Annotated in this window: 58 protein-coding genes and 1 tRNA gene (1 of these 59 running past the window's edge); 30 read left to right on the top strand and 29 right to left on the bottom strand. The window is 63.6% G+C overall.

What is annotated here, in order from left to right; all coding sequences use genetic code 11:
- Together OPC11_RS05105 and OPC11_RS05100 are read left to right on the top strand one after the other, a co-directional pair.
- A protein-coding gene (locus tag OPC11_RS05105) for a chloride channel protein (RefSeq protein WP_264781204.1) crosses the window boundary here: on the top strand, positions 1-1422 show its 3' portion. It extends 447 nt beyond the left edge of the window; 1422 of the gene's 1869 nt are visible here — the last part of the coding sequence; its start codon lies off the left edge, out of view; its stop codon occupies positions 1420-1422.
- 74 nt (positions 1423-1496) lie between these two features.
- Positions 1497-2978 carry an HPP family protein gene (locus OPC11_RS05100; protein WP_264781203.1) on the top strand — a complete coding sequence of 494 codons (1482 nt, stop codon included), beginning with the start codon at positions 1497-1499 and terminating at the stop codon, positions 2976-2978.
- Positions 2979-2993: 15 nt separating this feature from the next.
- Here the strand turns inward: OPC11_RS05100 and OPC11_RS05095 are convergent, their stop codons facing one another.
- Complete coding sequence (locus OPC11_RS05095; protein WP_264781202.1) at positions 2994-4172, bottom strand: NAD-binding protein; 1179 nt, start codon at positions 4170-4172, stop codon at positions 2994-2996.
- Positions 4173-4521: 349 nt separating this feature from the next.
- Here OPC11_RS05095 and OPC11_RS05090 point away from each other — a divergent pair, with 349 nt between their 5' ends.
- Positions 4522-4797 (top strand): ubiquitin-like small modifier protein 1, encoded by a 276-nt coding sequence (locus OPC11_RS05090; protein ID WP_007976830.1) that lies wholly within the window; start codon positions 4522-4524, stop codon positions 4795-4797.
- 168 nt (positions 4798-4965) lie between these two features.
- Here the strand turns inward: OPC11_RS05090 and OPC11_RS05085 are convergent, their stop codons facing one another.
- Positions 4966-5871 carry a GNAT family N-acetyltransferase gene (locus tag OPC11_RS05085; RefSeq protein ID WP_264781201.1) on the bottom strand — a complete coding sequence of 302 codons (906 nt, stop codon included), beginning with the start codon at positions 5869-5871 and terminating at the stop codon, positions 4966-4968.
- Positions 5871-7112, bottom strand: coding sequence for a Glu-tRNA(Gln) amidotransferase subunit GatD (gene gatD / locus OPC11_RS05080; protein ID WP_264781200.1), 1242 nt, complete (start codon positions 7110-7112; stop codon positions 5871-5873). Before gatD ends, OPC11_RS05085 begins: the two co-directional genes overlap by 1 nt.
- Positions 7113-7193: 81 nt before the next feature.
- On the opposite strand from gatD, the gene OPC11_RS05075 reads away from it, so the two are divergent.
- Positions 7194-7667, top strand: a complete 474-nt coding sequence (locus tag OPC11_RS05075; protein WP_069450696.1) for a hypothetical protein — start codon at positions 7194-7196, stop codon at positions 7665-7667.
- Here OPC11_RS05075 and OPC11_RS05070 read toward each other — a convergent pair.
- From OPC11_RS05070 to OPC11_RS05060, 3 genes are all read right to left on the bottom strand, one after another.
- Positions 7664-8395 carry a metalloregulator ArsR/SmtB family transcription factor gene (locus OPC11_RS05070; protein WP_264781199.1) on the bottom strand — a complete coding sequence of 244 codons (732 nt, stop codon included), beginning with the start codon at positions 8393-8395 and terminating at the stop codon, positions 7664-7666. The genes OPC11_RS05075 and OPC11_RS05070 overlap by 4 nt on opposite strands.
- 106 nt (positions 8396-8501) lie before the next feature.
- Positions 8502-9308, bottom strand: a complete 807-nt coding sequence (locus tag OPC11_RS05065) for a hypothetical protein (RefSeq protein WP_264781198.1) — start codon at positions 9306-9308, stop codon at positions 8502-8504.
- Between the two features lie 106 nt (positions 9309-9414).
- Positions 9415-10047 (bottom strand): DUF1405 domain-containing protein, encoded by a 633-nt coding sequence (locus tag OPC11_RS05060; protein WP_007976841.1) that lies wholly within the window; start codon positions 10045-10047, stop codon positions 9415-9417.
- 151 nt (positions 10048-10198) lie between these two features.
- Between OPC11_RS05060 and OPC11_RS05055 the strand changes: the two genes are divergently transcribed.
- Positions 10199-10567 (top strand): DUF5802 family protein, encoded by a 369-nt coding sequence (locus tag OPC11_RS05055; RefSeq protein WP_069449683.1) that lies wholly within the window; start codon positions 10199-10201, stop codon positions 10565-10567.
- Between the two features lie 252 nt (positions 10568-10819).
- Here OPC11_RS05055 and OPC11_RS05050 read toward each other — a convergent pair whose 3' ends face one another.
- Both OPC11_RS05050 and tmk read right to left on the bottom strand, forming a co-directional pair.
- Entirely contained in the window at positions 10820-11383 is a 564-nt protein-coding gene (locus tag OPC11_RS05050; protein WP_264781197.1) for a hypothetical protein, read from the bottom strand.
- A 28-nt stretch (positions 11384-11411) separates the two neighbouring features.
- Positions 11412-12005 (bottom strand): dTMP kinase, encoded by a 594-nt coding sequence (gene tmk / locus OPC11_RS05045; protein ID WP_007976846.1) that lies wholly within the window; start codon positions 12003-12005, stop codon positions 11412-11414.
- Between the two features lie 110 nt (positions 12006-12115).
- On the opposite strand from tmk, the gene OPC11_RS05040 reads away from it, so the two are divergent.
- From OPC11_RS05040 to cofC, 4 genes are all read left to right on the top strand, one after another.
- A complete protein-coding gene (locus OPC11_RS05040; RefSeq protein WP_264781196.1) occupies positions 12116-13012 on the top strand; it encodes a complex I NDUFA9 subunit family protein in 897 nt (298 codons plus the stop codon).
- Positions 13013-13214: 202 nt separating this feature from the next.
- Positions 13215-14390: a tubulin/FtsZ family protein gene (locus OPC11_RS05035; RefSeq protein ID WP_069449682.1), complete on the top strand. Its 1176-nt coding sequence runs from the start codon at positions 13215-13217 to the stop codon at positions 14388-14390.
- Positions 14368-15165: a hypothetical protein gene (locus tag OPC11_RS05030; protein ID WP_007976852.1), complete on the top strand. Its 798-nt coding sequence runs from the start codon at positions 14368-14370 to the stop codon at positions 15163-15165. The genes OPC11_RS05035 and OPC11_RS05030 overlap by 23 nt, the downstream gene beginning before the upstream one ends.
- A gap of 98 nt (positions 15166-15263) precedes the next feature.
- Positions 15264-15869 (top strand): 2-phospho-L-lactate guanylyltransferase, encoded by a 606-nt coding sequence (gene cofC, locus OPC11_RS05025; RefSeq protein WP_264781195.1) that lies wholly within the window; start codon positions 15264-15266, stop codon positions 15867-15869.
- 87 nt (positions 15870-15956) lie between these two features.
- Here cofC and OPC11_RS05020 read toward each other — a convergent pair whose 3' ends face one another.
- The gene (locus tag OPC11_RS05020; RefSeq protein WP_264781194.1) at positions 15957-16127 is read right to left on the bottom strand and encodes a Signal peptidase I-like protein; all 171 of its coding nucleotides are present in this window, start codon (positions 16125-16127) and stop codon (positions 15957-15959) included.
- Positions 16128-16159: 32 nt separating this feature from the next.
- On the opposite strand from OPC11_RS05020, the gene cofG reads away from it, so the two are divergent.
- Positions 16160-17248, top strand: coding sequence for a 7,8-didemethyl-8-hydroxy-5-deazariboflavin synthase subunit CofG (cofG, locus tag OPC11_RS05015; protein WP_264781193.1), 1089 nt, complete (start codon positions 16160-16162; stop codon positions 17246-17248).
- Positions 17249-17324: 76 nt separating this feature from the next.
- On the opposite strand, the gene cofH is transcribed toward cofG, so the two are convergent.
- Positions 17325-18677 (bottom strand): 7,8-didemethyl-8-hydroxy-5-deazariboflavin synthase subunit CofH, encoded by a 1353-nt coding sequence (gene cofH, locus OPC11_RS05010; RefSeq protein WP_264781192.1) that lies wholly within the window; start codon positions 18675-18677, stop codon positions 17325-17327.
- A gap of 145 nt (positions 18678-18822) precedes the next feature.
- On the opposite strand from cofH, the gene OPC11_RS05005 reads away from it, so the two are divergent.
- Together OPC11_RS05005 and OPC11_RS05000 are read left to right on the top strand one after the other, a co-directional pair.
- A complete protein-coding gene (locus tag OPC11_RS05005; protein ID WP_264781191.1) occupies positions 18823-19842 on the top strand; it encodes a phosphoribosylaminoimidazolesuccinocarboxamide synthase in 1020 nt (339 codons plus the stop codon).
- A gap of 96 nt (positions 19843-19938) precedes the next feature.
- Entirely contained in the window at positions 19939-20583 is a 645-nt protein-coding gene (locus OPC11_RS05000) for a class I SAM-dependent methyltransferase (RefSeq protein WP_264781190.1), read from the top strand.
- Position 20584: 1 nt separating this feature from the next.
- Here the strand turns inward: OPC11_RS05000 and OPC11_RS04995 are convergent, their stop codons facing one another.
- Positions 20585-21535 (bottom strand): formyltetrahydrofolate deformylase, encoded by a 951-nt coding sequence (locus OPC11_RS04995; protein WP_007976869.1) that lies wholly within the window; start codon positions 21533-21535, stop codon positions 20585-20587.
- Positions 21536-21830: 295 nt separating this feature from the next.
- Between OPC11_RS04995 and purS the strand changes: the two genes are divergently transcribed.
- Both purS and purQ read left to right on the top strand, forming a co-directional pair.
- Entirely contained in the window at positions 21831-22082 is a 252-nt protein-coding gene (purS, locus tag OPC11_RS04990; protein WP_007976870.1) for a phosphoribosylformylglycinamidine synthase subunit PurS, read from the top strand.
- Positions 22079-22753, top strand: coding sequence for a phosphoribosylformylglycinamidine synthase I (gene purQ, locus OPC11_RS04985; RefSeq protein ID WP_264781189.1), 675 nt, complete (start codon positions 22079-22081; stop codon positions 22751-22753). The genes purS and purQ overlap by 4 nt, the downstream gene beginning before the upstream one ends.
- A gap of 18 nt (positions 22754-22771) precedes the next feature.
- Here the strand turns inward: purQ and OPC11_RS04980 are convergent, their stop codons facing one another.
- From OPC11_RS04980 to OPC11_RS04970, 3 genes are all read right to left on the bottom strand, one after another.
- Positions 22772-23707 carry an EamA family transporter gene (locus OPC11_RS04980; RefSeq protein ID WP_264781188.1) on the bottom strand — a complete coding sequence of 312 codons (936 nt, stop codon included), beginning with the start codon at positions 23705-23707 and terminating at the stop codon, positions 22772-22774.
- Positions 23708-23814: 107 nt separating this feature from the next.
- Positions 23815-24312: a CBS domain-containing protein gene (locus OPC11_RS04975; RefSeq protein ID WP_007976876.1), complete on the bottom strand. Its 498-nt coding sequence runs from the start codon at positions 24310-24312 to the stop codon at positions 23815-23817.
- A gap of 126 nt (positions 24313-24438) precedes the next feature.
- Positions 24439-25407, bottom strand: a complete 969-nt coding sequence (locus tag OPC11_RS04970) for a YegS/Rv2252/BmrU family lipid kinase (RefSeq protein WP_007976878.1) — start codon at positions 25405-25407, stop codon at positions 24439-24441.
- Between the two features lie 54 nt (positions 25408-25461).
- Between OPC11_RS04970 and OPC11_RS04965 the strand changes: the two genes are divergently transcribed.
- Positions 25462-26166 carry a PHP-associated domain-containing protein gene (locus OPC11_RS04965; protein ID WP_264781187.1) on the top strand — a complete coding sequence of 235 codons (705 nt, stop codon included), beginning with the start codon at positions 25462-25464 and terminating at the stop codon, positions 26164-26166.
- 68 nt (positions 26167-26234) lie between these two features.
- Here OPC11_RS04965 and OPC11_RS04960 read toward each other — a convergent pair whose 3' ends face one another.
- Positions 26235-26648 (bottom strand): Lrp/AsnC family transcriptional regulator, encoded by a 414-nt coding sequence (locus tag OPC11_RS04960; RefSeq protein ID WP_007976883.1) that lies wholly within the window; start codon positions 26646-26648, stop codon positions 26235-26237.
- A 102-nt stretch (positions 26649-26750) separates the two neighbouring features.
- Between OPC11_RS04960 and carA the strand changes: the two genes are divergently transcribed.
- Positions 26751-27821 (top strand): glutamine-hydrolyzing carbamoyl-phosphate synthase small subunit, encoded by a 1071-nt coding sequence (gene carA / locus OPC11_RS04955; RefSeq protein WP_264781186.1) that lies wholly within the window; start codon positions 26751-26753, stop codon positions 27819-27821.
- A gap of 61 nt (positions 27822-27882) precedes the next feature.
- Here the strand turns inward: carA and OPC11_RS04950 are convergent, their stop codons facing one another.
- Positions 27883-28608, bottom strand: a complete 726-nt coding sequence (locus OPC11_RS04950) for an SDR family oxidoreductase (protein ID WP_264781185.1) — start codon at positions 28606-28608, stop codon at positions 27883-27885.
- A 174-nt stretch (positions 28609-28782) separates the two neighbouring features.
- Here OPC11_RS04950 and OPC11_RS04945 point away from each other — a divergent pair, with 174 nt between their 5' ends.
- Positions 28783-29919 carry a hypothetical protein gene (locus OPC11_RS04945; RefSeq protein WP_264781184.1) on the top strand — a complete coding sequence of 379 codons (1137 nt, stop codon included), beginning with the start codon at positions 28783-28785 and terminating at the stop codon, positions 29917-29919.
- Here the strand turns inward: OPC11_RS04945 and carB are convergent.
- Positions 29916-33053, bottom strand: coding sequence for a carbamoyl-phosphate synthase large subunit (gene carB / locus OPC11_RS04940; protein WP_264781183.1), 3138 nt, complete (start codon positions 33051-33053; stop codon positions 29916-29918). The genes OPC11_RS04945 and carB overlap by 4 nt on opposite strands.
- Positions 33054-33342: 289 nt before the next feature.
- Between carB and OPC11_RS04935 the strand changes: the two genes are divergently transcribed.
- Both OPC11_RS04935 and OPC11_RS04930 read left to right on the top strand, forming a co-directional pair.
- Positions 33343-33900, top strand: a complete 558-nt coding sequence (locus tag OPC11_RS04935; protein WP_264781182.1) for an FxsA family protein — start codon at positions 33343-33345, stop codon at positions 33898-33900.
- A gap of 36 nt (positions 33901-33936) precedes the next feature.
- Positions 33937-34010: transfer RNA gene (locus tag OPC11_RS04930), tRNA-Ile, on the top strand.
- A 260-nt stretch (positions 34011-34270) separates the two neighbouring features.
- Here the strand turns inward: OPC11_RS04930 and OPC11_RS04925 are convergent.
- From OPC11_RS04925 to OPC11_RS04915, 3 genes are all read right to left on the bottom strand, one after another.
- Entirely contained in the window at positions 34271-34468 is a 198-nt protein-coding gene (locus OPC11_RS04925; RefSeq protein ID WP_264781181.1) for a hypothetical protein, read from the bottom strand.
- Positions 34469-34612: 144 nt separating this feature from the next.
- Positions 34613-34744 carry a hypothetical protein gene (locus OPC11_RS04920; RefSeq protein WP_007976896.1) on the bottom strand — a complete coding sequence of 44 codons (132 nt, stop codon included), beginning with the start codon at positions 34742-34744 and terminating at the stop codon, positions 34613-34615.
- 76 nt (positions 34745-34820) lie between these two features.
- Positions 34821-34946 carry a hypothetical protein gene (locus OPC11_RS04915; RefSeq protein ID WP_264781180.1) on the bottom strand — a complete coding sequence of 42 codons (126 nt, stop codon included), beginning with the start codon at positions 34944-34946 and terminating at the stop codon, positions 34821-34823.
- 49 nt (positions 34947-34995) lie between these two features.
- Here OPC11_RS04915 and OPC11_RS04910 point away from each other — a divergent pair, with 49 nt between their 5' ends.
- The 4 genes from OPC11_RS04910 to OPC11_RS04895 all read left to right on the top strand — a co-directional run bounded on the left by OPC11_RS04910 (position 34996) and on the right by OPC11_RS04895 (position 37506).
- Positions 34996-36315 (top strand): cytochrome P450, encoded by a 1320-nt coding sequence (locus OPC11_RS04910; protein ID WP_264781179.1) that lies wholly within the window; start codon positions 34996-34998, stop codon positions 36313-36315.
- A 118-nt stretch (positions 36316-36433) separates the two neighbouring features.
- Entirely contained in the window at positions 36434-36646 is a 213-nt protein-coding gene (locus tag OPC11_RS04905) for a hypothetical protein (RefSeq protein WP_018128813.1), read from the top strand.
- A 41-nt stretch (positions 36647-36687) separates the two neighbouring features.
- Positions 36688-36948 (top strand): hypothetical protein, encoded by a 261-nt coding sequence (locus OPC11_RS04900; RefSeq protein WP_007976904.1) that lies wholly within the window; start codon positions 36688-36690, stop codon positions 36946-36948.
- Between the two features lie 39 nt (positions 36949-36987).
- A complete protein-coding gene (locus tag OPC11_RS04895; RefSeq protein WP_026177782.1) occupies positions 36988-37506 on the top strand; it encodes a peptidylprolyl isomerase in 519 nt (172 codons plus the stop codon).
- Between the two features lie 76 nt (positions 37507-37582).
- Here OPC11_RS04895 and OPC11_RS04890 read toward each other — a convergent pair whose 3' ends face one another.
- A complete protein-coding gene (locus OPC11_RS04890; RefSeq protein WP_264781178.1) occupies positions 37583-37771 on the bottom strand; it encodes a hypothetical protein in 189 nt (62 codons plus the stop codon).
- A gap of 381 nt (positions 37772-38152) precedes the next feature.
- Between OPC11_RS04890 and OPC11_RS04885 the strand changes: the two genes are divergently transcribed.
- Together OPC11_RS04885 and OPC11_RS04880 are read left to right on the top strand one after the other, a co-directional pair.
- Positions 38153-39793, top strand: a complete 1641-nt coding sequence (locus OPC11_RS04885; protein WP_264781177.1) for a DUF255 domain-containing protein — start codon at positions 38153-38155, stop codon at positions 39791-39793.
- Positions 39794-39882: 89 nt separating this feature from the next.
- Entirely contained in the window at positions 39883-40689 is an 807-nt protein-coding gene (locus OPC11_RS04880) for a helix-turn-helix domain-containing protein (RefSeq protein ID WP_007976913.1), read from the top strand.
- A 2-nt stretch (positions 40690-40691) separates the two neighbouring features.
- On the opposite strand, the gene OPC11_RS04875 is transcribed toward OPC11_RS04880, so the two are convergent.
- On the bottom strand, positions 40692-41345 hold the full coding sequence (locus tag OPC11_RS04875; protein WP_264781176.1) for a molybdenum cofactor synthesis domain-containing protein: 654 nt from the start codon (positions 41343-41345) through the stop codon (positions 40692-40694).
- 87 nt (positions 41346-41432) lie between these two features.
- On the opposite strand from OPC11_RS04875, the gene OPC11_RS04870 reads away from it, so the two are divergent.
- The 5 genes from OPC11_RS04870 (at position 41433) to OPC11_RS04850 (ending at position 46424) form a co-directional block, all read left to right on the top strand.
- Positions 41433-42473: a zinc-binding dehydrogenase gene (locus tag OPC11_RS04870; protein WP_007976917.1), complete on the top strand. Its 1041-nt coding sequence runs from the start codon at positions 41433-41435 to the stop codon at positions 42471-42473.
- Complete coding sequence (locus OPC11_RS04865; protein WP_007976919.1) at positions 42473-42679, top strand: hypothetical protein; 207 nt, start codon at positions 42473-42475, stop codon at positions 42677-42679. The genes OPC11_RS04870 and OPC11_RS04865 overlap by 1 nt, the downstream gene beginning before the upstream one ends.
- A 137-nt stretch (positions 42680-42816) precedes the next feature.
- Positions 42817-43542, top strand: coding sequence for a helix-turn-helix domain-containing protein (locus OPC11_RS04860; protein WP_007976921.1), 726 nt, complete (start codon positions 42817-42819; stop codon positions 43540-43542).
- Between the two features lie 60 nt (positions 43543-43602).
- The gene (locus OPC11_RS04855; RefSeq protein WP_264781175.1) at positions 43603-45591 is read left to right on the top strand and encodes a prolyl oligopeptidase family serine peptidase; all 1989 of its coding nucleotides are present in this window, start codon (positions 43603-43605) and stop codon (positions 45589-45591) included.
- Complete coding sequence (locus OPC11_RS04850) at positions 45588-46424, top strand: M55 family metallopeptidase (RefSeq protein ID WP_264781174.1); 837 nt, start codon at positions 45588-45590, stop codon at positions 46422-46424. The genes OPC11_RS04855 and OPC11_RS04850 overlap by 4 nt, the downstream gene beginning before the upstream one ends.
- 251 nt (positions 46425-46675) lie before the next feature.
- Here the strand turns inward: OPC11_RS04850 and dacB are convergent, their stop codons facing one another.
- The 7 genes from dacB to OPC11_RS04815 form a co-directional block, all read right to left on the bottom strand.
- Entirely contained in the window at positions 46676-47944 is a 1269-nt protein-coding gene (gene dacB / locus OPC11_RS04845; RefSeq protein ID WP_264781329.1) for a D-alanyl-D-alanine carboxypeptidase/D-alanyl-D-alanine-endopeptidase, read from the bottom strand.
- 5 nt (positions 47945-47949) lie between these two features.
- A complete protein-coding gene (locus OPC11_RS04840) occupies positions 47950-49233 on the bottom strand; it encodes an oligopeptide/dipeptide ABC transporter ATP-binding protein (protein WP_264781173.1) in 1284 nt (427 codons plus the stop codon).
- Positions 49230-50240, bottom strand: a complete 1011-nt coding sequence (locus tag OPC11_RS04835) for an ABC transporter ATP-binding protein (protein WP_007976926.1) — start codon at positions 50238-50240, stop codon at positions 49230-49232. The genes OPC11_RS04840 and OPC11_RS04835 overlap by 4 nt, the downstream gene beginning before the upstream one ends.
- Positions 50237-51298: an ABC transporter permease gene (locus OPC11_RS04830; RefSeq protein WP_232423752.1), complete on the bottom strand. Its 1062-nt coding sequence runs from the start codon at positions 51296-51298 to the stop codon at positions 50237-50239. The genes OPC11_RS04835 and OPC11_RS04830 overlap by 4 nt, the downstream gene beginning before the upstream one ends.
- Before the next feature lies 1 nt (position 51299).
- Entirely contained in the window at positions 51300-52250 is a 951-nt protein-coding gene (locus OPC11_RS04825) for an ABC transporter permease (protein ID WP_026177781.1), read from the bottom strand.
- 29 nt (positions 52251-52279) lie between these two features.
- Positions 52280-53989 (bottom strand): ABC transporter substrate-binding protein, encoded by a 1710-nt coding sequence (locus OPC11_RS04820; RefSeq protein ID WP_264781172.1) that lies wholly within the window; start codon positions 53987-53989, stop codon positions 52280-52282.
- Between the two features lie 89 nt (positions 53990-54078).
- Positions 54079-54561 carry a hypothetical protein gene (locus OPC11_RS04815; protein ID WP_264781171.1) on the bottom strand — a complete coding sequence of 161 codons (483 nt, stop codon included), beginning with the start codon at positions 54559-54561 and terminating at the stop codon, positions 54079-54081.
- Positions 54562-54609: the final 48 nt, after the last annotated feature.

The following is a 54609-nucleotide window of genomic DNA, read 5'->3' as shown; positions in this document are numbered from 1 at the left end:
TACACCCGGACGCTGGTGGCGGCGGGTGCGGCGGCGGGTATCGCCGGAACGTTCAACGCGCCGCTGGCGGGCGTCATGTTCTCGTTGGAAATCCTCCTGGCGGAGTACTACCTGCAGAACGTCATCGTCGTCGTGTTGGCGTCCGTGATGTCCACCGCCGTCGCGCGGACCATCCTCGAATTCACGCCGAATCCCGGCGTTCGGGCGTTTCTAGTTCCCGTCGATTATCAGATGGTCACCCCCATCGTGGAGTTCCCGCTCTACATCGGCCTCGGCTTCGTCATCGGCCTGTCCGGTGCCGCCGTCGTCAAGATGCTGTACGGTACCGAACACGTCTTCGAGCGCCTCGACTTGCCCGAGTACGTAAAACCCGCCATCGGCGGTCTGCTCCTCGGTGCCACCGTTCTCATCAGCACCGTCCTGCTCCACGAGTCGGCGCTGACGACCGCTGACTGGCTGTTCGGCGTCGGTTACGCGACTATCCACTCGGCCATCGCGGGCGACCTGACGCTCAAGATCATCCTCGCGCTGGCGATTCTGAAACTGCTCGCCTTCTCGTTCTCGGTCGGTAGCGGCAGTTCCGGCGGGGTGTTCTCGCCCGGTCTCTACATCGGCGCGATGATCGGCGGCGGATTCGGCATCCTCGCCAGCATGCTCTTCCCCGGTACCGCCGGACCCGGTGCGTACGCGCTCGTCGGCATGGGCGGCGTGTTCGCGGCGACCGCCCGCGCGCCGCTGACGGCGACGCTCATCATCTTCGAGTTGACCGGCCAGTACACCATCATCCTCCCGCTGCTCGTCGTCACGGTCATCGGCAGCGTCGTCACCCAACGCCTGCTCAACCGCGGGACTATCTACACCGAGAAGCTCCGCGACAAGGGCATCACCGTGCAGGAACGTCGCATCGGCAGTCTGGAGGACCTGACCGCGAAAGACGTGATGACGACGAACGTGGACACGCTCACGACCGGTTCCAGTTGCGAGGACGCCCTCATGATGTTCCAGCAGACGAAACACCACGGGCTTCCAATCGTCGACGAGAGCGGCAGTCTCGTCGGTATCATGACCCTGACGGACCTCGAATCCGAACTCACCAACTCCATCATCCACACCATCGAGGGCCGCGAGGAGATCAACCTGCCGGACGAGGAACTCGCCCCGGTGGAGAAGATCGGAACGACCGAGGTGCTGACCGTCCCGCCGTCCGCGAACCTGCTCTCCGTGGTCGATATCATGGAGAAGTTGGACGTCGGCCGCATCCCCATCGTGGACGAGGAAAACCACCCCGTCGGAATCGTCACTCGGAGCGACATCCTCGACGCCTACGACAACATTCCCGAGTTGTCCCGAGGGACCGAAGTCGATATTCCGGTGGTCGCCGAATCGAAGCTCCCCAACGTCAGCGCCGACAAGCAGGACTGAGAATCGATCCGACCGACCGAATCGGTCCGATTCGGCAGGAACGCATATAGTTCACGCTGGAAAACCCTTCGTTGATGCGCAACTGGTTGCGGACGATGTACGAGCGGTCGTTAGCGCGCGCTCGACGCGTCAGACGCCGCGAAACCAAGGAGTTTCGTCGCTGGTTGGAGACGAGTGCGAACCTCCGCCATCTGACGGCGTTGATAGCCCTCCCGCTGCTCATCGCCGGAATTACGGCGCTCTCCGACCGCATCGAAGAGCTTTCGTTCCTGCTCTATCCGCCGCTCGCATCGGGTACCTACACCCTCTTCAGCGACCCGGACGGACGATACGCCTCGCCCCGGAACTTCGTCGGCGGCCTCGGCACGGGCGCGGTCTGTGGCTGGTTTTCCGTTCTCTTCTCGGAGGCGTTCCTCAACGTCCCGGAGATACAGCCATTGCAGGCCCACCCCGTCACCGCGGCGCTCGCCGTCTTCCTAACCATCGCGGCGACGTGGGCGCTCTCGCTCGAACTTCCGGCGGCGTTCTCCACGTCGCTGCTCGCCGTCGTCGTCGGCGTTCACGACCCGTACTACGTGGCGAGCGTCATTGTTTCGAGCGTCATCGTCATCTCGGTCTTCGGTGCGTGGCGACGGGAATTCTATCAGAAACGGTCGCGCTATCTCTACCAATCCACGAACGGTGACGATCACGTTCTCGTGCCGATGCGGGGACAGTACGCCGAGGGAGCGGCCATGTTCGGCGCGAAGCTGGCGTCCGCCCACGACGCCGGAAAAGTCGTTCTGGTGGACATCGTGGACGATACCGCCATCGAGAACGCGAAAGGGGACGACGGGGACGGGACCGATCCGACGCTCGTCGCGCGCGAGAACGCGGAACTCGACGCCGATGGGGTGGCAGAAACGCAAGCCGCGGACGAAGCGGCCGCCCGCCTCGAACGACAGGCACAACGGATTCGAACGCGGGTTGGTGTCCCCTGTGAAGTCGTCATCGCCGGTGACGGGAGTAACCAGTCGCGGACGATACTGCGGACGGCCCGCGAGACGAACTGCGACCTCATCGTCACGCCCTACGAGGAGAAACACGGTAGCCTCTCGCCGTTCGTTCGCAAACTGTTCCGCGGGAGAATCGACGCCATCGTCTATCGACCCGCCCCGGACACCGACTCGGCGGACGCCCGGAGGTACGGGTGGAAGCGAATCCTCGTTCCCGTCCGACGGGCTGGCGACACGGCCCACGCGATGATCGACTTCGCCCAGCGTCTCGTCGGTCGAACTGGGACGGTGAGCGTTTGTACCTGCATCGACCGTGAGTCGGAGCGGCGGAGAGCGGAATCGACCCTCGCCGACCTCGTAGAGGCGTTCGAGGGGTCGTTCGAGACGCGAATTTCGCGGGACCACATCGAGCAATTCCTGACGGCGAACGACGACCACTACGACCTCATCTTCATCGGGGCGAGCACCAACCGAAGCGCCGCGTCTCGGTTCATCTCGCCGCCAACGTTCGAGCGACTGCACGAGGTCGAATGCGACGTGGCGGTCGTCCACCGCGGCTGAATCGCGCGAAACGGCTCAGAAATCGTCCAGCGTTCGGTTCGACGGCTCCCCCGCCAACTGCGCCGCTAACTCCTCGACGTGTTCGCCGCCGAGGGCCGCCTGAACCAGCATGCGACCGATGAGCGCCGGACTGACCACGATGTCCGCACCCGCCCGACGGAGCTTTCGCACGTTCTCCCGCTCGGTGGCGGACGCCACGATTCGAATGTCCGGATTCAACTGCCGAGCGGTCAGGACGGCGAGCGAGTCCGCGGCGTCGTCCTCGGTGGCGACGAGCACCGATTTGGCGCGGTCGATGCCGACGCGCTGAAGGACGTCTTCATCGCTCGGGTCCCCGTGGATGACGGTTTTCTTCGCCTCCCGGAGGTCCTCTACGAGGTCCGAATCCTCCGCGACGACGACGTATTCGGTTCCTCCGTCGAGTTCGTCGAGTATCGATTCCGTGAGCAGGTGGCCGTAACCGAGGACGAGCAAGTGGTCTTCCATGAGGTTGATGTTCGTGTTCGTCGATTTTCCGAGCGCGCTGGCGAAGCTGTTTTCGAGAATCGGTGCGAAGAGCACGCCCAGCGCCGCCGCGAAGCTCCCCGCTCCGAAGACGATGACGGTCATTCCGAACGCACGAGCGACCGTGGTCGTGGGGTGAATGTCGCCATACCCGACCGTACTGGCGGTGATGAGCGTGAAATAGAACGCGTCGAACCACGTGTTTAGGTCGGAGAAGTTCGTGCGTAGCGCGTACGCGCCGATCGTCCCGTAGAGCTGTGCGCCGACGACGGCGGCGGCGGTGGCGACTTGCGCCGCCGACAGTTCGACCGGTTGCTGAAACCGCGTTCGAACGAGGAACAACGCGGGAAGCGTGAGGAGCGAGAAGACGACGAGCGGAAGCGAGTACGGCGTCGACTGGAGGAGGCCGTGAATCGCGGTGACCGGCAGCAAAATCGCGCTCGCGTACCACGCCGCGCGAAGGCCGCGACGAAGGCCGACAGCCGCGACGAGGAGCAGAAACCCCACGATGGTGCCGGTGTACGAAGTGGCCTGACGGACGGCGCGCGGAATCAGTCCCCCGAACAGGCCGCCACCGGTCGGACCTGTCGCGGTGGTCACGAGACCCGTCGCTATCGAGAGCAGCGCGACCCCGATCACCAGCCATACCACGACGCGCGCCGACGTGAACCGCCGGACCCCCCTCGCCATACGACCGTTCGTGCGACGGCCGCCGCGATAAATCGGGTGGCCGAACGGTCACGTTTCCCATTCGAGTCGTGGCCGGAACGGACCCGATTCGTGTCGCCGAATGACAAACTTCGGCGATTCGACCATCCGAATCTTTATGTCGGATACCGGGACCAATCCGCCCCGATGGTGACGGAGACGGGGCTGATACGGATTGCGACCGCGGTTGCGCTAGCGATAGTGATGAGGATAGAGATATTCGTCCCGGCGTCCGTCTGCGGGCAGTGTCTCTCCCGTCCCGAACCGCGTCCGTCACGAAGCTCCTTCGCGGAAAGAAAGTCACTTGCCGTCGCCGCCCGTTCCATCGTCCATGCAGTGGAAACTCTTCGCGGACTTGGCCGAACTCGCGGGACAAAAGGAGGTGTCCGTGGACGCCGAACCGGGCGAAACCGTCGGCGACGCCTTGGACGACCTGCTTTCTCCCCGGCCCGAACTCGAAGACCGCGTGTTGGACGACGATGGCCGCCTCCGCGACCACATCAACGTGCTCCGGAACGGGACCAACGTCTTCACCGAAGACGGGTTGGACACGACCCTCGAATCGGGCGACGAATTGGCGCTCTTCCCCCCCGTTAGCGGCGGATAGCGCGTAATTGTGGTCGTCTTCCGGACGACGGAGCCGCTGCTCTCGGCATCGACGCGTCGTCCGAGTCACGAAAGGAAAAACTGCTAACCGCCGCGGTCCGTCAACAATCGACCGTCAACAGCTGGCGCCAACAGCTGGCGCCAACAGCTGGCCGCCAACAGCTGGCCGTCAGCGGTCGTCCTTGGTCAGGTCCATCCCCATCACGAAGTCAGGCTCGTCGGAAATCTTCACCCGGCAGTAGGCCGTATCGGTGACGAACCGCGGTGTCTCGGGGATGAGGACCCGCGTTTCGTCCGCACCGCGTTCCGCGGCGTCGCGGGAAATCGCGGCGAACAGCGAGCGCGCGGCGTCCGCATCCGCCCACGCACCGACGGCGTATTCGACGAACGTCGTCGTCTCATCGTCCTCGTTCGTTTGCTCCTCTTCGCGGGAGAGACACGCGAACCCGTGCGTTCCGTCCTCCTGCACGACGAGGAGTTCGTCGTTCTCGGCGCTTCGATGGAGTCCGGAGCGGGTCAGCTCGGACACCGCCCACGACTCCTCGAAGTCGAGGGCGAGGCCGCGGAGATGTGCGCGCGCGTCGCTCTTGCTCCAGTATCCCCACGCGGCGTCCGCGTCGTCGGTCACGGTCATGACCGGGTCGGCATCGGCGTCGGGTTCGGGGTGCGCCCACCGAAACTCCGTAATCGGGTCGTAGCCCGTCGCCCGCGATTGGCCGAGTCCGGCGATGTTCCACGAAAAGACCATGTTGCGGAGCACGGTCGCCCCCTGCGCTCGCGCCCAGTCGAACAGTTCGTGGGTCATCCGGTTTGCGACGCCGTGTCCGCGGAAGTCGGGATTGACGCGCATTCCCTGTCCCCACGCCTCCCAGTCCGAAAGCATGACGCACTGGACGATGCCAGCGATGTCGTCCCCGGCATCCGCGACGACGGTGTACCGGTCGTCGCCGTCTATCCAGTCGTGGTAGACGTGCGGGATGTAGTCGCTGCCGTCCCGGTCCGCCCACGTGTTCTCCGTGAACGCCGCGACCGCATCGTAGTCGTCGTGGGTCGCCTCGCGGAGTTCTATCTCCATTACTCCCATGGCACCGACCGCTCCGTAATCTCGCCCGCGACGGGTTCCTGCATCGTCGTCGCGGGGTCGTCGCTGTTCGCCAGCGACCACATCAGCTTCACCTTCGCGGTTCCGGGGAGCATGTCCTCGCCCTCGATGATGCCCGCGTCGAGCAGGTCGCGGCCCGTGTCGTACACGCGGTCACAGACGCGGCCGCCGAGACACTGACTGGTCATGACGACGGTCGTCCCGTCGTCAACGAGTTCACCGATTCGGTCCACCCAGTCGGAGTGGACGTGGCCCAGTCCCGTCCCTTCGAGGACGAGTCCGGCCTTCCCCTCGGCGTAGTCGAGCGCTTCCACGCCCATCCCCGGTGTGAACTTCAGGAGTTCGACGTCGCTTTCGAGGTCGTCCGCGAGCGCGAGTTCCTGTGTGCCTCGTTCGTCGTACTCGCGTCGGAACGTGACCTCCTCGGCGTCGTAGTCTACTTCTCCGAGCGGTTCCGCGCCGATGGTCTCGAACGCGTCGCGGCGCGAGGTGTGGTTCTTCCGAACCCGCGTTCCGCGGTGGAGCGCGCAGGTGTCGTCGCTCTCGCTGGCGTGCATGCAGACGAGAACTTCCGCGCAGTCGGCCTTCGCGGCCTCGACCGAACAGACGGCGTTCATCACGTTGTCCGAGGACGGCCGGTCGGCCGAGCGCTGGCTTCCCGTGAACACGACCGGAACGGGGGTGTCGAGCATGAACGAGAGCGCGGACGCGCTGAACTGCATCGTGTCCGTCCCGTGCATGACGACGACGCCATCGGCGCCGTTCGCTATCTCGTCGTACACGGCCTGTGCCAACTCCCGCCAGACGTCGGGCGTCATGTTCTCCGACAGGATGTTTGCGACGACGCGACCGCGGTAGTTCGCCCGTCCGGCGAGGTCCGGTACCGCGCGAAGCACGTCCTTCGCGTCGAACTGTGCGGTCACCGCGCCGGTGCGGTAATCGACCGTCGAGGCGATGGTTCCGCCGGTGCTGATGAGCGAAATCGTCGGCAACTCGGGGTCGAATTCGACGACCGATGAGTCGTCCGACGTCTCCTCTTCGATGTCGTACACTTCCGATTCGAGTACGTCGACGTTCGCCGCTTCGCGGTCGATACCGACGTTGTATCCCCCGTCGAGTTTGACGACGAGATTGTCCGGCGTCGTGGAGGGAAGCAGTACGCCCTCGTAGGTTTCGTCCGCTCGCTCGACGCGAACGCGGTCCCCTGGATTCATACCACGGGGTAGCGCGCCGTTCGACTTGAATCCACTCGTTTCGGGGAAAGGCACATTACCCACGGGAGTCAATTCGGAAACATGACCCAGCGCACTCGGACGCGCGAAGCCGACGACGACATCTCCGACCTCCTCAGCGACATCGACGGTGATAGCGAACAGCGCACGGGGGGAAGCGAAAGCCGTCGGAGTCGCGCAAAAAAGCGCGTCGGGAATCTGTTCTCGGTTCGCTACTTCGGCCTCGCGACGGTCGTGTTGACGGTGGCGATGTTCTTCGGCGGCGTCATCCCGTTCATCGGTAGTTTGACCGGTCTCATCGCCATGTTCGCCGTGTCGTTCCTGCTCGGCGCGCTGACGAGCGAGTCGAAAATCGCCGAAACCGCGCTCGCCGGTGCGGTCGCTGGCGGTCTGACGTTCGCACTCAAACACATCGTCGCCCTCACGGTCGGGGGCTTCCCCGTCGCCGCCATCGGTCTCGTCTCCGGCCTGCTCGTCGCCGGTTTGGGCGCGTACTTCGGCGGCGATTTGCGCGACGGCCTGACCCGAGACCTCTAACCGGTCAACGTCCACTCGTCGTTTTCGCGGTCCCGTTCGACGACTCCCCGCTCCGCCATACTCTTGAGGTGGCTCTCGACGATTCGTTCCGGGGCTTTTATCTCTCGACTTATCTCGACCGTCGTCTCCGCACCCGCCGCGAGCGCGGCCAAGATTTCGGCTCGAATCCTGTTCTCGCCGTCTCCGTCCACAGCCTCGCTCAGCGAGTCGAGGACGCTCGTCATCCGCCCGTGAACCCATCGCTGTGCGAGCGACAGCTCGCTCTTCAGGTCCTCCAAACAGTTGAGTTCGGCGGCGAGCTCTGCCACCTCGCTCGCTTCGGAGTCGCTTATTCGCTCGACGTCGTGCTCGATGTCATCCTCGGCGTCGTCCGCGGGTTCGACGTGCTCGTTGAGATACTGGACGTTCAAGGAGAGATACTGACACGAGCTCACGTCGAGGTTCGGACTCGCGGGATACGCGCTCTTCATTCCGAACTCGTAGGGGGAAACGTCGACTTCGAGCCGGAGGTTCCGCGAGATGTTGAAATACTTGCGGCGCTGGTCGTCGGTCCGACTTTCGACTAATCCCGCCTCCTCCAGTTTCCGGAGGTGGTCGATGACCGCCTTCGGGCTGACACCGAGATAGTCGCTTATTTCGGTGACGTAGCAGGGTTTGTGTGAGAGGAGCCGCAGGATACGTCTTCGGTTTTCGTTTCCCAGTATATCGAGCAGCGCGGCGGAGTCCATTCGCGCTCACAACTTGGCAACCCGGACGGAAAAGGGTGTCTCTCGGCGTCAAACGGTGAAATCTCCCGAAAAAGAGTGGATGGACGCCGTTTCCCTGCCGCCAGCGTTAGTTTCCGTTTCCGCTGCCGTGTCCGTTTCCGTTACCGATACCGACGCTTCCGTTCCCGCCGTTGCCGTCACCGTTTCCGACGCCGATGCCGACGGTACTGTTGCCGTCACCGTTTCCGATGCCGATAGTTCCGTTCCCTCCGATTCCAGCTCCGGGGTGTTCACCACTCGCGTTTCCCGTTCCGTTTCCCACTCCCGGTGCGCTCGTGGAGTTGTTCGCGTTCTCGGCACGGAGGTTGACGCTGTGCATCGATTTGGCCACCGCGGCTATCTCGGGACCGCCCACGGTGTTGGCCTGCTTGTCGAGTTCGTTGACGTCCCTTACGCGCGCTCCGACCGTCACGGCGCGCGGTCTGGTCGCGTTGATGGAGTGTTGGACCGCGCGAATCTCACCGATCAACTGGCTCATCTCCGACTGGTACTTGAGCTGGCTGATCTGTCCGTCGTTGCGCGCCTCGACGAGCTTTTGCTTTCTGTCTCGAAGGCTCGCGAGCTGGTTTTTCATGTCGCCGACGTGGTTGCTGACGAGCGCCTTCTGTGCGGATTTGTTCTTCGTCTGGTTGAACCGGGCGACCCACATACCGGTATCGACCGTTCCTTGCGCCTGCGTGGTGCTGACCTGCATGAACGACGATATTTCTGCACCGAGGGTGCTGTTGTCGTCCGCTTGTTGGTTCGCTTGGAACGATGCCGCGGTGATGTCATCGGCCTGCGTGTTTTGCGTCGGTGCCCCGGCGGTCGGGACGGCGAGGGCGAACCCGGATAGAGTAAGGACGACTAAGAGGACGGCACGAGGGGAGTTCATCAACAGGTCATTACCACCCGCTGATTAAAAAGGGGGTAATTCGTTCGTTCTGTTCACGGGCCGAAATGAGGGTGCGAGAGACGAGAAGAACGTTTAAAAACAACGCTCAGTCGTCCAATCTCCCCATCGCGTGGGAGGCGGCGAAGACCGAGACGAAGGAGAGTGCAACAGTTATTAGGGGAAGCACAAGGCCGACCTCGTACCGAAGCGGCGGGTGGTAGCCGAAGCCGTAGTCGAGAACGTCACTGCCGAGCGACACGACGAGCGCCGCGGCCAGCGCGCCCGTGGTCGTCTTCCCGTAGTTCGGGATGAGGTACGCTTCGGCGACGAACCCGAGATGGGTGATGATGATGCCCCAGTAGTCCCAGAGGGCCTGTTGGTCCCACGGCGGGCCGAAGTAGAGCGAGAAACCGAGGTTGAGCGCGAGGAACGTCCAGAGTCCGAACTTGACCAACCAGACGAAGGCGAACGTATTGAGATACGCGAGCGGGAGGTTCTGTGGCGCGTCGGAGAGTCGATTCCCGAGATTCGGCAGGAGCGTAAAGAGCGAGGCGGCCATGAGCGCGAGCGCGGTCGGAGAATCGGCGTACAGCGGCCAGAGAAACGTCGGGAAATTCGGCATCGTCCGGATGTAGAAGTCGAGACCGACGAGGATGGCGGCGACGTTGACGACTATCAACCAGACCAAACTCGGCGTGTTCTCCAGATAGTAGCGGGCGTAGCGCTCGGGAATTGCCATATTGTATCCGCGTTGCGAGTTACTAAAAGAACTGCTATCACCGTTGCAGGTCCGAAACGGGTGGAACGAACGACGGGTAGATTTGTCCTTCTTCATAACTGTTCGGCATAACTACTATATAATTATTGGTCCTTGTGTGTTATTGACTATCATGTTTGAGTCGTTTTCCAGCGGCTACTACCTCGGGCGATTGTACGTCGAACCACACGACGGTGAACACGCGGTCATGAGCCGCGACGAACACGAGTCCGTGAACCAAGCCCTGTACTCCTCCGGTGAAGGCGTCGAGCGGTTGGACTGGCCGCTCGTGATGAAAATCGACCAGCAACACTTCCCCGTCCACGCGGAGGAGGGCGTTCCCGAGAACACGCTCGCGCTTCCCGATACCGTGCTCGAAAACACGCGAATCCGGAACCCGCCGGAGTTGAAGGAGGTCCTGCTGGCGAAAGCGGACCGCGCCGAACAACTCATCCGGTACCAACGCGAGCATCCCGGATTCGGAAACACCGGCGCGGTGTAAGCGACCGACCAGCGGGTGTAAGCGACCGCCAGCCGCACGTTCTCACGGTGCCGTGCTCACCAGGATGCACCTTCTCGCGCGCCATCCGGTACGCAAAAGAGTACGGACTTCGTATCTCCGGGTATGGTTTCGGCCGCCACGATGCTCGGACTCTTCGTCATCATCCTCGTCAACACCGTCATCACGGCGGTTGTCGTTCGCTTCTTCCGTCTCCGCCTCTCGACGCGCTGGGGAGCGGTCGTCTACACGCTCCTACTCGTCCCGCTCGTCTACGTCGTCACGACCATCGTGTTGAGCGGCGTGGTCGGGTTCGGGGGCAGCGGTATCCGAGACATCGGAACCGCCCTCATCCTCATCTGGGTGCTTCCGTTCTCGCTCGGCGTCTCCATCGACTTGTTCTGGATGCCGCCGCCCGAGGAGGTCGAATTGCCGGACAACTCGCGTAAGCAACAACAGGGTCGCTGAGGGAACCACCGTCACCCATCCCACCCCGAACACGACCGCGAGGGGTTCCCAGAGGTAGAGGAGGCTCGCGGGACCTATCAGCGTCGCCGTGAGACCGACGCCGACGAGCGCGCGGAGCCACGGCGCTGGCGAACCAAGCCCCACCGCCAGTATCGCGTCCAGCAGGTCGAACAGCAACAGCGCGGCCACGAGATATTTCGTCCGCACGCGAACCTGCGAGGAACGCTCCGGTCGCTCGGGCAGCTTGAACAGCGGAACGACGAGTCGAATCCGCTCGGGAAGCGAGAGCGGCGGCAGGTGCATCGGCGGCAGCGTGAATCCGAGTCCCGAATCGTCGTCCCCCTTAGTCATAGGTGACGTACGCTCTCGACCGTCAAAACTACTCGTCCGCGTCCTCGGTGACGCGTTCGATGGTGGAGACGACGCTCTCGATGACGTCCTCCGGCGACTGGGTCGCATCGACTCGGACGAACCGACCGGGTTCCGCGTCCATCAGCCGCTCGTAGTTCGATTGTACTTGCGCGAGGAAGCCAGCCTGTTCGAACTTGTTCGTCGCGCCGCTCCGCGCCGCGCCTGTCTCGGGGTCCACGTCGAGGTAGATGGTGCAGTCGGGCGGGCGCGTCCACGGCTTGTGGACGCCGATGATGTACTCCATCGGGCGCGAGACGACCCCATCCAGCGCGACGGCCTGATAGGCGTATCGGGAATCGGAATAGCGGTCGGAGATGACGAGTTTTCCCTCTTCGAGCGCGGGACGAACGGTGTCCGCGAGGTGGGCCGCGTGGTCGGCCGTGTAGAGGAACAACTCGGCGACCGAATCCGCGTCGTCGTCCTCGATGGAGCGGTTCACGGCCTCGCCGTACCACGAGTCGGTCGGTTCGCGGGTGAACACGGCGTCGGGGAACTCCTCGTGGAGCACTTCCCAGACGGTCGTTTTTCCGCTCCCGTCGAGTCCTTCCAGCGTGAGCAGCATAGCGAGACGTTCGGGTCGCTGGGTAAAACGTTCGGGGTTTCGGACGGGAACCGTCGAACGAGTTTCTCGTTGGCAGGTATCTTTAGGTCCGTTCGTTACCTATCTGAACTATGAAGATTCTCGTGACCGGCGGCACCGGTTTCATCGGCCGACACCTCGTCCGCGAACTCCACGACCGGGGACACGAGGTGACCGCGCTCGCTCGGAGTCCCGACGAGGCGGCGTTTCCGGCGGACGTCGAGCGAGCCATGGGTGACGTGACGGCCTACGCGTCCATCGAGGGAGCGTTTGCCGGACAGGATGCGGTCATCAATCTCGTCTCGCTCTCGCCGCTGTTCGAACCGCCGCGCGGGCTCAACCACGTGCGCGTCCACCTCGGTGGAACTCGAAACGTCGTTCGGGCCGCGGAGGAACACGACGTCGGAAAAATCGTCCAGATGAGCGCGCTGGGTGCGGACCCGACGGGACCAACCGAGTACATTCGAGCCAAGGGACGGGCCGAGGAACTCGTGAAGGGGTCCGACCTCCGGTGGACGATATTCCGTCCGTCGGTCGTCTTCGGCGAGGGAAGCGAGTTCCTCTCGTTCACGAAGAAACTCACCCCGCCGTACCTCGCGCCGCTTCCCGGCGGGGGAAAAACGCGATTTCAGCCCATCTGGGTGGACGACCTCGCGCCGATACTGGCCGACGGACTGGACGAATCCCACGACGGGAAGATCTACGAAATCGGCGGTCCGGAAGTGTTGACCCTGGCGGAAGTTGCGAAACTCGCTCGACGGGCCGAGGGGCAATCGGTTACCGTGCTCCCCATCCCGATGGAACTCGCGGGCGTCGGGCTGAAAGTCGGCGGCGCGATTCCGGGATTCCCGATGGGTGCGGATCAGTATCGATCACTGAAGTTCGACAATACGACGTCGGACAACGATGTTCGGAACTTCGACATTAAATCCGAAGAATTGACTACGCTGGAGGAATATCTCGGGATTGAGTCCGCCGATCCGACATAACAAAAACGAGACCATTCTGGATATATGCAGACTTAAAGAGGGGGCATATGATACAAATTAGGTCGGAAAGGAAACTGCACCAAAATCCGATTCCGTATTGCGTTTTTGTGTTGTGAATGTCTGCAGTTTGAAACAGAACATACCACAAAGTTTATGTCCTCTTTCCTTCTGTTCTTCTCTCAACGGAGAACGGTACCGAAAAATGAAACTCGCGATGATCGGATTTGGTCAGGCAGGCGGGAAAATCGTTGACAAGTTCCTGGAGTACGACCAGCGAACACAGAGCGGCATCGTCCGTGCGGCTGTCGCCGTCAACACCGCCCGTGCTGACCTCATGGGCCTGCAGCACGTCCCGGAGGACAATCGGGTGCTTATCGGACAGTCCCGCGTCAAAGGACACGGCGTGGGTGCGGACAACGAACTCGGCGCGGAAATCGCCGAAGAGGATATCGACGAAGTACAGGGCGCTATCGACAACATCCCCGTTCACGAAGTGGACGCCTTCCTCATCATCGCCGGAATGGGCGGCGGTTCTGGAAGCGGTGGTGCACCAGTCGTGGCGAAACACCTGAAGCGCATCTACACCGAACCTGTCTACGGGCTGGGTATCTTGCCCGGCGGCGACGAGGGGGGAATCTACACGCTGAACGCGGCGCGTTCGTTCCAGACGTTCGTCCGCGAAGTGGACAACCTGATGGTGTTCGACAACGACGCGTGGCGCCAATCCGGCGAGAGCATGGAGAGCGGCTACGAAGAAATCAACGAAGAAATCGTCACCCGTTTCGGCATCCTCTTCGGTGCCGGTGAAGTCGGCGGCGGCGATGACGTCGCGGAAAGCGTCGTCGACTCCAGCGAAATCATCAACACGCTCGCGGGCGGCGGCGTTTCCACCATCGGCTACGCCGCGGAAGAAGTGGAGATGCAGAACTCCGGCGGCCTTCTCTCGCGCTTTACCGGCGGTGGCGGCGGACAGGCCGAGGACACCGCACACACGACGAACCGCATCACGAGTCTCGTCCGAAAGGCGGCGCTCGGTCGTCTCACGCTTCCGTGTGAGATTCAGGGAACGGAGCGCGCTCTGCTCGTCATGAGCGGGCCGTCGCATCACCTCAATCGGAAAGGTATCGAGCGCGGCCGGAAGTGGCTCGAAGAGCAGACCGGCAGCATGGAAGTTCGCGGCGGCGACTACCCCGTCAACGAACCCAGCGTGGCCAGCGTCGTCCTGCTTTCGGGCGTGACGAACGTGCCGCGCATCAAGGAACTCCAGCAGGTCGCCATCGAGGCGCAGGACAACATCGACGATATCCAACAGGAGAGCCAAACGAACCTCGAAAATCTCGTCGAGGATGATGAGGATGAACTCGACCCGTTGTTCTAAGCTGTTCGCCCTGCTCCTCGTCGTCACGCTCGCCCTCTCGGCGGTCGCACCCGCCACGGCGATTTCGACGGAGCAGAGCGGCGTCCCGAACGACGCGGCGGTCGGCGATTCGGTGACGGCGAAGCTGACGCTCACCGACCTCTACAGCGACTACGAGCAGTGGACCCTGAACGGGGAGACCGAACTGACCGACGTGACGTGGACCGTCACGACGTTCGACCAAGCGGGCAACCAGAAGGCGAAGGAGTCCTACGACGGCCGGTCGTTCAATCACTCCCTCGCCCTCGACACCGACGCGAGCAAGGCGGTCGTGAAGGTGTCCGGCACCGTTCCCGAGGTCGAGAACTTCACGTTCGACCCGCAGCAGGAGTTCACGTTCGCCACGCTGAGCCAGACCCGGAAGGGCGGCAACAGCGAGGAAATCGAGACGTGGACGGCGAACTACCACACCGAAGACAGCAAGAGTGCCCGTGAGGCCATCGTCGGCGCACAGGGTGCCATCGACGACGCTCCCTCGGGTGCGAACACGAAGGACGCCGAAAGCACCCTCGACAACGCCATCTCGGCCTACGAGGCGCAGAACTTCGACAACGCCATCGACCTCGCCGACAAGTCGAAGAAGAGCGCCAACTCGGCCGCGGACAAGGCCAAGCAATCCGAACAGCAGAACAAACTGCTGATGTACGGCGGCGTCGCGGTCATCGGCCTCGTCGTCATCGGCGGCGCTGGGTTCTGGTACCGCTCCCAGCAGCAGGACAACTACCGCCTGCGCTGAATCGGCTTCCCCGTTTTCGCAACCGCTGAGGTAGCCGTATTGCGACCACGCTTCCTCGTTTCGCAACCACTTAACCCGTCACCCGAGTAGCGTCGCGTATGCAGGTGGTGGTGCCGTTCGCCGCTGGCGAACCGAAGACGCGACTCGCCGAGACGCTCACGGCAGCCGAGCGCCGCGAGTTCGCGCTGGCGATGCTCGACGACGTTTGTGCGACGATTCGTTCGACCGGCCGGGAGCCGCGGGTGCTCACGACCCGCCGCATCGACATCGACGCGCCGCTCGCGGTGGACGAACGACCGTTGACGCCCGCCGTGAACGGGGTGTTGGCCGACGGCGACCCCACCGCAATCGTGATGGCCGATCTCGCGTTGGCGACGCCGACGGCACTGGAGCGGCTCTTTTCGGCCGACGGCGACGTCGTTCTCGCGCCGGGTCGCGGCGGCGGAACCAACGCGCTCGTTTCCCGCCACCCCCAGTTTCGGGTGGATTACCACGGCACGTCGTATCTCGACCACCGCGAAATCGCGCGGGGGGTGGGTGCGTCGGTCACCGAACTGGACTCACACCGCCTCGCAACGGACGTCGATGAGACCGCGGACCTCGCGGAGGTGTTGCTGCACAGCGAGGGGACCGCCCGCGATTGGCTGCTGGACGCGGGCTTTTCGCTCTCCGTGACGGGTGGTCGGGTGTCGGTCACGCGGTGAACCGCGAAGAAAAGCCGAAGCGCCCCGTCAGAGCGCCAGCCGAACCCAACCGAGCCACGGAATTCTGAGTCTCGCCTTGCCGACGATCTACGACGATTTGACGGGGGCGCTCATCGGCCCGCCGATACCACGGTAGACCTGGTCGTACTCGCCGTTGTGGTCGCCTTTGGTGATGAACCCGGCGTGCGGTGCGGGGCAGTTCGGAAGCTCCTCGCAGTCGTCGGCGCCGCCGACGTACGCCTCGTCCCGAAGCTCCAAACCCTTTTACCCCCAGTCCCGTAGCCCACATCATGATTCCGGGGGCCGACGAGTACGACATCGACATCAGCTTCGACGAAACGGACGTGGACCGACTCCTCGCCGTCACCCCGGCGGACGCCTCGCCCGCCGACGCGCTGACCTACGCGAGGAACGTCTTCGTTCCGCTGACGACGGCGTGTCGGTACACCTGCACCTACTGCACGTACTTCGACGCGCCGGGCGAGGCCTCCCTGTTGTCTCCCGAGGAAGTCCGGGAGATGCTTCGAACGGGCGCTGACGCGGGGTGTACCGAGGCGCTGTTCACCTTCGGCGACGACCCCGACGAGCGGTACACGCGGGTACACGAGCAGTTGGCCGACTGGGGTCACGACTCGATTCACTCGTACCTCCGCGAGGTGTGTGAAATCGCGCTGGAGGAGGGACTGCTCCCGCACTCGAATCCGGGCGACCAGACGCGCGACCAGATGGAACTCGTCGCAGACGTGAACGCGAGCATGGGCGTGATGCTGGAGACGACGGCGGACGTGGACGCCCACGCGGGGCCGCGGCGGAAGAGTCCGGGCCAGCGCCTCGCCACCATTCGGAACGCGGGCGAACTCGACGTGCCGTTCACGACCGGACTGCTCGTCGGTATCGGCGAGGACTGGCGGGACAGAGCGGAAAGCCTGCTGGCGATTCGTGAACTGCACGACCGATACGACCACGTACAGGAGGTCATCGTCCAGAACGTGGTTCCGAACGAACGGTCCCGATTCGAGCGGCCGTCGGTCGAGACGATGCGCCGCGTCGTGGCGATGGCGCGGGTGGCGCTTCCCGACGAGGTGTCGGTGCAGGTGCCGCCGAACCTCTCGCCGACGCGCGACCTGCTTGATTGCGGCGTGGACGATTTGGGCGGCGTCTCGCCCGTGACGGACGACTACATCAACCCGGACTACGCGTGGCCCGCCGTACGTGAACTGGAGGACATCGCGGAATCGGCGGGCGTTCCGCTCCGCGAGCGCCTCCCCGTTTACGAGCGGTTCGTGGACGAGGGTCGGGTTTCCGACCGGATTCGAGCGGCGCTCGACGCCGACGGCGAGGCCGGGGAACGGTACCGTTCCGCGATGGGTCACCCGTAATCGTCGCTTCCGGTAATCATCGTTTCCGAACGGTCGCGTCGCCGTCGTACTCCGCACCCGAATCCCGTTCGGTTCGTCAGTCGAGCAGCGGCGTTCCGTCGGCGCACGGCCCGAGCGTGGGGCCGAACGGCGGGTCGTCGGGGTCGATTTCACGGATTTGGCGATAGTCGGTCGAACGCTCCGCCGGGACGCGGCCGATGGCGGTTATCATTTCGACGTACTCCTCGAACGAGCGGAACTCGCCGAACTGCCCGCCCGCCCGCTTCGTAATCTCCTCCGAGAGGATGGTGCCCATGAAGTCGTTCGCGCCACACGAGAGCATCTTCAACCCCTGTTCGTCGCCGTACTTCACCCACGACGATTGGATGTTGTCGATGTTATCCAGAAACAGGCGGGAAACGGCGATGAGCAGTTCGTCCTCGTGGGTGCTCGCGCCGTTTTCGACCATGCCGCGCTCGTACAGCGGCGTGTTCTGGTGGACGAACGAGAGCGGGACGAACTCCGTTATCGCGCCGGTTCGGTCCTGTAGCTCCCGGAGTCGCTCCAGATGGAGGACGCGGTGCATCTCGTTTTCCACGTGGCCGTACATGATGGTCGCCGTGGTGTCGAGGCCGACGTTCGCGGCGGCCTCCATCGCCTCCATCCACTCGTCCGTGCCGATTTTTCCGGGACAGATGACGCCGCGCACCTCGTCCACCAGAATCTCCGCGGCGGTGCCCGGAACGCTGTCGAGGCCGGCAGCCTTCAGCTTTCGAAAGACGTCCTCGTAGCTCCAGTCAGTGCCGCGGCGGGCGTGGTAGGCCTCCTCGGGCGTCATCGAGTGGACGTGGATTCCGGGGAGGCTCATCGCGCGTATCTGCTCGGTGTACGTCGCGGGGTCGATCGTGTACTCGTCCGGCGATTTGTAGTTCAGGTCGCCCCGTTCGCTCGCTTCGAGGAGTTCGAGGTGGTCGTCGTCCAGCGCCATTCCGGGATGCAGGCCGCTGACGGACGTCACTTCGTAAATCCCTCGTTCGCGCGCGTCGGCGACGATTTCGCGTGACTCCTCGGGCGTTTTCGTGAATCCGCCGTGCTCCTCATCCGAACCGACCTCGAAGTTCTGGGCGGTGTTCTTGAAGTTACAGAAGAGACACCCCGTGTTGCACGCCGTCGTGACGTTGTTGTTCAGGTTGGCGACGAAGGTCACGCGGTCCCCGACGACCTCCTCGCGCCGCCGGTCCGCGGCTTCCAGCACGCGCTCCTTTCGGGTGATGTCGATGCCGGGACGGTCGGTGCCGGTCGTCAGCAGTTCCACGCCGTCGGCGACCGTCAGTCGGTCGCCGTTTCGCGCCCGTTCCAGCGCGTTCTCGAACGATTGGTCGGTTTCGGGTACGTGTTCGAACCCGAACCCCTCCCGAGGTACGTTGCTCTCCGCGCGCACGTTAGTCATGCCCCATCAATCCCGTCGGACCCCCAAAAATCGCCGGGTCACGGCAGTCCGTATCGCATACATATGTACATCTTTCGGCCACATGTCGGTGCAGTTCAGCACGAAGATGGAAACTACTTAGTCGGGGGGCGGCCGACCCAACACCATGACGAGTGTGAAGGAGTTCCGGGTCGAACGCGAACCGACGCCGGACTCGCTCGGGCGCGGGTCGTTCGTGTTCACGGACGACTACTCGGTGTTCGATTGGGGCAAGATGCCCGATACGATTCCCGACAAGGGTGCCAGCCTCTGTACGATGGGCGCGTTCAACTTCGAACGACTGGAAGAGGAAGGTATCCCGACCCACTACCGCGGCGTCGTTTCCGACGGCGAGGTCGTCCCCCTCTCGGACGTCACCGAACCGCCGACCGAGATGGCCATCGACCTCACGCAGGTTCCGAACCTGCCGCGCGAGGGGCGCGACTACGACTACGACCTCTTTCATAGCGGCGCGGACGACAACTACCTCATCCCGTTGGAAATCGTCTTCCGTAACAGCGTACCGGTCGGGTCGAGCCTTCGACGACGGACCGACCCGGAAGACCACGGGCTCGACTTCCCGGAGTGGCCCGACGGGGCCGTTCAACTCGAAGAACCCGCCGTCGAGTTTTCGACCAAGTTCGAGGAGAGCGACCGCTACCTCTCGCGGAGCGAAGCCGACGAAATCGCCGGAAAGGCCGACGTGGACGAACTGGAGCGAATCGCTCACGAGGTGAACGACTTCGTTACCCGGCAGGCCGCCAAAGCGGACCTCACCCACGAGGACGGCAAAATCGAGTGTCTCTACTACGACGGCGAGATTCGCGTCGCCGACGTGGTTGGAACCTTCGACGAGAACCGATTCACCTTCCACGGCCAGCAGGTCAGCAAGGAGTCCATCCGCCAGTACCACAAGCGCGAGCAGACCGAGTGGGTCGACGCGGTTCGAGACGCCAAGGTCGAGGCGAAAGAGCGCGACGTGGCCGACTGGAAATCGCTGTGCTCGGTCGAACCGCAACCCCTCCCGGACGGCGTTATCACCGCCGCCCGAGACCTCTACACCGCGGGAACGAACGCCTACGTCGATAGGGACCTGTTCGACGCGCCGTCGCTGGAGGATGCGGTGATGGCCATCAAGAACCTGTAACGCGGACTTTCGAAACGACGGCACGAACGCCGTCGGCGAACCTTTTTATACGAGACCGAACCATGGAACGACAGTACGGTTTCACCGTTCCGACCCATGCCCCACGAGAGAAACGACGTTCGTCGCGCCTACGACCGAATCGCGGATGACTACCTCGCCGAGCGAAACGGCAGCGACGAGGAGAGCGAGGACATCGCCCTCTTGGCGGAGTTCCACGGCCATCTCCCCGACGACGCCCGTGTCCTCGACGCCGGATGCGGCGCGGGCCGTCCCATCGCAGAACTGTTGGCGACTCACACGAACCTCGTCGGCGTCGATTTCTCCCGCGAACAGGTCGCCCGCGCCCGCGAGAACGTCCCCGAGGGGCAATTCTGTCAGGCCGATATGACCGCGCTCGGTCTGACGGACGAGACGTTCGACGGAATCTGTGCGTATCACTCGGTGATCCACGTGCCGACCGACGAGCATCCCGACGTGGCGAGCGAGTTCTATCGCCTGTTGCGTCCGGGTGGCCACCTCCTGCTCACGGTCGGTTCCACGGCGTGGGAAGGGAGCAACGACGATTGGCTCGGCACCGGCGTCGAGATGCACTGGAGCGTCCCGTCCCCGGACGAGAGCGTCACGACACTCGAAAACGCGGGGTTCGACGTTCTCTGGCGACAGACCGTCAACGACGTTTTAGGTGGCGACACCTGTTTCGTCTTGGCGCGAAAACTCGACCCTGAGGACTACAATCAGTAGGTCAGTCGTCCGACTTGCCCACGGTAATCGTCCCATCGACGGGTCCGTCGGGCGTCACGTCGTCGAGTTCGTCCGGCATGCCGAGGTGGTAGGTTTCGTCTCCGCCGTCGCGGAGTTCGGTCCGGCCGCGGCGAATCTCCACGTCGTCGTTCAGGTGCAGGCGCACGGCTTCGAGCAGGGCGTCGGCTTCGAGCGGTTGGCCTCGCTCGCGTAGTTCATCGACGCTCGCGCCGTCCGGCACGTTGAACGCCCGCTGGGTGATAATGGGACCTTGGTCCAAATCGGTCGTCACGTAGTGGGCGGTGACGCCCGCTATTCGCGCGCCCGCTTCCTTCGCCTGCCGGTACGCCTTCGCGCCGGGGAAGGCCGGAAGCAGGCTCGGGTGGATGTTGATGATACGCCCCTCGTACCGGAAGACGACGTTGGGGCTGAGGATGCGCATGAACCGCGCGAGGACCACGAGGTCGACGTCGTAGTCGTCCAACAGAGAGAGGAGTCGCTCCTCGTCGTGAACGCCGCGTTCGTCGCCGACGTCGTGGAACGGGATGCCGTGTTCCTTCGCGACCGGTTCGAGGTCGTCGTGGTTCCCGATGACGACCCCGATTTCGGCGTCGAATTCGTTGCGCTCGTCGAGGAGTCGCCGGAGACAGTGTGACTCCTTGGTGACGAGCACGGCGACCTGTCGTGAGTCGCGCTCCGACGGGAAGCGGACGCGAACGTCCACGTTGAGGTCGTCGCCGAGTTCGGCGAGGTCGCGCCGGAGTCGGTGCTTGCTCACGGACATCTCGCTCGTCTCGACGAGTATCGTCATGCGGAAGACGCCTTCGCGGACGGCTTGGTCCACGTCCTCGATGTTGATTCCGCGCTCGAAGAGGAGGGTCGTGACGCGGGCGACGAGTCCGGTATCGTCGTCCCCGACGACGGTGATTTCGGTCAGCTCTCGGTGGTTCATCGCTTCACCTGCCGGTTACGAGGTACGGCCATGGAAGAAACGTATCGGGTCAGGGTGGCAAAAGCGTTTGTGACGGTGCAAAATTTCCCGTCCGCGTTGACAAGTAGCAGGGTGTGCCTACTCGAATACCGCCCGGCGACAACCACGGCGTGAACCGAAACAGGCGGAGCGAAAACGAGGACGAACGGCGTCGGCCGCTGGTCGTGGGGTGACGCTCCCCCGTTAGAACCACACGAACGTGCACAACGACTTCGTTCCAAAAGAGCTTTTGAACACGGACGCGCACGGTCAACCGATGACTGCTTACACCGCGACGGTGACGGTTCGGTTGAAAGGGGGCGTCCTCGACCCGGAGGCCGAAACGACGCGAGGCGCGCTCGAACGACTCGGCTTCGAACTGGACTCGCTCCGCTCTGCGGACGTGTTCGAAATCGACCTCGACGCCGAGTCGTCCGCGGACGCGGAGGAGCGCGCCGGTGAGATGGCAGAGCGCCTGCTCGCCAATCCGACGATTCACGACTACACGGTCGCGGTCGAGGAGCGATGACGGTCGCAATCGTCCAGTTCGGCGGGAGCAACTGCGACCGCGACGCGGTGCGCGCGCTCTCCCACCTCAGAATCGACGCCGAACTCGTCTGGCACGAGGACGACCTGCCCGAGGACACGACCGGCGTGATGTTGCCGGGCGGATTCTCGTACGGCGATTACCTCCGTGCGGGGGCCATCGCCGCCAACTCGCCCATCATGGCGCAGGTCCGCGAGGCGGCAGAGTCGGGCGTTCCCGTCCTCGGCGTCTGCAACGGCGCACAAATCGGCTGTGAATCCGGCCTGACGCCGGGCGCGTTCACGACCAACCGGAGCGCGCGCTTCCAGTGCGAACACGTCTATCTCCGGGTCGAAAACGCCGACACGCCGTGGACCGCGGCCTACGAGGAGGGGCAGGTTATCGAAGTCCCCATCGCGCACGGCGAGGGTCGATTCGAAATCACCGACGAGAAGTACGACGAACTCGACGCGGACGACCGGATTCTCTTCCGCTACTGCGACGAGAACGGCGTGGTGGCCGACGGAACGAATCCCAACGGGTCGAAGGGCAACGTGGCCGGAATCGTCGGCGAGTCGGATTCCGTCGCGGTCATGATGCCACACCCCGAGCGAGCGACGCTTCCCGACATCGGTGGCACCGACGGCGAGGGCGTCCTCCTCGGATTCGCCTGAGTTTCGAGACGCGATTTTTCAGCGGCCGGACGAGAACGCGCCGGTTATCCGCGGCAGTTCGCGCGAAATCGCGCGCCGCTTCAGCAGGCAAAAGCCGGTGAAGACGATACAGAACCCAGCAACGGTCAGCGGCGTCACCGGTTCCTGCAGGAAGAACCAGCCCGTAATCGCGGCGAACACCGGCGCGACGTAGGAGACGAGGTTGATCTCGACCGCCCCGAGGCGGTCGAGCAGGTCGAAGTAGATGAGGAACCCGACGGCGCTGGCGAAGATAGAGAGGTAGGCGACGGCGGCGATTGCTTCCGGCGTCACCTCGATGGCCGAGACGGATTCGCTCGGTCGGGCGATGCTGATGCCGTGCATCATGAGCGCGCCGAGGAGCATCGACCACGCCTCCATCGTTTCGATGGGGAGTTCGGCCTCGATACGCTGGGTCAGCACGCTTCCGAGCGCGAAGGAGAACGCGGCGAGGAAGACGAGAATCTGGGGGACGATGCTCGTCGTCAGCGACTCGCTCGACCCTGCGTTGGCGAAACTCAGGACGGCGACGCCGACGAACCCGAGGAGCAGCCCCGCGATTCCGGCGGGGGTAAGTCGCTCGCTCGGGAGGAACATCCGCGCGAAACCGGTCGTGAGGATGGGACTGAGGCTGACGATGACGGCCGCCGCCGCGCTCGGCGTATCCTGTTCGCCGACGAACAGGAACGCGTGGTAGGCCGCGATCATGAGCGCGCCGCCGACGAGGACGAGTTTCCACTCGCCGCTCGTCCGCGGGCGCCACCGGTCGGTGACGTAGATGGCGTAGGCGAGCATCAGGACGCCCGCCACGTCGTAGCGAATCGCCGCGAACAACACCGGGGGGATGAACTCCAGTCCGGCCCGGATGGCCATGAACGCGGACCCCCAGAACGCGGCGAGGATGATGAACAACAGAAGGTTTCGATACCGGCTCACTCTACGAGGTCTCTTCCGTGAGGGGGAGTAGCTTTCGAAAACCCCCCTCGAATGCCGGGTTCGGTCGCGGATTCACGATGCCGGTCGGACTCCCCGCGTTCGACTCCTTACTCCTCTCGGCGTTCGTCCCGAAGCGCTCGCAGCACGTCCTGTCGAGCGATTATGCCGACGAGGCTCCCGTCCTCGACCACCGGGAGGCGGTTGATGTCCCGTTCGGTATCGACGAGCAGGTCGAGGATGTGGTCGATGTCGTCGTCGGGCGTCACCGTCACCACGTCCTCGGTCATGACGCTTCGAATCGGCTTTCCGGCGTTTTTCGCGAGGTCGAGACTGGTATCCAGTTCGTCCCACGAGAGGTCGAAGCCGTATTCGAGGCTTTCGAGGAACGGGGGAAAACCAATGGGAATCCACAGCGTTCGGTCGCTCGGCTGAAACATGTGTACGAGGTCGTGTTGGGTGACGATGCCGACGACTTCCCCGTCCTCGGTGACGGGGAAGCCGTTGAACTGAACCCGTGCGAGACGCGTCAGCACTTCGCCGATTTCGTCGTCCGGTGCGACGGTTTCCACGTCGTTCGTCATCAGGTCGCGGGCGGTGATTGCCATACGTGAACGCTGGTGCGCACGCGGGGTAAACGTTATTACACGACTGCGCTCCGTGAGAATCCGTCGAACGCCTCTGTGGTACGGTCAGGGGACCTCGACCGCCCCGTCACCCGAACGAATCGCCGCTCACTCGCCGGAATTCTCGGGATATCGCTCGTACTCTTCGCCGACACAGAGTTCCATCGTGCGGGGTCGAACGCCGAGCGTCAATCCGTCCCATTCGCCCTTCTCGCCGTCCAGACTGAATTCGACGGGCGAATCCTGTTCGACCGCTATCTCCAGCGCGGGCGTCTTGAGGTGGGTCACGTTCTCCGTTTCGCTGCCGAACAGGCGTCGCATCGTCGCCTCCTGAAGCAGGTTCGCGGTGGGGGTCTTCTCGATGACGGTCACGTCCAGCAGACCGTCCTCCATGTTCGCTTGCGTCCGGCCCTTCGCCGGGAACCGTCGCCCGTTGCCGACGAGGACGAACACCGCGTCGCCGGACCACGTCACGTCGCCCTCGTCGGACGCCGCTATCGTGAGCGGAAGCCCCTCGTAGTCGGTCATCAACCGAAGGGTGTTCACGACGTATGCCAGCACGCCGAGGCGCGCCTTCTGCTCCGGGTCGGTTTGGTGGCTCGCGTCCGCGGTCAGCCCCCCGACACACGAGTTGACGAAGGGCCGTCCGTTCGTGGTGCCGAGGTCGATTCGCCGCCGTTCGCCCGCGTCGAGGACCTCGAAGGCGTGTTCGATTCCGGTGACGCCGACGTTTCCGGCGAAGTTGTTCCCCGTTCCGGCCGGAATCACGGCGAACGTCACGGCGTCCAGCGCGTCGGCGTCGTCCAATCCGCGGACGACTTCGTGTATCGTCCCGTCGCCGCCCGCGGCCGCGACCACGGCGGCACCGTTCTCCGCGGCGTGGCGCGCGAACTCGCGAGCATCCCCCTCACCCTGTGTTTCGAGGACGGTACAGTCGTACTCCGTCGCGAGGCGCTGGACCTGCTCGCGGTGGTTCGCGTTACCGCTGACGGGGTTCAACACGACGACGCGCTCGTACTCGATGGCGTCCTCGTTCGCCACGAGGTCGTCCACCGCACCCTCCTCGTCGGCTTTCATGCACTGACTGACCGGCGGAAAAACCAAAGAGCTATCGGCGGTATAGCTACGGACGTGTTCGCCCTCGACCTTCACGCTCACACGCGATTCTTCCACGGCCGTGAACGCGCCGCCGCGCTGTTCGACCCGCTGGGAGTCAGACTCCTCGAACTCGGCGCGCGCTACCGCGGACTGGACGGCGTGGCGTTGACGAACCACGATTACTATCACCCGTTCGTCGGACGCGTCGTGAAGACGATACCGGGTATCGAAATCTCCACGACGAAAGGCCACGTCCTCGTCGTCGGTCCCGACCCGCCGACGCGCACCGAACCCGGGACGCTCACGCCGAAGGAAACCGTCGCCCTCGCCCACGAACGAGGCTGTGCCGCCATCGTCGCCCATCCGTACCGGAACAGCACCGTGCGCGAAGTGGACTCCGACTTCGACGCCATCGAAATCAACGGCAAACACCCTCGAACCGAGGAGTGGGCGCGGGAACTGGCGGAGAGCTACGACCTGCCGCTGGTCGGCGGCAGCGACGCCCACTACCCGGTCGAAGTCGGGCGCGCGTACACGATGGTCGATGCGGACGTCTTGACGCCCGAGAGCGTCGTCAGCGCGATTCGGGACGGCCGCGTCGAACCGCGGGTCGAGCGGGGAACGTTCGACCAACTCGTCCGCCGCGGTTATCGGAAGGTGCACGAAGGGAAGGACAACCTCCACCGCCCCGAGGAGGAGTCACCCGGCGTCGGCGAACCGCCGAAACCGGAAGACTAGCTGAGTCGCTCGTCCAAAATCACTCTTCGACTCATCTCGGGATGCTCTCGGATTCGGCCGAGATGGCCTCAACCGAGTCGCTCGTCCAAAATCAATCGAGTCTTCGTACTCACAACTTCCTCCAACTCCCGCGCGCGGGTTATGAGTTGGTTCACGCCTTGCGTGTCGGAGGCGTCCACGACGAGCACGATGTCGTCCTCGCCGCTGACCTGCCAGACGAAATCGACCTGTTCCCACTCCGCGAGCGTGTCGGACATCCTCGTCGTGTCGACGGCCACGTCTACGCCGATTTCTATCATCGCTTTCACGTTCCCCGTGTGGGTCGTAACCGTGAACCGCTCGATAACGCCGTCCTCGGTCATGCGTTCGACTCGATTTCGAACGGTCCCTTCCGACGTTCCGACCGCTTCGGCTATCTCTGTGTACGGTGTGCGGGCGTCTCGCCGGAGGAGATTCAGTATCTGTCGGTCGAGTGCGTCCATGGAGATTTGCAGGTAGTGGTGCACGCTACTTGACGATTACGAATTTCGTAACAATGCTTCGAAAGCAAGGTTTATAGGCCCGGATTGCATATGAATCTCGTAATGCCGGGTGCCTACGTCGCGCTGGAGGGTGGCCATGTGGTGGAAGCCCGTGGTCGTTCTCCGGGAACGGCTTGCGGAGAACTGGTTTTTACAACAGCATACACGGGTTACGAGGAGAGCCTCACCGATCCGTCCTACGAAGAACAGGTACTCACGTTCTCGTACCCCCTCATCGGGAACTACGGCGTCCGAGAGGAGCGCTTCGAGAGCGACCGAGTACACCCGCGCGCCGTCGTCGCGCGTGAACTGACCGAAGACGTCGCCGAGTGGCTCGAAGCCGAGGGCGTTCCCGCGGTGGACCACCTCGACACCCGCGACCTCGTCGGCGGGATTCGAGAGCAGGGTGCGATGAAGTGCGGTATCGCGGTCGGCGAGAACGCCACGCCCGAGGACGCGCTCGCGGAACTCGAACGCTGTCCGGGCATGAGCGACCACGACGACATCGGCGAGCAGGTCAGCGTCTCCGAACACGAGATTCACCTCGGTGACGGTGACGAGACCGACACGACCGTCGCGCTCATCGACTGCGGCGCGAAGGGAAGCATCATCGACTCGCTGGTCGAACGCGGTGCGGACGTCCACGTCCTCCCGCACGACGCGACCGCGGCCGACGTGGAGGGCGTCGATGCCGACGTGCTCTTCGTTTCGAACGGTCCGGGCGACCCTGCGAACTTCGAAGCGGCCCAGAAACTGGTCGAGACGTTCGTCGGCGAACTGCCGCTCGCGGGCATCTGCCTCGGACAGCAGATCATCGCCCGCGCGCTCGGCGGCACGACCGAGAAGATGGACTTCGGTCACCGCGGCGTCAACCAGCCCGTCCGCGACCTCGAATCTGGACAGGTCGTCATGACGACGCAGAACCACGGCTACACCGTCGCCGACCCCGGCGACCTCGAAGTCACGCAGATCAACGTCAACGACGACACGCCGGAAGGATTGGAGAGCGACGATCTCGACATCCTGACGCGCCAGTACCACCCCGAAGCCAACCCCGGACCGAACGACACCCTAGGATTCTTCGACGACGTTCTCTCGATGGCACCTCGACGGCGACTCGTCGCCGCGGACTAAGACTCCGACTCCACTCACCGACCGCTGATTATCGGCGGTAACGCGACGTACCGTTTTCCGATTATTCCTCGATTTCGATTCCTTTCTCGCCCGGGACGTTCCAATCGAGTTCGACCAGCCCCCGCGACGTTCCGCGGTGGCCGTCCCGACTGACGACTTCGAACGTCCGGTTCTCGGCTTCTGGCGTAAAGAGTGAGGCGAGCATCAGTCGAGCGACGTCCGCACGCGGGATGGACCCGGAGACGGTTTCGCCGCCCTCGCCGACCAACACGTCGCCGGTCGCGGGCGCGTTCGTCAGTCCGCCGGGGCGGATGATGGTGTACGGAACACCCGAGGTCCGAAGCACGGATTCGGCGTGGTTTTTCGCGTTGAGGACGCGCCAGAGGAGGAATCGAAACGGGGCGGGAATCCCTTCACGGGAGTCGCCGACGCCGATGGAACTCTCGAAGACGAAGTGCTCGACGTCGGCGGCGACGGCCGCATGGACGAGGTTCTCGACGCCCGCCCCGTCCACGAGGTCGCCCATCAGAGCGTGCAATCCCGGCGACGACCCGACAGCACAGAGGACGCCGTTGCAGTCGGCGACGGCGCGGGAGGCGTCCGCCGGGTCCAGCAGGTCGCCGACGATAACCTCGTCCGCACCGTCTTCCGACAGCGTTCGCTCCTTCTCGCGCGAGCGAGTCATCGCCCTGACGGTGATATCCGTATCGCGCAGTCGTCGGAGAAGTTCACGTCCCGTTCCGCCGCTGGCACCCGCGACGAGCAGTCGCTCGATTTCGTTCGACATTGTAGCGTGGGTAGGCGTAGAACCCTGAAAGGTCTCGCGGCCAACGGTGTCGTGCCGACTCACCGGGACCGCTACACGTCGCTACCCATATATTTCCATAAGTAATAAAATAATAAATTTACTAAGGTCTAGATTAATTATTTATTATTGCACTCTATTAAATAATTTGCAGCTATGAAGAGAAGCTACAACGGAGATACGGACGGAACGCAACCGGACAGGCGGGCAATTCTCAAAACCGGCGCGCTCGGACTGACGAGCATCGTCGGTGGGACCGGTCTTGCCAGTGCGGTATCGAACGGGAAATCGCCTCGCGGAAGCGACGTTCAGACGGTAACAGCATCCTGCGGAGCGGCGATTTCCGAAGCGCAGCGGCGTGAGGCCCAGCGACGTGCTGTCCGCGATTTCGAACGAAGGAACGGATATTCCCCGGACGCAATTCCGGCGAGCGAGCAACGGTCGAACGGCGGTGAGGTGGTCGCGTACGCCTACGGTTTCGACGCGAACGGCGTCGCCCGTTCGTACGTCGGCATCGCTGGCGAGGATACGACGACGCCCAAAGCGCAATCGGGACGGGCCGAAGCGCTGATTCACAAACGATTCGACTCCCGGGTCGCCGAACTTTCATCGGCTATCGAGGCGTCCGAACGACGGGCCACGACGATGGCTGGCGGAACCGTGTCCGGGACGGACAACATGCAGCAGACCTATTCGCAGAAACTCGAATACGCGAAGGACCCGTACGGCGTCGCCGGGGCGACGTTTTACTGGTTCGAAGACACCCTCGACAGCACGGACGGAGACGTTCACTCGTTCCATTCCCCCGCGGGATTCGAACCGGGGACGCAGGCGTTCGGGTCCGGCTACGAAAACGAGTGGGGACGGGTGTTTCACCGATGGAACAAGAGCGAGATGGGGAACACCGACGTCGACTACGGCCAGTGGAAACCCTACGGAACCCAAGGCGGTTCCTCGTCGACGGCGTACTCCCTCAGCGTGACCGCAGGGTGGATGACCGCGCAGGTTTCGGCCGGTATCTCGTGGTCGTACTCCCAACCGAACGTCGAAGTCGTGGACGAGTCTTCGGCCTACAACGAGTACAACCAATGGCAGTTGAAGGTCAACGGCGGCGACGACACCCGCGAAAACTTCGTCGGCTTCCAGCCGTCGAGCGCGGCGTCGATGAACTGGTACGACCCGGAGATGGACCGCAGGAACATCTGTGAAAACGAGGTGAAAGGCCAGTTCATCGACGACGGTTCGTCACACTGGCTCAGTTCGACGAGTATGTTCTACAAGGTTCCCGCCTAACGACCCCACTCGCGCTCGACCTTCGGCCTGTCGCCGACCGACTGCACGCAAATCGGTTCGTCGCGCGCGCCGAGCGCTTCGACCGCCGCCGTCGCGCTGGCGGCGGTCGTGAAGTACGTGATATCCTCCTCGACGGCCATCTCCAATGCCTCGCGGTCGTCGCTCACGAGGAGGTCGATTTTGCCTTCCCGGACCGCCTTCGCGGTGTCCTCGAACTCGGCGAGTTCGTAGTAGTCGCCGAAGCCGTCCACGTCGAGTTCGACGACCGCGACGCCCTCCGTCGGAAGCGCGTTCGAGGCGGCGGATTGGGCCTTCTCGTAGGCCTTGCCGAACGAGTCGGCGGTGCCCATCACTTCACCCGTCGATTTCATCTCCGGGCCGAGGCGCGGGTCGGACCCGGAGAGGCGGTCGAACGGGAGGACGACCTCTTTCACGCTCGTCTGCTCGGGAATCTGTTCGGCGGCATCGAGGTCAGCAAGCGTCTCCCCGGCCATCACCTTCGCCGCGAGTTTCGCTATCGGGACGCCCGTCGCCTTCGAGACGAACGGAACCGTCCGCGAGGAACGCGGGTTGGCTTCGAGGACGTAGACCGTTCCGTCCTGAACGGCCAACTGGACGTTGAGCAGCCCGACCGTGTCGAGGGCGCGGGCGATGTCTTCAGTCACGTCACGGACGCGAGAGAGCGTCTCCTCGGACAGCGAGCGAGTCGGAATCATGCAGGCCGAGTCACCCGAGTGGACGCCCGCGCTCTCGACGTGCTCCATGATGCCGCCGATGACGATGTTCTCGCCGTCGGAAACGGCGTCCACGTCCAGTTCCACCGCGTCGGCGAGGAACTCGTCCACGAGGATGGGTTTGTCGGGCGAGACGCGGACCGCCTCCTCGATGTACTCCGTGAGTTCGTCGTCGTCGTACACGATGTCCATCGCGCGGCCACCGAGGACGTAGGACGGACGCACGAGGACGGGGTAGCCGATGTCGTGCGCGAGTTCGAGGGCTTCCTCCTCGCTCGTCGCGCTCCCGCCGGTCGGCTGTTCGATTCCCAAGTCGTCCATCAGGCGGTTGAAGCGGTCGCGGTCCTCCGCGAGGTCCATGGCATCCACCGTGGTGCCGAGGACCTTGCAGTCGAGGTCCCGGCGTTCGAGTTCTTCCTCCAGCGGGTGACCGATATCGACCGAGGTCTGACCGCCGAACTGGACCATCACGCCGTCGGCGTTCGTCGCCTCGATGACGTCGGCGACCTCTTCCGCCGTTATCGGTTCGAAGAACAGGCCGTCGGAGGTGTCGTAGTCCGTCGAAACCGTCTCCGGATTGTTGTTCACGACGTGGGCCTCGATGCCCATCTCGCGGAGCGCGCGGACCGCGTGGACCGAACAGTAGTCGAACTCGACGCCCTGCCCGATGCGAATCGGGCCGCCGCCGACGACCACGACGCTCTCCACGTCGGGATTCACCTGCAGTTCGTCGTTGCCGAACACGTTCGTCTCGCGGGCGGACCGCGCGGAGTAGTAGTACGGCGTCGAGGCGGCGAACTCGCCCGCACAGGTATCGACCTGCTTGAACGAGCGCTCGGGTGCGGCCGTCTCGACCGACCCGACGTCGGCACCGGCCATCGCCGCGACCTCCTGGTTCGTGAACCCTTTCTCGGCCGCCGGGGCGAACTCGCCGTCCTGTGCGGCCTCGACCGATTCCGCGATGCGGCCGTAGCGCTCGACGTACCACGATTCGATGCCGGTCAGGTCCGCGACCTGTTCGGCGGTGTAGCCGCGCTCGAACGCCTCGAACATGGCGTACGGGCGGTCGGGGCTCGGCCGTTCGAGATAGTGGGTTTCGAGTTCGTCGTCGGAAATTTCGTCCCACTCCGCGTCGGGTTCGTACTCGGAACTGCGGAGGGCTTTGAGGAGGCTCTCCTCGAAGGTGCGCCCGATGGCCATCGCCTCGCCGGTCGATTTCATCGCGGTGCTGAGTTCGAAGTCCACGTCGTCGAACTTGTCCTTGGGCCAGCGCGGAACCTTCGTCACCACGTAGTCGATGGCGGGTTCGAACGCGGCCGTGGTTTCGCCCGTGATCTCGTTCTCGATTTCGTGCAGGCGCTTACCGAGCGCGACCTTCGCCGTGACGCGGGCGATGGGGTAGCCCGTCGCCTTGGAGGCCAGCGCCGAGGAACGCGAGACGCGCGGGTTCACTTCGACGACGCGGTACTCGCCGCCGGGCGTGCCGTCGTCGTGCCACGCGAACTGGATATTACACCCGCCCTGAATCCCCAAATCGCGGATGACTTCGAGGGCCACGTCGCGCATCTCTTGGTGTCCCTCGTCGGGGATGACCTGCGAGGGCGTGACGACGGTGGACTCGCCCGTGTGAATCCCCATCGGGTCGAGGTTCTCCATGTTGCAGATGATGATACACGAGTCGTCGGCGTCGCGCATCACCTCGTACTCCAGTTCGACCCATCCCTCGATGGATTCCGTGATGAGCACCTCGTTGTTGCGCGAGAGGCGCAGCCCCTTCCGCACGCGCTCTTTCAGTTCGTCCATCTCGTGGACGACGCCGGACCCGGACCCGCCGAGGGTGTAGGTCGTCCGCGAGATGACGGGGAGGCCGCCGACCGTTTCCACTGCTTCCTCGACTCGTTCACCCAGCGCGTCCTCGTCCAACTCCGTGACCGATTCGCCCTCGTCGAGCGTGATGGTCGTCGAACGCGGCATCGGTTGGCCCAAGTCCTGCATCCGCTCGCGGAAGAGGTCGCGGTCTTCGGTGGCGTAGATGGTGTCGAGGGGCGTTCCCATTATCTCCACGTCGTACTCGTCGAGGATGCCCTCCTCGCTGAGTTCGGCGGTGACGTTCAGTCCCGTCTGTCCACCAAGTCCGGCGATAACGCCGTCCGGGCGCTCCTTCCGGATGATTTCGGCGATGGCGTCCGTCGTGATGGGTTCGATGTACACCTCGTCGGCCATCTCCGGGTCGGTCATGATGGTCGCCGGGTTGGAGTTCACGAGAACGACTCGCGCCCCCTCTTCCTGTAGCGCGCGGCAGGCCTGTGCGCCGGAGTAGTCGAACTCCGCTGCCTGCCCTATTTGGATGGGTCCGCTTCCGATGAGCAAAATCGTCCTGTCCTCGGTGTCCTCACTCATGGCTGTTATCGATGTGAAGTTCGTACATCGTAATAAGCCCCACGAATCATTACGAGGTACGAAACTGAATTTCGAATTTCGGAAATCCACGAGCAGATTTGCGTTGTTCGAGAGGATTCCGGGGATTACAGGACGGAAAGCGGGGGGCGGAGCCCAGAACTGAACGAAAGAACAATTGTCGTGGGCGCAATCGGCGTTTCAGCAGGGGATTTTTCCTTCCTCACGTTCGCCTCTTCGAGTACATATCTGCAGGTAAAGGGTTTTACAGCCTGAACCACTACGTCGAATCATGTGGAAACGGTTGCTGGCGCTGTTGCTGTTGATACCGTTACTCGACGGGCTGTTCCTCATCTTCGTCGCCTCGCAGATCGGCTGGATGATCACCGTCGCGCTCGTCGTACTGACCGCCCTCATCGGCATGATGCTCGTCCGCGCCGAAGGGAGACACACCATCAGACGGATTCAAACCGACCTCGCACGCGGGGACGCCCCGACGAACCGAATCATCGACGGCGGCTTCCTGCTCGTCTCGGGTGCCTTCCTGCTCACGCCCGGTCTCATCACGGACACGCTCGGGTTCCTGTTCGCGCTCCCGCCCACGCGTGCGGTGTTCCGTACGGTGGCGAAAAAGTGGGTCATCACGCCCTACCTCGACAAGCAGACCGGCGGGTTCGCCACGGGCAACGTCTACACCTTCGGCTTCCCCAACGGCGGCAACGTCACCGGAACCGGAAATTCGGGCAACACGACCTCCTCGACCGGCTCCGGTGGTGACACGTACCGGGTGGATTCGGACGCCTATGATATCGATTTCGATGACGACTCGGAGGAGAAAGGAAACCCTTAAAACTCACAACCGGCAACGAGTAAATGCGTCCAACCGGGGCCAATAGCTCAGTTAGGTTGAGCGCTCGGCTGATAACCGGGAGGTCCGCGGTTCAAATCCGCGTTGGCCCATCCCAATTTCACTCGGTCTTTGACCGATCGAAAACGGGGCGCAACCTCCCCAGCCAACTAATCTTACGGTACTCACATTCTACAGCGATCCGCTTCTCGTGTGACGTTGAACTTGTTTCCCGACGGCTATTTACGCCTTCTGGCGATTTCCATAGCCAGAGGTGGTCGCTGTGAACTCCTTCCCGAAACCGACGGGTCGTTCGATCTATCGACGTGTGCAAAAATACACGGTTTATCTTCTACTTCACGCTCTTGTCCGATTACGCAGCCGTCGTTTCGTCTTCGAGTTCGGTTTCCGCCGCACTCCGACGACTGGATACCCACGTGCTCAGGGCCACTGACACCCCGGTCAAGATGCCGATCCGCGTCCCGAGTTCTTTCTCGCCGACGACACGCGCGGCGGCTGTTGCGACGATGAATGCTACGAAACCGCTCAGAAGGCTCTTTTTCAGGGCCATGTGCCCACTACCTCAGGTAGATAAAAGGTCCCATCGATTGAGCATTGGACGGAGAACCCGTGAACGGGACTCGTGATTTCTGGAGGGACGACGAGCCTTCGAGAGTTCTCTCTCGCGGTTCGATTCTCCACCACTTTACGACCGTCAGCAACTGCTTCGGCTCTTCTGCACTTTCCGTACCACCCAGACGAACGAGATGACCGCCACCCCCGTCAGCAGGTGTTTCGCAAGTCCGCGCCAATTCGGATAGTCGGTTTCCGCCCCTTCGTTCTCCATGGGTTCTCGTCGGGAGAGTCACTGAAATCGGTTGTGGCGCTCGGTCCGTTCTTCGAAAACTCGGAAGAAACCGCCGTCAGTCGAATTCCAGTCCCCGCTCTCGCTCCCGCCCTCGTCGCGCTGTCACGTCCCCGACCGTCTCGTTCTCCAACAGCAGGTCCACCCGCCGTTCGAACTTCCCACTAGAATTTATAAAAATCATGCCACTCGTTCGGGCGCAGGTTCTTAGCGCGTGCGACCCAATCACAACCATGGCGAACCGGGTACCATCGGGACCGGAGGGGGTACCGTTTCTGGGGTCGAGCCTGCAGTACGCGGACGACCCGCTGGGGTTCATGGAGCGCGTCGCACGCGAGTACGGCGACGTGGCCCGCATCGACGTGTACGGGACGGAGGTCTACCAGGTGACCGACCCGGCGGCCATCCGACGCGTCCTCGTGACGAACGCCGCGAACTACCGCAAGCCGAGTCTGGGCGGCGACGAGGGACTCGGTGGTCTCCTCGGCGACGGTCTGCTGACCAGCGACGGCGACCACTGGCAGCGTCAGCGTAAGGCCATGCAACCGTCCTTCTACGGCGAGAAACTGGACGAGTACGGGGAGATAATCGTCCGCGATACGACCGAGTTGGCCGACTCGTTTTCCGACGGCGAGCACACCGACATCCACGCCGAGATGTCGGAACTCACCCTCAGAATCGTCGTCGAGAGCCTGCTCGGCGCTCGAATCGACGGGATGGAACGCGCGATTCGGGAAGCCCTGATGGAAGTCGGCGAGCGCTTCCAACCCGGTCCGCAGGGATTCGTCCCCGAGGAGATACCGACGCCGCGAAATGTGCGGTATCGCCGCGCCGTTGATAGATTGGACCGAATCCTTCGGGAGATTCGCCGCCAACACGAGCACACCGGCGACGAGGACGACCTGCTCGGCGTGTTGCTCGACCGACGCGACGATGGAGCGCTCTCCGACGAGAGCGTCCGCAACGAGATGATGACGATGTTGCTCGCTGGACACGACACGACGGCCTTGACGCTCACGTACGCGTGGTATCTGCTCTCGAAACACCCCGAGGTCGCGGAGCGATTTCACGACGAACTCGATTCGGTGGTGGAGGGGACGCCGACGGTCGCCGACCTCGCGGACCTCGATTACCTCGACGACATCGTGACGGAGACGCTGCGACTGTATCCGCCCGCCTACGTCGTCTACCGGCAGGCGGCAGCGGCGGACGAACTCGCCGGATTCCACGTCCCGGCGGACACCATCGTCTCCACGCCGCAGTGGGTCGTCCACCACGACGAGCGGTTTTTCTCCGACCCGTGGGAATTCCGCCCCGAGCGTTGGACGGACGAGTTCCGCCGCGACCTCCCGCCGTTCGCTTACTTCCCGTTCGGCGGCGGCCCGCGCAAGTGTATCGGCGACGGCTTCGCCATGCGCGAGGCGAAACTCGTGCTGGCGACGCTCGGCACGCGATTCGAGTTCGACCTCGTTTCCACCGCGCCGTTGGACCTCGTTCCGCTCGTCACCTTGCACCCGGCAAATCCGGTCGAGGTGACGGTGCGAGCGCGGTAGACCGTTCCTCTTTCAGTCCATCTCCCGGACGACATCGACAAGTGACACGTGTGCAGTCGCTTACCTCTCGGCGGGCAAAACCGTGCGATTCACGCAAGTGGAGGACGAAGCCGGTGGTATGAGCACAGGGAACGCCGCGAAGAAGGTTCGGTTCGGCCTGGCGATGGCGCTCGGCGTCATCGTGCCGGGCATGCTGAAATACGTCCTGACCCAGAGCGGATACGGTCTACTCGGGTCCGTGATCTTCTACACCGGTTATCTCTCGGCCGCCGTCGTAATCTGGTACGTCTGGATCAGACCGCTGGAGTTGACCGGTTCGAGCGGGGCATAGCGGAAGTTTAAAGGAGAACTCACACCGACTTTCGGACAGGAATGTTCGAGTTCGTCCCATTACCGCTCGTCGACGACTTCCTTCTCAAAATCAACGTCGGAGACGCGATTTTCGCGCTGTTCGCGGTTTCGCTCGTGGCTTCGATTCCGCTGAAGTCACGGAAAGTACTCTCGCTGAACTCGATTCTGTTCGGCATTCTGTTCCTCCTCATCGTGTCGATGGGGGCACCGGCCACGTACGCCTATCTCGGCGTCGTGTTGCTGGTCATCGCGCCCCTGCTGTACACGACGGCCGGTCGATAGATAGAACGTCTTTTTTCCTTGGAGGCCGACCGTTCGGACATGGCAGACGACCTAACGGCCACGCTTCACACGAATCACGGCGACATCGAGGTTCGACTGTTCGACGAACGCGCACCCCGCACCGTCGGAAACTTCGTCGGTCTGGCGACCGGCGAGCGCGAATGGACGGACCCGCAGTCGGGCGACCGAATGACCGACCAACCGCTCTACGACGACGTACTCTTCCACCGCGTCATCGACGGCTTCATGATTCAGGGCGGCGACCCGACCGGAACCGGCCGCGGCGGTCCCGGCTACCAGTTCGACGACGAGTTCCACCCCGAACTCTCCCACGACGGTCCGGGCATCCTCTCGATGGCGAACTCCGGCCCGAACACCAACGGTTCGCAGTTCTTCATCACGCTCGACGCTCAACCGCACCTCGACAACCGCCACGCCGTGTTCGGTGAGGTCATCGACGGCATGGACGTCGTCGAAGAGATCGGCAACGTTGATACGAACCCGCAGGACAAACCGCTCGACGATGTGGTTCTCGAATCCGTCGAGATTCACGACTGAGCGCCGACGCGAACGGTTCGTTTTTTCTCGCTATCGACGAGTGGCGGTTCTCGGACTCGAATCGACGGTTCTCAAATCATCGGTTCTCAGATCGACGCGTTGTCGAGGACGATTTCGACCAGCGCGAGGCAGACGAGAGCAGTCCCGCGAGAACGCCGCTTTCTGTAAAACCGTAGTGGAACGGGTACACCCACAGGGAGAAGAAGAGGAGGGCACCGACGACGAGAAGGCACGCGCCGAGCAGGTGTTTCGCTTTCGGACCCATATTCGAAACGACGTGTCGAGTTTCTACATGTTTTTGCCCACGAACGGAGAATCCGTGCTGTTCGTCTTCTCGGTGGAATCCCGAAAATCGTTCATTTTCGACCGTTCGCCGCCGAGGGTTTCGACACGACGACCGGTTTTCACCACGATTGCTAGGGTCCACGACCGCACCGCATGCGGATGGGCGGCCGGAACCGCACGGCCGCCCATCCTCGGCGCCCCCGTTCCTTCCCCGGGCGTGGTCGCGGTGCGTTCACATCGAACGCGCCGCGACCACCGCGCGTCCCGTTGGCCGGACGGCTATCGATTTGCGGCAGTTTGTCCCCTTCCGTCGGCATGCCGATTCCGAAACCACTTCCGTCGTTCGACGCCAAGCCTCGCCATGGACGACTCTGCGGAACGGACGAAAGTCGAGTGGCGCGAGTGGGGTGACGCGGCGTTCGAGGAGGCGCGGGAGGAAGACAAACCCGTCCTGCTCTCGCTGTCGGCGCGCTGGTGTTCGTGGTGCCACGAGATGGACGAGACGACCTACGCGCTGCCGACGCTGGCGGCGAACGTCAACGACTCATTCATTCCGGTTCGGGCCGACATCGACCGTCAGCCGCGCGTCAGGGAGCGATACAACATGGGCGGCTTCCCGACGACGGTGTTCCTCACGCCCGAAGGCGAACACTTGACCGGTGCGACGTTCCTCGACGCGAACACCATGCGCCAGGTCGTCGGACAGGTACGGGACCTCTGGAAGCACAAGGGACGCGAGGCGTCGCAAGTCCCGCGAACCGTCCGCGACCAGAACCCCCCAGCGGGCGAGGTCACGGACGAAATCGAGCGTCTGCTGGTCGGTCAGGTGGAAGACCGGTTCGACCCGACCAACGGCGGTTGGGGAGACGACGCGAAGTTCCCGCTTCCACGGACCGTCGAGTTCGCGCTGAAACGGGACCGGAAGCGCGCGCTCGCCACGCTCTCGCCCATCACGGCGAACCTCTACGACGACTACGAGGGCGGCTTCTTCCGATACGCCGGAACCCGCGAGTGGAACGACGTTCACCGCGAGAAGATGCTCGACGTGAACGCCGCGCTGTTGCGCGCCTACGCGAACGCCTACCTGTACACGGGCGAGGAACGCTACCGCGACCCCGCCGCGAAGACCGTCGAGTACCTGACGACGACGCTCTGGGAGGGCGACGCCTTCGGCGGCAGCCAGCGACCCGGCGACGGCTACTACGAGGGCGACGCGAGCGACCGTGAGAGCCGGGAAGCCCCGGCGGTCGATTTCACGGCCTTCGCCGACCGGAACGCGCTCGCCGCCGACGCCCTGCTCACCTACACCTCCTATACGGACGACGAACACGCCCGCCGCTACGCCGAGCGGACCCTCGATTTCCTCGCATCGTACGTCGAGGACGGCGCGGTCGTCCACTACCGCGACGGCGACGAGGAGGGCGAGCGGGGCCTGCTCGCCGACCAAGCCACCGTGATTCGAGCGTTCGTCACCGCCGCGCAAGTGCTCGGGGATGAGGAGGGCTATCTCGACATTGCCCGCTCCGTCGCCGACCACGCCATCGACACGCTACAGACGGACGACGGCGCGTTCATCGACGGGCCGGAGGAGGGACCGGGCCTGCTCGACCGGTCGCTCCGCCCCGTGGACGACAACGCCGCAATCGCGGACGCGCTGGTCGATTTGGCCATGCTGACGGGCGAGGAAGCGTACGAAGACGCGGCACGGGACGCCATCGGCGCGTTCGCCGGTGCGGCGGACAGAATCGGCGTGCAGGTGGCTGGCTACGCAACCGCCGCGTCTCGGCTGTGTCGTCCGCCCCTGCGAGTCGTCGTCGCCACCGAACCGGGTTCGAACCTGCATCGCGCCGCGCTTCGTCTCGCCGACCACGAGAAGGTGGTCGTGCTCGCCCCCGACGGCGAGTACGAGCGGGGCACCGCCCGCCTCGTCGATGGCGAAACGGTCTCGGACGCGGCGACGTCGCCCGCGGAGTTGAGTGAACTTGCGGCGAGTTTCTTCTGAACTGATCGTGAGAAAATAAGCGGGCATTCGGTCGAACGTCCGGAAAACGCACGTAGCGTTTTTATACTGTCGCCCTAATGTCACCAGATATGGCAAATCTCCGCGATTTGGGTCTCTCCGAATACGAAGCTCGCGCGTACCGGGCGCTGTTGAACACCGGCCCGACGACGGCGAAGGACCTCTCCCGTGTGAGCGACGTTCCGATGGGGCGGATTTACGACGTTCTCAACAGTTTGGAGACGCACAATCTCGTCCGGAGTCAGAGCGCGAGCCGTCCGAAGAAGTACGTCGCGGTCGAACCCAGCACCGCACTCGACCGACTGCTGGACGACAAGCTGGACGAACTGAACGCCAAGGCGAACCAGTACGAAGATATCGTCGACGAGTTGAGCACCGAACTGGACGCCGTTGAGCCACCCATCGAGGAGGGGTTCTGGACGGCGGCGGTCGGCGCGGACGACTCGCTCGAACTGCTCATCGAGCGGTTGGACGCCGCGGAGCGTCGCATCGACATGGTTGCCGGGCGCGTCTCGCCGACGTTCGATATCGGAAATATCGGCGATACCGTTACCGAGCACCTCGAACGAGCGTTGGATCGCGGGGTGGACGTGTCCGTCCTCATGTCGCCAGAACTCGTCAGCACGCTCCCCGAGAGCGTCGGACAGCGATACGCATCGACCCTCTCCGACCATCCGCAGTTTTCGGTTCGGACGACGCCGGAAATCGACGGCACGTTCAACCTCATCGACGACATCGAGGTGTGCATCGAGGTTGCGAATCCCCTCTCACCCGGCGAGGCGTTCGCCATGATAGACCTCAAAGACCCCGAGTTCGCGGCGAACGTCAACAGCCAGTTCTCCTCGCGGTGGGAGACGGCGGAACCGCTCCACTTTTGATATCACTCGCGGCGCGCGAGACCGGCGAGGTGGCCCGCCTCTTCGAGAATGATTTCGGACACGCCGAGTCGAACCGCGTTCTCGCTCCCGGGGAGACAACAGACCACGACGCCGTTCGCGACGCCCGCGGTCGCTCGCGTCCCGACGATCTTCGTCCCGATGTCGTCGTAGGAGAGCCGCCGGAACAGTTCGCCGAAACCGGGTAGCTCCTTCTCGAGCAGCGGGCGAACGGCCTCTACCGTCACGTCGTCCGGCGTGACTCCGGTGCCGCCGGTCGTGACGACGACGCCCACGTCGTCGCGCCCGACGATGTTGTGTACCGTCTTCTGCACCCCGTCGTGATCGTCGGCGACGAGTTCCCGCGTCACGACGTCGTGTCCCGCATCCTCGACGAGTTCCGCGATGGCGTCGCCCGCCGGGTCGTCGTCCACGGACCGCGACGAGGAGACGGTGACGACCGCGAAGCCGAGTTCGCTCACGTCGTGGCTGTGATGGTCGTGGTCGTGGTTGTGCGCGTGGTCGTGGTGGCCGTGTTCATCGTCGCTGTGGCCGTCGTGACCGTCTTCGTGGTCGTGGTGGCCGTATTCGCCCTCGTCGTGTCCAGTGTCATCGTGGCCGTCGCTGTGGTCTCCGCCGTTATCGTCGTGATTCGTCATGTCCGACTCTTGGGCGGGCCACCCCAAAAGTCCACACGAACCCCCGATTTGCACACAGTTTTGGTCTTCGCCGCCGACGGTGCAAGCATGAAGGCCGTCCAGTTCACGGAACACGGCGGAACCGAAGTCATCGAATACGGCGATTTCCCCGACCCGGAACCGGAACGCGACGAGGTTCTCGTCGACGTGAAGGCGGGCGCGCTGAACCACTTGGACGTGTGGACGCGCCGCGGACTGCCCGGAATCACCCTCGACATGCCGCACATCCCCGGCAGCGACGGGGCGGGCGAGGTCGTGGACGTCGGCGAAGACGTGACGCGCTTCGAACCCGGCGACCGCGTTGCGCTCTCGGCGGGCGTCAGTTGCGGGAAGTGCGAGTTCTGCCGCCACGGCGAGCACTCGATGTGCGTCAACTACCACATCATCGGCGAACACGTCCGCGGCGTTCACAGCGAACTCGCCGCCGTCCCCGAGGACAACCTGCTTTCGGTTCCCGAGGGCGTCTCGTGGGAGACGGCCGCGGCGGCCCCGCTCGTCTTCCAGACCGCGTGGCGGATGCTCATCACGCGCGCCGACGTCACGTCGGGCGAACACGTTCTCGTCCTCGGCGCGTCCGGCGGCGTCGGCCACGCGGCGGTTCAGATCGCCGACTACGCCGGGGCGACGGTGTACGCCACGGGGAGCAGCGAGGCGAAACTCGAACACGCCCGCGAACTCGGTGCCGACCACGTTATCGACTACGAGGCAGAGGATTTCGCCTCGCAAATCCGCGAGCTGACCGGCGGACGCGGCGTCGATGTCGTCGTGGACCACATCGGCAAGGCCACGTGGCAGGATTCGCTCAAGAGTCTCGCCAAGGGCGGACGAATCGTCACCTGTGGTGCGACCACCGGAGGCCAACCGGAAACCGACATCAACCGAATCTTCTGGAACCAGCTCTCGGTCATCGGCTCGACGATGGCCAGCCTCGGCGAGGCGGACGACGTGATGGAACTCGTCTGGGACGGCACCTTCGAACCCGCGATTCGGGAGGTCCTCCCGATGAGCGAGACGGCCCGCGCCCACGAGATGCTCGAAAACCGGGAAGGCTTTGGTAAAGTGGTGGTAAAACCCGATAGCGAGTTATGATGACCGAGAACAGCGAATCGAGGGAGTTCGGACGGAGCGGGTGGATTCTGGTCGGCGTAATCGTACTGGCGTTCGTCGTTTCGCCGCTGCTCATCTACCTCAATCCGCCCTATCTGCCGTTCAAGTTCGCTTACCTCATCCTGCCGCTCATCCCGGCGCTGTTGCTCGGCGGGGTGGCGGTGTGGTCGGCCCAAAAACGGGTGTAGGTGCGACCGGACCGACCCGAACGCACGTCCCGGTGTCTCATATTGTCCGACATTTTCTCGAATCGATCGTCTTCTTCTGAAATGTAATCTCCGCAATACACAAATTTTTCATGATGTGGGAGAATGACACACGCAGAATGAGCGTCATCCACGTCTCGGAGAAACACGACGGAACGACACATCGGCAAGTGGAACTCAAATTCTGGCATCCGGGATGCTGGACGCTCGAAGTCTCCGACGAGTACGACGGAACCCACATCATCGAGAAGTCGCTCTACCCGACCGACGAGATGGTTAAGGGTGACTTCATCATCGTTTCCGAGGGTGACCACGACATCGAGACGTTCGTCGAAGCCATCGACTCCCACCGCGTGGTCGAGAGCACGGCCATCCTGAAACACAGCGGCGACCGCGCCCGCGTCGTCGTCACCTACGCGCGCTCGTCCAGCATCGTCCCGGAAATCGTCAACTCGGAGTTCATGCCCATCGAACCCGTGCACATCACCGGCGGGTACGAGTACTGGACCGTCCTCGTCCGCTCGGACCAACTCGAATCCGTCTTCACCAGACTCGAAGACGAGTACGACGTGCAGTTGGAATCGATTCACGAGGTGGACCCCCACGACAACGTGGAGTTCGCCAACACCAGCGACCGGATTTACGACTCGCTTTCGGCCCGCCAGACGGAGTGTCTCTTCTCGGCGCACGAGGCGGGCTACTACAACTGGCCGCGTGACGTGACCGCGAACGACATCGCCGCCGACTTCGGCATCAGCGGCCCGACGTTCCTCGAACACCTCAGGAAGGGCGAACAGAAGGTCCTCAACGCCTTCCTCACCAAACTCGCCAAGCGAAACTACTGACCGCGCCGTCCCGTTGGCCGCATCACGAACCGATTTGAGGGTCGCCCCGAATGGTGATGCATGCCACCTTCCCTCACTATTTCCGACGTATTGGACGTGGAGTATCCCGACCCCCCGGCGTGGTCCGCGGACGGCGACTTTCTCGCGGCGACAGCGTACGAGGACGACGGGAACGCCCTGTTCGTGACCGACCCCGACGGGAACCGCTCGTGGCGATTTTCCCCCGAGGAGTGCTACGTCTTCGACTTCGAGTGGTCGCCGACGAAGCCCGAACTTCTCGTTGCGACCGACGCGGGCGAGTTACTGCTCGCCGACCCGGAGCGACGGACGACCGAGCGACTGCTCTCCGGGCCGGAGCCCACGGAATCGTACACGTGGTCGAACGACGGGACGCGGTTCGCGTTCTACCGCGACGGACGACCGACCGTCCGCGACGCCGAAACCGGAACCGAACGCGGGTTCGACGGGCCGAAACGAGGCCCGTTCCTCGGCGAATCCCGGATGTTCGCGTGGTCCGACGACGACACCTATCTGGCCTATCGGTTCGTGGAGGACGAAACCACACACGTCGGCGTCATCGATGTCGAATCCGCCAGCGGCCACACCGACGAACTGGTCTGGCGCACGCACGGCGAGATGGCGAATTCCTGCCCCGCGTGGCTGGCCGACGGTCGCGTCATTTTCGACCGGCGTGGTGAGGGCGGGACGATGAGACGAATCGTCGCCGCGGACCCCGAGACGGGCGAGGAGACCGTTCTCGTCGAGGAAATCGACCGCGAACGCGGTATCGTTTCGAGCGGTGCCCCGGCGGTGTCCCCCGACGGGACGAAAATCGCACTCTCGCTCCCGTTGGACGGGTGGGACCACGTTCACGTCGTCGATGTGACGTCTGGAGAGCGAACCCAACTCACTCGTGGGGCGTTCGAGGACAAGGGTGTCGCCGACGCGACGCCGCGGTGGCTGGACGACGAGACCCTCGTCTTCGCCTCCAATCGGAACGATTCCGGGCAGCGCCACCTGTTCGCCGTTACGCTCGACGGTGACACGACGTCGCTCGTCGAGACGCCCGGAACCAACGTCCACCCGCGCCCAGCACCGGACGGCGAAACCCTCGCGTACGTCCACGCCGACCGAGCGCGTTCGCCGGAGCTTCGGGTTTCGAGCGTGGTCGACGGTGAACCGAGGCGACTCACCCGCTCGTCAGTCGAGGAATGGCCGACGGCCCCCATCGACCCCGACCGAATCGAGTTCGAAAGCGCGGGACGGCGTATCGACGGCTATCTGTTGGACCCGCGGAAGTCCGATTCTGTCGCGGACGACGCCGCGGACCTTCCCGCCGTCGTCTGCGTTCACGGCGGGCCGATGCGCCAGATGCGCGACGGTTGGCATCCGTCGCGCTCCTACGGCCTCTTTTACACCTATCACCAGTACCTCGCCGCGAAGGGCTACGCCTGCCTCTTCGTCAACTATCGCGGCGGCATCGGCTACGGGAGGGAGTTCAGACAGGCCATCGCGGGGTCCCGCGGGGAGGACGAAATCGAGGACGTGGCGCGTGCGGGCGAGTTCCTGCAATCGCTGGACTACGTGGACGCCGATTCCGTCGCCGTGTGGGGCCTCTCCTACGGCGGTTACGCGACGCTCCAAGTCCTCGGGACGCACCCCGATACCTTCTCGCTCGGCATCAACCTCGCCGGATTGGCGGACCTCGAACTGTACCGCGAGTGGGCCGAGGAGACGAAATACCCGGCGGCCGTCTCGACCGAAGTGTTGCGGATGGGCGGCGAACCGTGGGAGGTCCCCGAGCGCTGGGACGAGGCTTCCCCGGTGACGCACATGGCGGACTACGAGGTTCCGCTGTACAACTTCCACGGGACGGGCGACCGGTACGTCAACTTCGAGCAACTCGACGTGGTGGTCGAAACGCTCACCGACCTCGGAAAGGAGTTCGACGCCGACCACTACCCCGGCGAGAATCACGTCTTCTCGAAGCGGGCGACGTGGAGGCGAACCTTGAGGAAGGTCGAACGAGTGTTGGAGGACGAACGATGAAGGTCTTCATCTCCGCCGATATGGAGGGAATCACAGGCATCGCCGACCCGAGCGACGTGGTGAAAGGCGAGGCCGACTACCCCGCCGGACGGGAAGCGATGGTCGCCGACGTGAACGCGGCCGTCGAGGGTGCTCTCTCCGGCGGTGCCGAGGCGGTCCTGGTCAACGACTCGCACTCCTCGATGACGAACTTGCCCCACAAATCGCTGCACGAATCGGCCCGCCTGATCCGCGGCGGCACGAAACCGTGGTCGATGATGCAGGGCCTGTCCGAGGACCACGACGTCGCCTTCTTCGTCGGCTATCACGCCAAGGCCGGAACGCCGGAGGCCGTCCTGAACCACACCTACTACGGACAGGTCCTCCTCTCGCTCCGCGTGAACGGCACGGAGGTCGGCGAACTCGGCTGGAACGCCGGACTCGCGGCCTCGATCGGCGTTCCGGTCGGCCTCGTTACGGGCGACGACGCGACCGAAGCGGAGGCCCTCGACCGTCTGGAGGACGTCGAAACCGCCGTCGTCAAGGACGCCGTTGACCGGTTCACCGCGAACTGCCTCCCTCCCGAACGGGCACGGGCGCGGATTCGGGACGGTGCGGAGCGGGCGGTCCGCCGGGCGTCCGACTTCGCGCAACCGACGCCGGACGAACCGGTGACCATCGAGGCCGACTGGGCGGCGACGAATCAGGCCGCCAGCGCGGCGGGGATTCCGTCGGTCGAACGCGTCGCTGGTCGGACGACCCGCATCGAAGCGGACTCGTACGTCGCGGCGTTCGAGGCGTCCGTGGCGATGTTGCACGGCGGCGGTGCGGGGAGGAACGAGTTCTACGGGTAGGCGGTGGCGGTCCCGCGTCGATGATGTTCGACGCATTTCTTCCATCCGGGTCGTGTTCGTCCGCGGACTGTACGCTCGCGGACGTTTGCCTCTTTTCGCAGTGATACCTCCGCGGGTACAACGAGACTGGAAACGAAATCGGGAACCGGAACACCACTCGAACCAGCTGCTCGACGGCTATCGTTCCGATGGATTCGAGGAACCGGTCCATGGGGTGGACTGGCCTCGTTTTTACTGAAAAACCTTCGCGCTCAGTCAGCCACTCCCGACACGAACGCGTCGATTCGCTCCCGCGCCCGCTCCTCGTCGTCGCCGACGAGTCCGCCGAGGAGGACGGAGAACATCACGTCGGTTCCGTCCCCCCTGTGGACGATTCCCGAGAGCGTCCTGCTCCCGGTGAGCGTGCCGGTCTTCGCCCGAACGCCCGAAACGTCGGCGAATCGCTCCGCCAGCGTTCCCTCGCCGGGTGCGGGAAGCGAGTCGAAGAACGTCTCGGACCACGGCCGTTCTCCGACCCATTCGAGCGTCCGCACCAGCCCCTGCGCCGAAATCAGGTTGTAGCGCGAGAGGCCGGATCCATCGCGGATTCGAGCGCGCCCGGCGTCGCGGGCGTCGAGGAAGTCGCCGACGACGCGTTCCCACGCGTCCCACGACCCTTCGGCGCGAACTTCGCGGGCGACGGTTCGGGCGAGTTGCTCCGCGAGGAAGTTGTCCGAGGGGACGTTCATCTCGCGGACGAGTTCGGAGACGGGCGGAGAGGTCACGGTGGCGACCGTCTCGCCCGATTCGGTATCGTCCGTGACGCGAACGCCGCCGGTGTGGTTCACGCCCTTCGCTTCGAGCGCGTCACGGAACGCGAGCAGACAGTGACGAACGGGGTCACCGACCGGGACGGTTTCGGTTTGGGGTTCTCCGGGGGGTTTTCCTTCCACTCGAATCGTATTCTCGGGACAGTCGCGGAACACCCGCAACTCCGCCGCGGCTTCGTCGAATTGGGCGCGGATTTCGACGGCAGCCGTGTCCGGCGTCACTTCGACGTCGGTGCCGGACACCGTAACGGAAACCGTGTTGCCGGAAAGCGCCAGCGGGGTGCTCTCCGCGCCGTAGCCGTACCGCCCGTCTTCCCACATCCAGCCCGGTCCGCGAGATTGGTCGCAGAACCATCCCGTATCCGCGACGATGTTCGTCACGCTCCCGATACCGGCGTCCCGAACCGCGTCGGCGAGCCGCGAGAGGTCGTCCGGCGACAGAGACGGGTCCCCCCGCCCCGAGAGCACGAGCGAATCTCCCAGCCGCGAGACGCGCGTCTCGAAGCGATAGGACGGGCCGAGGTGATGCAGCGAGAGGGCGGCGGTGAGCAGTTTCGTGTTCGACGCGGGCGGGAGCGGCACGTCCGGGTTCCGCGACGCGAGGACGGACCCGCCGCGTTCGCGGGCCAGTACGCTCGTGACGAACGAATCCGAGTCGAGGATGTCGGTGTGGGGAGCGTCGGCGTCGGGAGTGCTCGCGTCGGCGTCCATTCCACTCACCACGAGAACGCGGCCCGGTCGTCGACGTCGAGGTGACAGGCCGATTGCTGTCCGTCGGCGACCGATTCCAGTTCCGGCACGTCGGTTTCACACGGCGACTGGTACGTATCGAGCGCCTCCCGTGCGCCGTTCCAGTCCCCGCTCGCCGCAGCCGAGACGGCCTGCTCGACCGTCTCGTCGACCGCCGTGGGGAGCGTTTCCGTGAAGTATTCCGACCGAACGGCGGCGGGTTCGGCGTCCGTTTTGAGGGACTCCGCTCGAACGTCCTCCTTGAGGTCCATGTACTCGCGGTAGGTTTCGCGCGTGAACGGATGGGGGACGATGATGTCCGGACAGCGCGTGTGGAACTTACACCCGGACGGCGGGTCGCTGGGACTCGGCACGTCGCCGACGAGTTTCGGTTCGACGGCGCGCGTGTCCGGGTCGGGGTTCGGGACCGCATCGAGCAGCGCGCGGGTGTAGGGGTGATGTGGCTCCGTGAAGATGCGCTCGACAGGTCCCGTCTCCACGAAGTCGCCGAGGTACATCACGGCCACGCGGTCGGCGACGTTCCGGACGACGCTCAGGTCGTGCGTGATGAACAGGTAGGTCAGGTCGTACTCGTCCTGAATGTCCTGCATGAGCGAGAGGATTTGGGCCTGCACGCTCATGTCGAGGCCGCTCACGGGTTCGTCGGCGACCACGAGGTCCGGGTTGATGGAGAGCGCCCGCGCGAGGTTGATGCGCTGGCGCTGCCCTCCCGAGAACTCGTGGGGGTAGCGGCCGTAGTGTTCCTCCTTCAACCCGACCTGTCCGAGCAGTTCCACGACCCGCTCCCGCCGTCGGTCCTCATCCCATCCGGCCGCTTCCAGCGGGTCCGCGATGATGTTCCCGACCTTCCGTCGCGGGTTGAGACTCGACTGCGGGTCCTGAAACACCATCTGGGCGTTCCGGCGGAACGTCCGTTTCGCGTCCGAATCGAACGTCGTCGTCCGAGTTCCGCGGAACTCGACGGCACCGCCGGTCGGTTCCGTCAACCCGAGAAGGGTTCGTGCGAGCGTCGATTTCCCACACCCCGACTCGCCGACGACGCCGAGCGTCTCGCCGGGTTGCAGGTCGAAGCTCACGCCATCGACCGCCCTGACGCGCTGGTCGTCCAGCGTCAGCGGAAAGCCGCCGTCGGAGTTCCACCTGAGCGAACTGATGAACCCGGTGTTCACCGGAAAGTGTTTCGTCAGGTTCTCGACCCTGAGGAGCGGTTCGTCCTTCCCTCTCGGTGGCTGTCGTACCTGTTGACTCATGGTTTTCCTCGCTGGTGCAGTCGCGGTTCGTCGGTTCCGTACCCCTCCTCGTAGAGGATGCAGGCCGAATCGTGGTCCGGCCCCACGTCGAGTCGCGGCGGTTCGATTCGCGCACAGTCGTCGACCGCGACGGGACAGCGCGTACGGAATCGACACCCGGACGGCGGGTCGATGGCGCTCGGCATCGTCCCCTCGATGGGATTGAGATTATCCACTCGTTCGTCCGGTCGAACGACCGAGCGCAAGAGCGACTGCGTGTACGGATGTTTCGGATTGCGGTACAACTCCTCGTAGGGCGCGTGTTCGACCACCTTGCCAAGGTACATCACGGCCACGCGGTTGCACACCTCGCGGACGACGCCGAGGTCGTGGGTGACGTAGACGATAGCGGTGTCGTACTTCGCCTGAATCTCGTCGAACAGGTCGAGGATTTGGGCCTGAATCGTCACGTCGAGCGCCGTCGTCGGCTCGTCCGCGATGATGAGCTTCGGGTTGCACGACAGCGCCATGGCGATGAGGACGCGCTGGCGCATTCCCCCCGAAAACTCGTGTGGGTACTGGTCCACTCGCTGTTCGGGGTCCGGGATTCCCACGTCGTCCAGCAGTTCGATGGCCCGGTCGTAGGCTTCCGACTCCGTAGCGTCGGTGTGATACTCGACGATTTCGGCGATTTGGTTCCCGACGGTGAAGACGGGGTTCAGCGCCGTCATCGGGTCCTGAAAGACGAACGAGATTTCGCTCCCGCGGACCTCCCGCCGGAGTTCCCGCTCGGAGCACTCGGTCAAGTCGCGTCCGTCGAACCGGACGGAGCCATCGACCACTTTTCCGGGCGAGTTGACGAGGCCGAGGAGGCTCTTCACCGTGACGCTCTTTCCGGCCCCGCTCTCGCCGACCAGTCCGAGCGTCTCGCCCCTGTCGACCTCGAAGCTCACGCCGTCAACTGCCTGCACGATACCGCTCTCGGTGTAGAAGTACGTCCGCAGGTTCTCGACTTCGAGTAGGCTCATCGGTTTCCTCCGTCTTCGTCGGGTCGTCTATCGACGGCCGTTCCGCCGTCCGTCGCCGCGCTGTCCGTCACCGCGTCGGGTTCTTCTCTCTGTCGGTCGTCGGTGGGCAGGAAGTCGTCGCCGAGTTCGTCCCAGTCGGGCTTCCACAGCGTGGTCCGCGGGTCCATCGCGTCGCGAAGGCCGTCGCCGAGCATGTTGAATCCCATCACGGTGAGGAATATCATCATGCCGGGGAACACGGCGGCCCACGGCGCGATTATCATGGCCTGCTGTGCATCGTTCAGCATCCGTCCCCACGAGGCCGTGGGCGGCTGGACGCCGAATCCGAGGAACGACAGCGCCGCCGCGCCGATGATGACGCCGCCCATCGAGAGCGTTGCCTGAACGATAACCGCGGTCAGCCCGTTCGGAACGATTTCTCGGAAGAGGATGGTCCGGGTCGGAAGTCCGGCGGCGCGCGCCGCTTCGACGTACTCCGCCTCCCGTAGTGAGAGGACTTCCGAACGCATCACGCGGGCGTACGCCGGAATGCCGATGACCCCGTAGGCGAGAAAGAGGTTGTACACGCTCGGTCCCATGATGGCCATGAGCGTCATGGCAAGGATGAGACCGGGAATCGAGTACAACACCTCCAGCGATCGCATGATGAGGTCGTCGATTCTGCCGCCGAAGTAGGCCGCCGTCGCACCGCAGGCGACGCCGCCGAGGAAGCTGATTCCGACGGAGATGACGCCGATGGCGAGCGCGATTCTGCTCCCGTAGATAACACGCGACAGCACGTCACGCCCGAACTGGTCGGTCCCCATCGGGTGGGAAAGCGACGGTGGCGAGTAACGGTTCATCGTGTTCATCTGATGGGGGTCCGCGTGGATGGCGGTGATGAGTTGCTTATTGAACACCACGAGGTCGATGGTCGAGAAGACGGCCAGCACGACGAGAACGCCGACCATTATCGCACCGGCGATAGCCGTCGGACTGTGCCGTAACTCTCGAACCGTCCCTCGTAGGCGACTCTCCGTGTCTATTTCGGCTTCCGTAATTGGTTGATTCGTACTCATGTCAGTCGTATCTGATTCGCGGATCGATGTAGGCGTAGGCCAGGTCCGTCAACAGGACGCCCATCAGGAACAGGAACGCGAATATCAGGGTGAGACCCATGATGACGCCGTAATCCTGGTGCGTCATGCCGGTGAAGAACAACCGGCCAATGCCCGGAATGGCGAAGATTTTCTCGGCGATGACGCTGCCGTCCAGCAGGAACGACAACTGCAGTCCGATGATGGTGACGAGCGGCAACAGCGCGTTCCTGAAGGCGTGTTTGAGCAGGATGCGCCGCTCGGGAAGTCCGTAGGCGCGCGCCGTTTGGACGTAATCCTGCGATAACTCCTCGACCATGCTCGAACGCGTCATCCGCATCAGCGTCGCGGTCTGTGCGGTCGCGAGCGTGATGACCGGCATTATCAGTCGTTTCGTGGACTCGACCGGGGCTTGGGCGAACGGGACGTACCCGGACGCCGGGAGCCACTGGAACTCCAAGGCGAGGAGGAAGATGAGCATCAGTCCCAGCCAGAAGTTCGGCGTCGAGAGTCCGACCAGTCCTAAGAAGCGCGACACGTGGTCGCCGAGCTGGTTGTGCCGCGAAGCGGCGTAGACGCCGAGCAGGATCGAAATCGGCAACGCGATGGCGTAGGAAAGGCCCATCAGCGTCAGCGTGGGGGCGATGCGTTCCATCATCAGGTCGGCGACGGGTCGTTTTCGCATGAACGACTCGCCGAGGTTGCCGTGCAGGATTCGCCCGAGGTAGTCGAGGTACTGTTGCCACAGCGGTCGGTCGAAGCCATACTGGTGAATGAGTTGGTCCGCGAGCTCCTTGCTCGGGTTCAGGCCGAGGTAGATTCGAACCGGATTGCCCGGAAGGGAGTGCATCATGACGAACGTCAGCGTGAAAACCCCCAGCAGGACCGGTATCATTTGAAGGAGCCGCCGGGCGGTGTATCGATACATACTCATGATTCGTGTGTACGGAAATGGATGGGGAGTTAGTTGCTCAGCGACGAGTTCGACCACTCGTTACACAGCGGCTGTGAGACGAATGCGGTCGGCTCGTAGTCGTTCACCTTCTTGCTCCACGCGGTGGCGGACTGCTCCGAGTAGACCGGAATGTGCGGGTACTCGGACATGAACGTCTCCGCGGCGTCGATGTACAGCTGTCGGCGCTCGTCGCGGCTCTGGAGTTCTCGCGCTTTGCGGATCTTCTCGTCGGCTTTCTGGAGCTTCTTGCTGTCGGGGTGCGCCTCGTAGAGCATCCCGGCGGACGCGTTGCCCACGTAGTCGTCCGGCACCGGGCTGTCATCGTTGCGCGGGTCGCGGAACAGGTAGTAGTAGAACCCGTCCGGGTCCTGCCCGCCCGACCAACCGTAGAAGGTGACGTCGTACTCGCCCGTGTCGAGTTGGTCGAGCCACTCGCCGATAGACACCTCCTGCACCTCGGCGTTGATGCCCACCTTGTCCATCTCGTTCTGGAGCATGATGGCCATGTTCTTGAACTTCCCAGAGGAGTGGGTGGACATGTTCACGCTGAAGCCGTCGCCGTAGCCCGCCTCATTCAGGAGCTGTTTCGCCTTGTCGTGGTCCTTTGCCGGGTAGTACTTCTCCTTCCATTCCTTCCACGGGAAGTCCCATGCCTCGTTGACTTCTTTCGGCATGAAGCCGTAGACGCGCTTGCCCAGCTCGCCCTTCGTCACCTTTAGCATCTCGTCGTAATCGACGAGGTACTGCATGGCCTTGCGCACCTTTCGGTTGCCGAACGGCTCGTGTTTCGCGTTGAAGATGAGGCCGTTGTAGTCGAACTGCGAGATGCGCTTCATCTGGATGTTGCTCTGGCCCTGTGCTTTCTTGAGGAGGTCCTTCGGGACTCCCGCCTGGTGGACGTTGCCCGTCGCCAACTCGACGAACTGCACCGACGCCTTGGGGATGATGCGGTATTTGAGCTGCTTCAGGTTCGGCGCTTCGAGGAAGTAGTCGTCGAAGCGTTCGAGCGTGAGGTCGGAGCCGGACTGCCAATCCTTGAGTTTGAACGGCCCGCTTCCGACTGGTTCCTGGGCGAACTTCTTTTGGCCCTTGCTTTCCGCGGCCTTCTTCGGGATGATGGCGGCGTTCATGCCCGCCAGCGTCAACTCGAACAGCGCGTAGGGGTGCTTGAGGTTGAACGTCACCTCGTAATCGCCCGACTTCTTGACGTTATCGATGAACGCGAGGTTCTCCTGATTCGTGGATTTGTTGTCCGGGTTGAGCACCCAGCTGAACGAGTACTCAACGTCGTCGGCAGTGAGCTTGCTTCCGTCGTGGAACGTTACGCCCTGCCGAATCGGAACGGTGTAGGTCGTCTCGTCCTGCTTTTTCGGCTTCTCCTTGGCGAGGTGGGGGACCACCTCGCTCCCGTCGGGTTTGACGGCCAAGAGGGGGTCGAAGATGTAATTCAACATCCCGTTGGCCCACGCGAGTTCGTTCATACGCGGGTCGAGGGTCGTCGCGTCCTCGGGCGCGGTGTTGACGAACGTTCCACCCTTTGCGCCCCCGTTGCCGTTTCCACCGGTGTCCGTGTTGCCAGAGTTGTCCGTTCCGGCTCCGCCGGGATTATCACCGGTCGTACTTTTACCGCCACAGCCGGCGAGCGCGGTCGCACCGCCGAGTGCGCTCACCGTCAAAAACCGCCGTCGATTCAACGAGTATTCGTATTTGTCTGTCATGGTATCGGTCGTCGGGGTAATTGCCCCGGTTCGTGATACCTAATAGCAAAGATGGACGCGGCATATAACGCCGCCCTTTCATACTAGGGCTAACGCGAGACGACACTTATTTCCACGCTATCGGCCAGATTTTGACGGTCCGTATCCGTCGCAAGAAACGCCGAGAGGGTTTGGGTCCCCTGTATCGGTCGCCACACGTCCCCGTCGTCTCCGGCGCGACGAATCTGTCCGTCCCACGTCCCCTCGAACAATCTGACTCCCTGCCGTCGAAACGCGACCGTCCGCGGTGTCTCTGGCGGTTCGAACCCCCGCTCGTCGGCCTCCGGGATTCCGTTCACCGACCATCCCCACAGCTTGCTCGTCGGCAATCGAACGCTCAAGGGAATCGGAAACCTGTTTTCCACCCGAAACATGAACCGCGCCGGTTCTCCGACGACGATTTCACGGGGCGCGCGGAGTTCGACGGAGAGACAACGGAGCGCGACCGAATTCGGCACGAGACCCGCGACAAACCCCCCCGCGTCCTCGATTTCCCCCACCGGGTCGGGCGAAAGCCTCTCTGACGGTTTCATGGATTCGTCACCGTCCCCGCCACGCAAAGGTCTTTCTCACGGCATTCG

The sequence above is a fragment of the Haladaptatus sp. T7 genome (assembly GCF_026008575.1).
Lineage (GTDB): Archaea > Halobacteriota > Halobacteria > Halobacteriales > Haladaptataceae > Haladaptatus > Haladaptatus paucihalophilus.
The sequence above is the reverse complement of the archived record's forward strand: the minus strand, read 5'-3'. Positions and strand labels throughout refer to the sequence as shown.

Excerpts from the sequence above, each read along its gene's own strand:
- OPC11_RS05100 (WP_264781203.1), top strand. The coding sequence starts at position 1,497 with ATGCGCAACTGGTTGCGGACGATGTACGAGCGGTCGTTAGCGCGCGCT.
- OPC11_RS05095 (WP_264781202.1), bottom strand. The coding sequence starts at position 4,172 with ATGGCGAGGGGGGTCCGGCGGTTCACGTCGGCGCGCGTCGTGGTATGG.
- OPC11_RS05090 (WP_007976830.1), top strand. The coding sequence starts at position 4,522 with ATGCAGTGGAAACTCTTCGCGGACTTGGCCGAACTCGCGGGACAAAAG.
- OPC11_RS05085 (WP_264781201.1), bottom strand. The coding sequence starts at position 5,871 with ATGGAGATAGAACTCCGCGAGGCGACCCACGACGACTACGATGCGGTC.
- gatD (WP_264781200.1), bottom strand. The coding sequence starts at position 7,112 with ATGAATCCAGGGGACCGCGTTCGCGTCGAGCGAGCGGACGAAACCTAC.
- OPC11_RS05075 (WP_069450696.1), top strand. The coding sequence starts at position 7,194 with ATGACCCAGCGCACTCGGACGCGCGAAGCCGACGACGACATCTCCGAC.
- OPC11_RS05070 (WP_264781199.1), bottom strand. The coding sequence starts at position 8,395 with ATGGACTCCGCCGCGCTGCTCGATATACTGGGAAACGAAAACCGAAGA.
- OPC11_RS05065 (WP_264781198.1), bottom strand. The coding sequence starts at position 9,308 with ATGAACTCCCCTCGTGCCGTCCTCTTAGTCGTCCTTACTCTATCCGGG.
- OPC11_RS05060 (WP_007976841.1), bottom strand. The coding sequence starts at position 10,047 with ATGGCAATTCCCGAGCGCTACGCCCGCTACTATCTGGAGAACACGCCG.
- OPC11_RS05055 (WP_069449683.1), top strand. The coding sequence starts at position 10,199 with ATGTTTGAGTCGTTTTCCAGCGGCTACTACCTCGGGCGATTGTACGTC.
- OPC11_RS05050 (WP_264781197.1), bottom strand. The coding sequence starts at position 11,383 with ATGACTAAGGGGGACGACGATTCGGGACTCGGATTCACGCTGCCGCCG.
- tmk (WP_007976846.1), bottom strand. The coding sequence starts at position 12,005 with ATGCTGCTCACGCTGGAAGGACTCGACGGGAGCGGAAAAACGACCGTC.
- OPC11_RS05040 (WP_264781196.1), top strand. The coding sequence starts at position 12,116 with ATGAAGATTCTCGTGACCGGCGGCACCGGTTTCATCGGCCGACACCTC.
- OPC11_RS05035 (WP_069449682.1), top strand. The coding sequence starts at position 13,215 with ATGAAACTCGCGATGATCGGATTTGGTCAGGCAGGCGGGAAAATCGTT.
- OPC11_RS05030 (WP_007976852.1), top strand. The coding sequence starts at position 14,368 with ATGAACTCGACCCGTTGTTCTAAGCTGTTCGCCCTGCTCCTCGTCGTC.
- cofC (WP_264781195.1), top strand. The coding sequence starts at position 15,264 with ATGCAGGTGGTGGTGCCGTTCGCCGCTGGCGAACCGAAGACGCGACTC.
- cofG (WP_264781193.1), top strand. The coding sequence starts at position 16,160 with ATGATTCCGGGGGCCGACGAGTACGACATCGACATCAGCTTCGACGAA.
- cofH (WP_264781192.1), bottom strand. The coding sequence starts at position 18,677 with ATGACTAACGTGCGCGCGGAGAGCAACGTACCTCGGGAGGGGTTCGGG.
- OPC11_RS05005 (WP_264781191.1), top strand. The coding sequence starts at position 18,823 with ATGACGAGTGTGAAGGAGTTCCGGGTCGAACGCGAACCGACGCCGGAC.
- OPC11_RS05000 (WP_264781190.1), top strand. The coding sequence starts at position 19,939 with ATGCCCCACGAGAGAAACGACGTTCGTCGCGCCTACGACCGAATCGCG.
- OPC11_RS04995 (WP_007976869.1), bottom strand. The coding sequence starts at position 21,535 with ATGAACCACCGAGAGCTGACCGAAATCACCGTCGTCGGGGACGACGAT.
- purS (WP_007976870.1), top strand. The coding sequence starts at position 21,831 with ATGACTGCTTACACCGCGACGGTGACGGTTCGGTTGAAAGGGGGCGTC.
- purQ (WP_264781189.1), top strand. The coding sequence starts at position 22,079 with ATGACGGTCGCAATCGTCCAGTTCGGCGGGAGCAACTGCGACCGCGAC.
- OPC11_RS04975 (WP_007976876.1), bottom strand. The coding sequence starts at position 24,312 with ATGGCAATCACCGCCCGCGACCTGATGACGAACGACGTGGAAACCGTC.
- OPC11_RS04970 (WP_007976878.1), bottom strand. The coding sequence starts at position 25,407 with ATGAAAGCCGACGAGGAGGGTGCGGTGGACGACCTCGTGGCGAACGAG.
- OPC11_RS04960 (WP_007976883.1), bottom strand. The coding sequence starts at position 26,648 with ATGGACGCACTCGACCGACAGATACTGAATCTCCTCCGGCGAGACGCC.
- carA (WP_264781186.1), top strand. The coding sequence starts at position 26,751 with ATGCCGGGTGCCTACGTCGCGCTGGAGGGTGGCCATGTGGTGGAAGCC.
- OPC11_RS04950 (WP_264781185.1), bottom strand. The coding sequence starts at position 28,608 with ATGTCGAACGAAATCGAGCGACTGCTCGTCGCGGGTGCCAGCGGCGGA.
- OPC11_RS04945 (WP_264781184.1), top strand. The coding sequence starts at position 28,783 with ATGAAGAGAAGCTACAACGGAGATACGGACGGAACGCAACCGGACAGG.
- carB (WP_264781183.1), bottom strand. The coding sequence starts at position 33,053 with ATGAGTGAGGACACCGAGGACAGGACGATTTTGCTCATCGGAAGCGGA.
- OPC11_RS04935 (WP_264781182.1), top strand. The coding sequence starts at position 33,343 with ATGTGGAAACGGTTGCTGGCGCTGTTGCTGTTGATACCGTTACTCGAC.
- OPC11_RS04925 (WP_264781181.1), bottom strand. The coding sequence starts at position 34,468 with ATGGCCCTGAAAAAGAGCCTTCTGAGCGGTTTCGTAGCATTCATCGTC.
- OPC11_RS04920 (WP_007976896.1), bottom strand. The coding sequence starts at position 34,744 with ATGGAGAACGAAGGGGCGGAAACCGACTATCCGAATTGGCGCGGACTT.
- OPC11_RS04915 (WP_264781180.1), bottom strand. The coding sequence starts at position 34,946 with ATGATTTTTATAAATTCTAGTGGGAAGTTCGAACGGCGGGTGGACCTG.
- OPC11_RS04910 (WP_264781179.1), top strand. The coding sequence starts at position 34,996 with ATGGCGAACCGGGTACCATCGGGACCGGAGGGGGTACCGTTTCTGGGG.
- OPC11_RS04905 (WP_018128813.1), top strand. The coding sequence starts at position 36,434 with ATGAGCACAGGGAACGCCGCGAAGAAGGTTCGGTTCGGCCTGGCGATG.
- OPC11_RS04900 (WP_007976904.1), top strand. The coding sequence starts at position 36,688 with ATGTTCGAGTTCGTCCCATTACCGCTCGTCGACGACTTCCTTCTCAAA.
- OPC11_RS04895 (WP_026177782.1), top strand. The coding sequence starts at position 36,988 with ATGGCAGACGACCTAACGGCCACGCTTCACACGAATCACGGCGACATC.
- OPC11_RS04890 (WP_264781178.1), bottom strand. The coding sequence starts at position 37,771 with ATGGGTCCGAAAGCGAAACACCTGCTCGGCGCGTGCCTTCTCGTCGTC.
- OPC11_RS04885 (WP_264781177.1), top strand. The coding sequence starts at position 38,153 with ATGGACGACTCTGCGGAACGGACGAAAGTCGAGTGGCGCGAGTGGGGT.
- OPC11_RS04880 (WP_007976913.1), top strand. The coding sequence starts at position 39,883 with ATGGCAAATCTCCGCGATTTGGGTCTCTCCGAATACGAAGCTCGCGCG.
- OPC11_RS04875 (WP_264781176.1), bottom strand. The coding sequence starts at position 41,345 with ATGACGAATCACGACGATAACGGCGGAGACCACAGCGACGGCCACGAT.
- OPC11_RS04870 (WP_007976917.1), top strand. The coding sequence starts at position 41,433 with ATGAAGGCCGTCCAGTTCACGGAACACGGCGGAACCGAAGTCATCGAA.
- OPC11_RS04865 (WP_007976919.1), top strand. The coding sequence starts at position 42,473 with ATGACCGAGAACAGCGAATCGAGGGAGTTCGGACGGAGCGGGTGGATT.
- OPC11_RS04860 (WP_007976921.1), top strand. The coding sequence starts at position 42,817 with ATGAGCGTCATCCACGTCTCGGAGAAACACGACGGAACGACACATCGG.
- OPC11_RS04855 (WP_264781175.1), top strand. The coding sequence starts at position 43,603 with ATGCCACCTTCCCTCACTATTTCCGACGTATTGGACGTGGAGTATCCC.
- OPC11_RS04850 (WP_264781174.1), top strand. The coding sequence starts at position 45,588 with ATGAAGGTCTTCATCTCCGCCGATATGGAGGGAATCACAGGCATCGCC.
- dacB (WP_264781329.1), bottom strand. The coding sequence starts at position 47,944 with ATGGACGCCGACGCGAGCACTCCCGACGCCGACGCTCCCCACACCGAC.
- OPC11_RS04840 (WP_264781173.1), bottom strand. The coding sequence starts at position 49,233 with ATGAGTCAACAGGTACGACAGCCACCGAGAGGGAAGGACGAACCGCTC.
- OPC11_RS04835 (WP_007976926.1), bottom strand. The coding sequence starts at position 50,240 with ATGAGCCTACTCGAAGTCGAGAACCTGCGGACGTACTTCTACACCGAG.
- OPC11_RS04830 (WP_232423752.1), bottom strand. The coding sequence starts at position 51,298 with ATGAGTACGAATCAACCAATTACGGAAGCCGAAATAGACACGGAGAGT.
- OPC11_RS04825 (WP_026177781.1), bottom strand. The coding sequence starts at position 52,250 with ATGAGTATGTATCGATACACCGCCCGGCGGCTCCTTCAAATGATACCG.
- OPC11_RS04820 (WP_264781172.1), bottom strand. The coding sequence starts at position 53,989 with ATGACAGACAAATACGAATACTCGTTGAATCGACGGCGGTTTTTGACG.
- OPC11_RS04815 (WP_264781171.1), bottom strand. The coding sequence starts at position 54,561 with ATGAAACCGTCAGAGAGGCTTTCGCCCGACCCGGTGGGGGAAATCGAG.